The organism is Streptomyces sp. WG7 (assembly GCF_049975785.1).
Classification (GTDB): Bacteria; Actinomycetota; Actinomycetes; order Streptomycetales; family Streptomycetaceae; genus Streptomyces.
Genome location: NZ_JBNGGE010000005.1, coordinates 230,686 through 288,356 on the forward strand (window position 1 = coordinate 230,686; position 57,671 = coordinate 288,356).

Consider the following 57,671-nt stretch of genomic DNA (forward strand, 5'->3'; position numbering starts at 1 on the left):
GCACACCGAACCAGTCGCCCGGCACCGGCTGTTACCCGACGCCGAGGGCACCTTCACCCTCCACGTCGGGCAGCCGCTGCTGCCCCCCGAGGAGCGCTCCCGGCCCGGCCCCGGCCGGACCACCGCGCTGCTCGCCCGCGCCCTGCACCGACTGGCCCGGCGCATCCCCTCGCGCCACACCCTCGAACTCGACGAGGAGGCCACCGCCGAGCAGGGCGTGTCCGACGGCCTGTGGCTGCCCTTCCTGCGGCCCGCCCGCGCCACCGTCTTCGACCTCGTCCTGCTCGTCGACGACGCCCCGACCATGGGGATCTGGCAGGAGACCTGCGCCCGCCTCACCGAAGCCGCCGAGCACAGCGGCGCCTTCCGCGGCGTCCGCGTCGTCCGGGTGCACGTCCCGCGCACCGGCACCGCCACCCTGCGCCGGGCCGCCGACCGCGCCGCCGCCGACCCCGCCGAACTCCTCGACGGCCGGGGCGGCCGGGTCTTCCTCGTCGTCACCGACGGGCTCGCCCACGGCTGGGCGGCCCCGGCCGCCGACGACCTGCTCGGCCGGCTCGGCCACGCCGGCCCCACGGCCCTCGTCCACCTGCTGCCGCCGCACCTGCGCCACCGCACGTCCCTCTACCCGTACCAGGCGGTCCTGGAAGCCGGCGGCTTCGGCGCCCCCAACGACGGCCTCGGACACTGGGCGCCGCCCGGCGGCCCCGACCCGCTGCGCCCGCTGCCCGAGGCCGGTGACGGCTCCGTACCGGTGCCCGTGCTGTCCCTCAAGCCCGGCTCCCTCGGCACCTGGGCCGACCTCGTCACCGGTGAGCGGGGCGTGCGCCGGTCCCTGCCCGTCGTCCTCGCCGGTGCCCTCGCCAAGGGCGCGCCCGCCCCCGGCCTGCGCGCCCCGCGCCTGCCGCGCGCCGCCTCCGCCGCCGTACGGCGCTTCTTCACCCTCGCCACCCCCGCCGCTCGCCGACTGGCCACCCAACTTGCCGCCATCCCCTTCGAGTTCGACCTCGTGGAGCAACTACGCCGGCGCACCATGCCGGAGACCGGCCCCGACCACATCGCCGAGATCCTCATGGGCGGGCTGATCGACTGGAACAGCGGCGGCGAAGGCCGGCCCGAGTTCGCCGAGGGAGTCCGCGAGGCGCTCCTCGCCACCACCACCCGCAGCCAACTCGCCCGCACCGTCAGCATGGTGGGCGAGCTCCCGGCCGCCGGCCGGCGCGGTGTCGCCCTGCGCGCCGCCCTGAGCGACCCGGCCGGAGCCGCCCTGCCCGACCCGGCCGAACACGGCTGGCTGCGCAGCGAACTGGCCGTGATGCGCGCACTCTCGGGTCCCTACTCCGAACGGGCCAGGCGCATCGAACCCCGACTCTCCGGGCGCCTGCCGCCCGGTGCGGCCGAACGGGTGGGCGCCGGTTTGCCCGCGGGTACACCCACTGAGGTGAACCCTGCGGGCGGCGGGGGATCACCCGGCGGCCGAGAAGGCATGGATCCAGCGTCGAACCACCCCACCGAACCTGGAGACCACGTGCCGCCCCTGGTAACCGACGCGACCTCACCCGAAGCCCCGGAGGCTGAACAGCTCATGCAGAGCACCACGACCGCGACGTCCGCCCTCCTGGTGAACGTCCCCCTGCGGAACACCTCGTTCGTCGGCCGGCAGGGGCTGCTGAGGGCCGTGGAGGAGCAGCTGGGCGCCCAGGACACGGCCGCCGTGCTCCCGCACGCGCTGCACGGCCTGGGCGGCGTCGGCAAGTCCCAGCTCGCCCTGGAGTACATCTACACCCACCAGCACGACTACAAGGTGATCTGCTGGATCCCCGCCGAACAGGAGAGCCTCATCCTGGCCGCGCTGGCCGGCCTGGCCGCCCGGCTGGGCATCACTCCGTCCGGGCAGGACCGCGGCGCCCCCACCGCGAACACCGCCGTCCCCGCGGTGCTGGAGGCCCTGCGCACCGGTGCCCCGCACTCCGACTGGCTGCTCGTCTTCGACAACGCCGAGGACATCGACGTGGTGCGCCGGTACTTCCCCGCCAACGGGCCCGGCAAGGTCATCGTCACCTCGCGCAACCGTGCCTGGGAGCGGGTGGCGACCCCGCTGCCGGTGAGTGTCTTCGAGCGGTCGGAGTCCATCGAGCTGCTCCGCAGGCGCTCGTCCGACCTGACGGCCGAGGAGGCGGACCGGCTCGCCGAGGCACTCGGTGACCTGCCGCTGGCGGTGGAACAGGCGGGCGCCTGGCGCGCCGTCACCGGCATGCTGGTCGACGACTACCTCGACCTGCTCGCCCAGCGCAGTCCCGAGATCCTCGAACTGGACCCCAACCCGGACTACCCGGTCTCCGTCGCCGCCGCCTGGGACCTCTCCCTGGAGCGCATCCGGCAGAACAACCCCGGAGCACGGCAACTCCTCGACATCTGCGCCGGTATGGCTCCCGAACCGATCCCGCGCTCCATCCTGCGCGGCAGCCGGGGCGTCAGCATCACCCCCGAGATCGACCCCCTGCTGCGCGACTCGATCAAACTGAACCGCGCCATCCGCGATCTCAGCCAGTTCTCCCTGATCAAGGTCGACACCCGCTCCAACACCCTGCAGATGCACCGCCTGCTGCAGACCGTGCTCCTGGCCAAGCTCGGCGCGCAGGAGCGGGAGCGGATGCGGGGCGCCGCGCACCAGCTGCTGTCGGCGGCCAAACCGGGGCCGTACGGCTCGCCGCTGGAATGGCCCGCCTACCAGTCACTGCTGCCCCACCTGCGCGCCTCGCAGGCGGTGACCAGCACCGACACCTGGGTGCGGGACCTCGTCGCCGACAGCGTGTGGTTCCTGTACTACTGGGGCGACCACGACGGTTCCGCGGAGTTCGCCCGGCAGACCTACAGCGCCTGGCTCGCCGCCTCCGGCGAGGAGGACATCCACGTCATCCGGATGACGAAGTGCCTCTCGTTCCTGCTGCGCCAGACCGGGCACGTGCCGGAGTCGATCCCGCTGGCGGAGAAGGCGCTGGAGACCTCCCGGGCACTCGACGTCGAGCCCGAGGAGCTGATCGACTCGCTGTGCGAGACGGCCGACGCCCGCCGCTACCAGGGCCGGCTCCAGGAGGCGCGGAGCCTGAGCCAGGAGGCCACCGAGCTGGCCCGGTCCCTGTTCGGCCACGACGATCCCTCCACCCTCCGCGCGACCCACTCGTGGGGCGTCGACCTGCGGCTGTGCGGGGAGTTCCGGGAAGCGCTGCCGCTGGACCAGGAGAACGCCCGGCTGCGGGACCTGCACTTCGGACCCACCAGCTTCTACACCCTCAACACCCTCAACAGCTTGTCCATCAACACGCGTGAGTGCGGCGACTACCCGGGTGCCCGCGAGGTCCTGGAGGACGTGTACATCCGCGCGCGCTCCGCACTCGGTGGCGAGCATCCGCTGACCCTGCGCATCGCCCGCAACCTGGCGGTCTGCCGACGCCGTGACGGAGCACTGGACGCGGGTGCCGAGCTCGCCGAGGAGGCACTGCGGCACTTCACCCGCCGCTACGGGGAGGACCACTTCGACTCCCTGGCCACGGCGACCAACGTCTGCGTCGACCTGCGTCTGGCCGGAGACCTCGAGGGCTCCGAGGAACTGGCGGAGAGCACCGTACGGCGTTATGCGCAGCGGCTCGGAGACACCCACGTGTGCACCCTGCTGGCCAGAGTCACCCTGGCCGCGACGCTGCGGACGCGCGGTGCCCTGGACGGCGCGCAGGAGCAGGAGGACGACGCGGCCCGGCTGCTGGCCGACACCGTGGGGGAGCGGCACATCGTCACACTGACCACCGCGCTGGGACAGGCCAACACGGCCTACGCCCGCCTGGACTTCGAGCGGGCCCGGGAGATCGACGAGGCCAACCTGCCCCTGCTCGCGGAGGTCGCCGGCGAGGACCACCCGCTCACGCTGTCCTGCATGGCCAACCTCGCCCTCGACCTGCGCGGTCTGGGCCGGGGCGCGGAGGCCGACGAACTGCAGCGCAAGGCCGTCGAGGGCTTCGGCCGCGTGGTCCGCGCCGACCAGCCCTGGCTGGTGGCGGCCCGCCAGCGGCGGCGCATCGAGTGCGACATCGCGCCGGTACCGATGTGACCGCCCGGCCGCCCGGCCGCCCGCCCCGGCGACCGGCCGGGGCGGCCGACTTCGCTCAGCCGACGTCCGGGGCCGGCTCCGTCGCCGTTTTGCCCTGGGCGTGCGGGGCCACCGGGACGGTCGCCCGGGCGGGGGGCGCGGGGCGGTCCCGTCCGGCCAGTCGGCGGGTGAGCAGCAGGAGCGGCTGCGTGAGCAGGGTCGTGGCGAGGGCCATGAAGACCAGCACCGTGTAGAGGGGGGTGCTCAGCAACCCCGCCTGAAGACCCGCGTCGAGGGCGATCAGCTCCGTGAGCCCCCGGGCACTGAGCAGTACGCCCACGGTCCGCGCGTCGTGCCGGTCCAGTCCGCCGAGCCGGGCCGCGAGCGTGCCGCTGCCGATCTTCGTCGTGACGGCGAGCACGGTCACCACCAGCAGGACGGTCCAGCCCGTGCCGTCCATGCTGTTCAGCGCCACGGACTGACCCGAGACCACGAAGAAGAACGGCAGCAGCAGTGAGCTGACGTCGTGCAGCGGCCGCAGCAGGTCCGGGTCGAGGGTGCCGCCCTCCTCGCGCGGGACCACCACTCCGGCGAGCAGCGCCCCGAAGATCACGTGCAGTCCGAGGGAGTGCGTGACCCACGCGGAACCGAGGGCGAAACCGATGAGCAGCGCCAGCCGCAGCGAGGGCTCCAGCCGCGTCCGCCACAGCAGCCGGCGCAGCACCGGCCGGGCCGCGAGCACCATCACGGTGACGAAGCCGACGGCGAGCGCCACCCGCCACGGCCAGCCGAGCACCGCCTCGGCGCCGCCGCTGTCCATCAGGGCCGCGGCCAGCACCGTCCAGCAGACCGCGTCCAGCACCCCGGCCGCCGAGACCGCCACCACACCCGGCACGGACCGGGACAGTCCGTTCTCCCGCACGATGGCCGTCAGCACGGGCACCGCCGTTATCGACAGGGCGACCCCGGCGAACACCACCATGGCGGGGGAGAGGTCCCGCGGCATGCCCAGGCCGTGCAGCTGCTCCCGGAAGACGAGCGCGCTCCCGCAGCCCACCGCCATCGGCACCACGAAGGAGGCCAGCGCCACGGTCAGCGAGGTGCGGGCCCGGTCGCCGAGGATCTTCAGATCCAGCTCGTAGCCCACCGCGAACAGGAAGACCACCAGCGCGAACTGCGCGAACCCGGTCAGCGCCGGGCCGATCTCCCCGGGGAACAACCACGCGTACGCGTCCGGCGCCAGCGCCCCGAGCAGGGACGGACCGAGCGCGATGCCCGCCGACAACTGGCCGACGATGTACGGCTGTCCCAGCCGCCGGGCCAGCCAGCCGGCCCCGTGGGCGGCCACCAGGACGAGAGCCGCGGCACCCACGAGGTGCGTGATCATCGCGTCAGGGCTCACTGTGTCTCCCCCGTTGGTCCGGTGGCCAACCGGTGGCAGGCCTGTCCGACGGTCCTCCGCCCGGCGGCCCCCGGTTCGGGACGTTCGCCGCGGAAGGGCTCGAACCTTCCTAGAATAGAAACGATCTGACGCTGCATCGGAAGTCGTACACGGACCTGGACCAGGGGCACGGGGGGCACATGACGGCGGTCGTCTTCATCCACGGCACGGGGGTTCGCGAACCGGGCTTCTCTGCGCTCGCGGGGCGCTTCTCCGTTGGAGTGACGGAGCTGCGCGGCGGACTGCGTGTCGTGCCCTACTACTGGGGCGGCGAGCACGGGGCGACGCTCGCCGCCGGCGGAGCGAGCCTGCCCCCGGTCTCCGGCCGAAACCGAGGCCCCTTCGCCCCGGACGCCGACGACGACGGCACGGCCGCCTGGGCCGCCCTCTACGCCGATCCGTACGCCGAACTCGCCCTCGCCGCCGCCGGAGCCGCTCCCGCGGCGGAGCTCCCCCCGGGCTCCCTGCCACCGGACCAGGCCTTACGGGCACGGCTGGCCGCTCTAGCCGCCGAGGGCGACGCACCGGCGGCCGACCTGGGGCCCGGCCTGGCGCGCGCCGCCGCCGACCTGGCCGCGCACCCGCTGCTCGGCGCCGCGGCCGCGGCCCTCGCCCCGGACGACCTCCCCGGCCTCGCCGCCCGCAGCCTCACCGCCCGAGTCGTCGCCGGCGCCCTCGACTCCGACGCGCCCCTCGTACCGGCCGGCGCCACCCGGGACGCCGTCACCGACCGGCTCGCCCGCGCCCTGGGCGCACCGGCCCCCGGCAGGGAACGCGGCGTGCGCTCCCTGGCACTGCGGGTCGCCGGCTCCGCCGCCTCCCGTGCCGTCGTACGCCGCCGCCGGGCCCTCACCGAGGCCGCCCACCCGGCCGCCGGGGACGTGCTGCGCTACCTCAGCCGCGGCGAGGCGGTCCGCGCCGGACTGCGCACCCTGCTCGCCGGGCTGGAGCCGCCCGTCGCGGTCGTCGCCCACAGCCTCGGCGGCATCATCGCCCTGGACACGCTGGTCCTCACCCCGCTGCCCCAGGTGAGGCTGCTGGTCACCGCCGGCTCCCAGGGGCCGTTCCTGTACGAGTCCGGGTCCCTGCCCTCCCTCGAACACCCCGCGCCGCTGCCGGACCACTTCCCCGACTGGCTGAACCTCTACGACCCCCGCGACCTGCTCTCCTACCTGGGCGCCGGCCTGTTCCCGGGCCGCGTGACCGACGTCGCCGTAGACAGCCGCCAGCCGTTCCCGGCCGCGCACAGCGCCTACTGGACCAACCCGGCCGTGTACCGGCACATCGTGGACCGGCTCCCGTGACCGGCCCGCTCCCCGCCCCGGCCGTCGACCCGGCCCGGGTGCACGCGCTCGTCGTCGGCGTCGAGGCCTACGACGCCGGCACCGGCTGGGACCTGCCCGGACCCGCCCGGGACGCCGTCCGCTTCCACCGCCTGCTGCGCGCCGCCGGTGTGCCCGAGGCCAACATCCGCCTGCACCTGGCCCCGTTGCCGCCGTACGTCCCCGAAGTGGCGTACGCGCCCGCCGACCACGCCACGCTGCGCCGGGCCCTGGTCCGCGAACTCCCCGCCGCCCGGGGCGACGTGCTCTGGGTCTGGTGGGGCGGCCACGGTGTCCTCGACCGGTCCGGGCAGCTGCGGCTGTTCTGCGCGGACGCCACCACCGACGACAAGCTGGGCATCGACCTGGACTCGGCGCTCGCCCGGTACGCCGGGGACGCCGTGCCCGGCTTCGCGGACCAGCTGTGGATCGTGGACGCCTGCGAGACCTTCGAGGAGGCACTCGCCTTCCGCGAGCCGCTGCCGCCCGACGCGCTGCCCGTCGGACGGCGCAGCCTGGCCCACCGGCAGACCCTGCTCCGGGCCGCCGGGCGGGGCCGGGTCGCCGCCAACGACCCGGTGCGCGCCACCGGCCTGTTCTCCGACGTCCTGCTCGCCCTGCTGGCCGACCGGACCGCGGTACTGCCCGCACCGCCCGATGCGGAGGAACTGTTTCCGGCCGTACGGACGCGTATCGCCGCCCTCAGGGACGCGGGTCGTACTCTGCAGTATCCCGAGATCCGGCTGCAGAGCCCCGAACGCACCGAGATCCTCGCCGCGGTGGGGCCCGGCGGCGGGGAACGGCGGGTCTCCCCGCTGCTGCGGGCCGTGGACGCCCTCCTCGCCTATCCGCTGATGAGCGACCCGACCGAGCGGCAGACGGTCGTCGGGTACCTGGACCCACGCGTCACCGGGACGCTGCCCCGTCACACCAAGGCACGCACGGACGCGACCGGCATCCTCAACACCCTCGCCCGGCGCCACCCACAGGCGCTGTGGGAACTGTTCGACGCCGTGGTGTCGGTCGATGACGACCCGCTGCGGAAGACCGAACTCTCCGATGCGCTGCGGGAGTTGGCGGATCCGCGGGAGTGACCGGGTGCTCGTGGATGATCGGGTGGCGTGATCGTACGGTTTTCGACATGGGTCGTAATGGCCATGATGGAAAGAGACACGGGGCATCGAGTGCCACCGTGCGAGAAGGGGGAGCATCTTGGACCAGCCGCCCGCTCTGCGCCATGCCGAAGCCGCCACCCGTGAACAGCCGGCCGCCCTCGGGCGCGCCGATGTCTGGGAGTCGGACCTGGCGGACGTCGCGGCGCTGCCCCTGACCGCCGTGGACGCTCTCACGCCGCTCCGCCCCACCGCCCGCCTGCTCGAAGAGGTCCTGCGCGCACGCGGCAGCATCAGAGGCGGCGGCGAGGGCGGCGGCGGCGCCCGGGCCGAATAGCCGCCGCCCGCACCTGAGCGAAGGGCCCCGACGGCAGGGCCCCGAAGACGAGCCCCGACGAGGCCGAGCGCCCGCCGGGGTCCGCGCGTGCCCACCCCCGACCGGAGGTCCCCGCCCATGACCAGTGAGCCGCGCCCCGCCCCGTTCCGCGTGCCGGACCGGATCTTCGCGGAACTGGCCGCCGGAGGTGGTTCCGCGGAGGCCGTGGCCTTCCTGGAGCGCGGGGAGCGGGCGCGGCGGCTGCTCCTGCTGCGGACCCTGCTGGACCGGCTCGCGGAGCTGCCCACGCCCCTGACACCGGTCGCCGAGGCCTGGGACACCTTCAAAGCCGCCGCCGAGCGGGCGCCCGAGGCGGTCGACCGGCTGCTGCTCGCGCCGACGACGGGTGGCTGGATCGCCCACATGCTGCGCCGGGTGCACGGCACCGCGACGGGGCCGCCGCTGTGGGCGGAGGCAGGCCGGCTGAACGTCCTGGCGCTCACCGCGGCCCTGCACGCCGGTACGGAGACGTCGCTCACGGTCCCCCTCGCCGACGGCGCTCTGCACCTGCCGGGCCTCGGCCTGCTCCGGCTCCCGGCCACGTCACCGGGGCCGGCCGTCGCACGGGCCGCGACGAGAGCGGGTGAGCTGACCCTCTCCGGCCCCCCGGCCCACGACGGCTCCCGCACCGCCGTGACGTGCCACCCGGCGACGGCACCGGCGGACCGGCAACGACCGGAGGAGCTTCGGACGGAGGAGCTTCGGACGAAAGGATTCCAGCTTCGGACGGAGGGATTCCGGCGGCATGGATCCCGCCCGGCCGAGCCACGCCCGGCCGAGTCACGCCCGGCCGAGTCAGGCCCGGCCGAGTCACGCCCGGGCGGGGCCCCGTCGGCCCCCGCTGCGGGGCCCGCCCCCGAAACGTCCGCGGCGACCTGGCTCCCCCTGCGTACTCTCGTCCACACCACCCCCGCCGGTTCCGTCGCCATACCCCTCGACGATCTCGACCCCTACCGCGACCTGGACGACCCGGTCCCGCCCGCCCGGCTCGACGCCGAGGAGGCGGCCGAGTGGCAGCGGGTCTTCGACGACGCGGTCGGGATCCTCGCCGCGACCGGCACCGGCACCGGCACCGGCCCGGGACGGCTCGACCCTGCCCTGATACGCGCCGTCATACCGTACGGCCGTACCGCCCTCACCCCGCCCGCTCCGCCGACCGTCGGGGTCTCCGCCTCCAGCGGCGACTCCTTCGGCGCCATGGTGATCTCCCGCCCCGGGTCCGCGCTCGCCCTCGCCGAGACCCTCGTCCACGAGTTCCAGCACAGCAAACTCGCGGCGCTCCTCCACCTCTTCCCCCTCCTCGACGACGACCGGGAGGAGCGCTTCTACGCCCCCTGGCGCGCCGACCCCCGCCACCTCACCGGGCTGCTGCACGGCGCGTACGCCTTCACCGGCGTCGCCGGCTTCTGGCGGGACCGGCTGGCCGAGCCGGCCCACGCCGAGACCGCCGCCTACCACTTCGCGCTGCGCCGGCTGCAGAGCCGGCTGGTCGTGCGCACGCTGCTGACCAGTGCCCGGCTCACCGCACCGGGGCACCGGCTGGTCGCGGGGCTCGCCCGGACGCTGGACGGGTGGCTGCGGGTACCCGTCGACCCGGCCGTACGGGCCCGGGCCCGTACGGCCGCCGCCCTGCACCGCACCCAGTGGCGGCTGCGCAACGTCGCCGCACCGGACGGGCCGGACGGGCCGCACGACGGCACCCTCCGCTTCCACCCGGACCGCGTCTTCTGGCCCGACACCCGCACCCACGCCTTCGCCCTCCGCCCCGCCGACCCCCGCACCCCCGACGAGCACCTCGCCGCCGGCGACCCGGCCACCGCGCTGGACGGTTACGCCAAGGACCTGGCCCGTGATCCGGCCGACCCGCACGCGCTGTCCGGCTGGATCGTCGCCCGCGCGGTCCTGGAGCCGGGCCGCTCCACCCGTCGCCCGCTCGCCCGGCCGGAGCTGCTGCTGCCGCGGCCTGGCGGCTGACCCGTCGGGCGGCCCGCGCGAGCCGGGGACGGGTCTGCTCAACCGGGGGGTGAACAGGCGCCCGAATGGTCAGGATGGAGTCATGGGATTCCAAGTCGACTCCGAAGCCGGGCGGCTCACCCGCGTCATCCTGCACCGGCCGGATCTCGAGCTCAAAAGGCTCACCCCCAGCAACAAGGACGCCCTTCTCTTCGACGACGTGCTGTGGGTGCGCCGGGCACGCGCCGAGCACGACGGGTTCGCCGACGTGCTCCGCGACCGCGGGGTCGCCGTGCACCTCTTCGGCGACCTGCTCACCGAGGCCCTGGACGTCCCGGCGGCCCGCCGGCTCGTCCTGGACCGGGTCTTCGACGAGAAGGAGTACGGAGTACTGGCCACGGACCACCTCCGGGCCGCCTTCGAGACCCTGCCCGCCCGCGAGCTCGCCGAGGTCCTGGTCGGCGGCATGACCAAGCGCGAGTTCCTGGACGCGCACCCGGAGCCGACGTCCGTGCGGTTCCACGTCATGGAACTGGACGACTTCGTGCTCGGGCCGCTGCCCAACCACCTCTTCACCCGGGACACCTCGGCCTGGATCTACGACGGCGTCTCCATCAACGCCATGCGCTGGCCGGCCCGGCAGCGCGAGACGGTCCACTTCGAGGCGATCTACCAGCACCACCCGCTGTTCCGTGACGAGGCGTTCCACCTCTGGTCCGAGGGGCAGGCCGACTACCCCTCCACCATCGAGGGCGGCGACGTCCTCGTCATCGGCAACGGCGCCGTGCTCATCGGCATGAGCGAGCGGACCACACCCCAGGCCGTGGAGATGCTGGCGCACAAGCTGTTCGCGGCGGGTTCCGCCCGCACCATCGTGGCCCTCGACATGCCCAAGCGGCGGGCCTTCATGCACCTCGACACCGTGATGACGATGGTCGACGGCGACACCTTCACCCAGTACGCCGGGCTCGGCATGCTCCGCTCCTACACCATCGAGCCGGGCGTGGGCGAGAAGGAACTGAAGGTCACCGACCATCCGCCGGAGCACATGCACCGTGCGATGGCGGCCGCGCTCGGGCTGAACGAGATCCGTGTCCTCACCGCGACCCAGGACGTCCACGCCGCCGAACGCGAGCAGTGGGACGACGGCTGCAACGTGCTGGCCGTCGAGCCGGGCGTCGTCGTCGCCTACGAACGCAACTCCACCACCAACACCCACCTGCGCAAGCAGGGCATCGAGGTGATCGAGATCCCGGGCAGCGAGCTGGGCCGGGGCAGGGGCGGACCGCGCTGCATGAGCTGCCCGGTCGAACGGCAGGCCGTATAAGAATTCAGGGAGTCGTATACAATTCCATGGAGATCCGTCCCCGTACCTCTGGAGCGCCCCCATGGCGACAGCCCCGACCGCCCTCGCCGGCCGCCACTTCCTCAAGGAGCTCGACTTCACCGCGGAGGAGTTCCGCGGCCTGATCGAGCTGGCCGCCGAGCTGAAGGCCGCGAAGAAGGCCGGGACCGAGACACGGTATCTCCAGGGCAGGAACATCGCGCTGATCTTCGAGAAGACCTCGACGCGCACGCGCTGCGCGTTCGAGGTCGCCGCCGCCGACCAGGGCGCCTCGACCACGTACCTCGACCCTGCGGGCTCGCAGATCGGCCACAAGGAGTCCGTGAAGGACACCGCGCGCGTGCTGGGGCGCATGTTCGACGGGATCGAGTACCGGGGCGACAGCCAGCAGAAGGTCGAGGAGCTGGCCGCCTTCGCCGGCGTGCCCGTCTACAACGGCCTGACCGACGACTGGCACCCCACCCAGATGCTCGCCGACGTGCTGACGATGACCGAGCACAGCGACAAGCCGCTGCACGAGATCACCTTCGCCTACCTCGGTGACGCCCGCTTCAACATGGGCAACTCCTACCTGGTCACCGGCGCCCTGCTCGGCATGGACGTACGCATCGTCGCCCCGAAGTCCTACTGGCCCGCCCAGGAGGTCGTCGACCGGGCGAAGGAGCTCGCCGGGTCCAGCGGGGCGCGCATCACCCTCACCGAGACCCTGGACGAGGGGGTCCGCGGCGCCGACTTCGTCGTCACCGACGTCTGGGTCTCCATGGGCGAGCCCAAGGAGGTCTGGAACGAGCGGATCACGTCCCTCGCCCCGTACGCCGTGACCATGGACGTGCTGCGCGCCACCGGCAACCCGGACGTCAAGTTCCTGCACTGCCTGCCCGCCTTCCACGACCTGGGCACCAAGGTCGGCCAGGAGATCTTCGAGGCCCACGGCCTCGATTCCCTGGAGGTCACGGACGAGGTCTTCGAGTCCGCGCACTCGGTCGTCTTCGACGAGGCCGAGAACCGGCTGCACACCATCAAGGCGGTCCTGGTCGCCACCCTGGCCTGACCACCCTGGCCCGACCGGCCAGGACAGCCGTAGGGACCCGTCCCGTTATTCTGACCGGCGGCCCCGGAGCCACCCCTTCCGGTGTCGCCGGCCGCGACCACCGTCGCGCCCCCCGCACCACCAGAAACGAGCACCACCCGCAATGCCCGCTTCCCGCGTCAAATCCCCCCACCTCCTCGTCGCCGAATCCGGCGCCGACCGCGAAGGCCACGGCCTGAAGCGCACGATGGGGCTGTTCCAGCTCGTCTGCTTCGGCGTCGGCGCGATCGTCGGCACCGGCATCTTCGTCGGACTGTCCGACTCGGTCGCCGAGGCCGGCCCCGCCGTCGTGGTCTCCTTCGTCCTGGCCGCGATCACCTGCGTGTTCACCGCGTTCGCCTTCGCCGAGCTGGGCGGCGCCATCCCGGTCTCCGGCTCCTCGTACTCCTTCGCCTACGCCGGACTCGGCGAGCGGACCGCCTTCCTGGTCGGCTGGTGCCTGCTCCTGGAGTACGGCGTGTCCGTCTCCGCGGTCGCGGTCGGCTGGAGCCAGTACGTCAACGAGCTGCTCGAGAGCGTCCTCGGCCTCCAGCTGCCGCACGCGCTCTCCGCGGGCCCCGGCGACGGCGGCGTGGTCAACCTGCCCGCCGTGATCGTCATCGCCCTGGCCTGCGTGCTGCTGGTGCGCGGCGTGCGGGAGAGCGCCCGGGCCACGGCGGCGATGGCCGTCCTCAAGCTGGCCGTCCTCGTCGCCTTCTGCGCCGTCGGCTTCTACGCCTTCCAGGACGGCAACCTCAGCCCGTTCTCCCCGGCCGGCCTCGGCGGCATCGGCGCCGGCACCACGGCCGCCTTCTTCTCGTACATCGGCTTCGACGCGATCACCACGGCCGGTGAGGAGGCCAAGAACCCCCGCCGGGACATCCCCATCGCGATCCTTGTCTGCATCGGCCTGGTCACCCTGCTCTACTGCGCCGTCGCCGTCGCCGCGATCGGTGCCGTCGGCGGGGACGCGGTCGGCGACCGGCCCGCCGCGCTGTCGTACGTCGTCAACGAGGTCACCGGCTCCACGATCGGCGGCGGTGTCGTCGCCTTCGGCGCGGTCGTCGCCATCGCCTCGGTGGTGCTCGCCGTGATGTACGGCCAGACCCGCATCCTCATGTCGATGTCCCGCGACGGACTGATCCCGAGGGTCTTCGAGAAGGTCTCGCCGCGCACCGCGACCCCCGTCGCCGGCACGCTGATCGTCGGCGCGGTCTTCGCACTGCCGGCGGCCTTCGCCCCGCTGGACGCGGTGGTCAACCTGTGCACCATCGGCACCCTAGCCACCATGGCCGCCGTCAACGTCGCCGTGATCGCGCTGCGCCGCCGCGAACCGGGCCTCGCCCGCACCTTCCGTGTGCCGCTGTACCCGGTGACGCCCCTGCTCGGGGTCGGCTTCTGCCTGTACCTGATCTACGAGACGGGCGCGGCGACCTGGCTCCAGTTCGCGGTGTTCCTCGCGGTGGGTCTGCTGGTGTACGCGGCCTACGGGCGCCGGCACTCCCGCCTCGCCCGGGCCGGTGCGGAGGTCACTCCGAAGGGCGACGCGGAGCGGGTACCGCAGGAAGCCTGAACCAGACCGCCTTGCCGGACCCGGCGGGCCGGTGACCGCAGGACGAGCTCAGGGCGCGGATCAGCAGCAGGCCGCGCCCGTGCTCCTGCCAGGGGTCGGGCGGCTCCACGCCGGGGCGGGTGAGGTCGCCGGGCGGCGCCGGGTCCGGGTCGTGCACCTCGACCTGGCAGCCGGTCGGCAGCAGCTCCACCACCAGCTCTATCGGCGCCCCGCCGGAGGTGTGCTCGACGGCGTTGGCGACCAGCTCCGCCGTGAGCAGTTCCGCGGTGTCGCCGTCGGCGGTGTGCTCCAGCCCGGCCAGCGCCGTACGGACCAGGGAACGGGCCACCGGCACGGCCGCGGCGGAGTGCGGCAGTGCGATGCGCCAGGAGGCGGGGGCTGCGGGGTGATCGTGCACGGCTGGTCCGTTTCGTGGAGCAGGCGGTCCTGTCCGGCTTTCAACCTCATGAATGGTACGGCGCCGCCCGGCGGAGCCGTCGAGGGGCACCGCCCGGGGCCTCCCGCCCGGTGCACCGCCCGGGGCGCTCCACCCGATGCACCCCGGGGCCCTCCGCCCGGTGCACCGCCCGGGGCGCTCCACCGGATGCACCCCGGGGCCCTCCGCCCGACGCCGGACAAGCTGTCGCGCACCCGTGACGACGGTCACAGAACGGTGATAACTTCGAGTGTCATGAGTCCCTTCACCGGCTCCGCCGCCCCCACCCCCGACTGGCGGCACCTGCGCGTCGACCTCACCGACGGCGTCGCCACCGTCACCCTCGCCCGCCCCGACAAGCTCAACGCGCTGACCTTCGAGGCCTACGCCGACCTGCGCGACCTGCTCGCCGAGCTGTCCCGGGAACGGTCCGTGCGGGCCCTGGTGCTGGCCGGGGAGGGGCGCGGCTTCTGCTCGGGCGGCGACGTCGACGAGATCATCGGCGCGACCCTGTCCATGGACACCGCCCAGCTCCTCGACTTCAACCGCATGACGGGCCAGGTGGTGCGGGCCGTGCGGGAGTGCCCGTTCCCGGTGGTCGCCGCGCTGCACGGCGTCGCCGCCGGGGCGGGCGCGGTCCTCGCCCTGGCCGCCGACTTCCGCGTCGCCGACCCGTCCGCCCGCTTCGCCTTCCTCTTCACCCGCGTCGGACTTTCCGGCGGCGACATGGGTGCGGCGTACCTGCTGCCGAGGGTGGTCGGCCTGGGGCACGCGACCCGGCTGCTGATGCTCGGCGACCCGGTGCGGGCGCCGGAGGCCGAGCGGATCGGCCTGATCAGCGAGCTGACCGACGAGGGCCGCGCCGACGAGGCCGCCGCCGCGCTCGCCCGCCGCCTCGCCGACGGTCCGGCCCTCGCGCACGCCCAGACCAAGGCCCTCCTCACCGCCGAACTGGACATGCCCCTCGCGGCCGCGGTGGAACTGGACGCCTCCACCCAGGCCCTCCTGATGAACGGCGAGGACTACGCCGAGTTCCACGCGGCCTTCACGGAGAAACGCCCCCCGAAGTGGCAGGGGAGGTAGGCGGATGCTCCCGGCCCAGGGGACCGCGGCGCCCTCGGGGGCGCGGGGCAGTGCCGATCCGCGGCTCGGCCGCGGGGCGCGACCAGCCACAACGGCGCCGCACTCGCCCGCGACGCCACACCACCCCCTGCGCGCCGCGATCATCGGGGGCGGCCCCGGCGGCCTCTACACCGCCGCCCTCCTCAAACGCCTCGCCCCCGACCGGCAGGTCACCGTCTGGGAACGCAACGCCCCCGACGACACCTTCGGCTTCGGCGTCGTCCTCTCCGACGAGACCCTCGGCGGCATCGAACACGCCGACCCCGTCGTCTACGCGGCCCTGCGGCAGGACTTCGTCCGCTGGGACGACATCGACATCGTCCACCGGACCACCCGCCACACCTCCACGGGACACGGCTTCGCCGCCCTCGGCCGCCACCGCCTCCTGGAGATCCTGCACGACCGCTGCCGCGCCCTCGGCGTGGAGCTGCGCTTTCGCACCGAGGCCCCGCACCCCGACCGGCTGGCCCGGGAGTACGACCTGGTCGTGGCCGCCGACGGCGTGCACAGCACCACCCGCGAGGCCTACCGCGACACGTTCCGGCCCCGCCTGACCGTCCACCGCTGCCGCTACATCTGGCTGGCCGCCGACTTCGCCTTCGACGCCTTCCGCTTCGACATCGCCGAGACCGAGCACGGCGTCGTGCAACTGCACGGCTACCCGTACGCGCCCGACGCCTCCACCGTCATCGTCGAGATGCGCGAGGACGTCTGGCGGGCGGCCGGCTTCGACGGACTGGACGAGTCCGAGTCCACCGCCCGCTGCGCCAGGATCTTCGCCGACGCCCTCGGCGGCCGGCCGCTGAGGTCCGACAAGTCGGCGTGGACCGCCTTCCGCACGGTCGTCAACGAACGCTGGTCGCACGGCAACGTCGTCCTCCTCGGCGACGCCGCCCACACCGCCCACTTCTCCATCGGCTCCGGCACCAAGCTCGCCGTGGAGGACGCCCTCGCGCTCGCCGCCTGCCTGGAGGAACAGACCACCCTGGAAGCGGCGCTGACCGCCTACGAGGCGGAGCGGCGCCCCGTCGTCGCCTCCACCCAGCGGGCGGCCAAGGCCAGCCTGGAGTGGTTCGAGGACCTGCCCCGGTACCTCGACCAGCCGCCCCGCCGGTTCGCCTTCAACCTGCTCACCCGAAGCCGCCGCGTCACCCACGAGAACCTGCGGCTGCGCGACGCCCGCTTCACCGAGTCCGTCGAGCGCGAGTTCGGCTGCCCGCCCGGCACGCCCCCGATGTTCACCCCGTTCCGGATGCGCGGCCTGACCCTGCGCAACCGCGTCGTCGTCTCCCCGATGGACATGTACTCGGCCACCGACGGCATCCCCGGCGACTTCCACCTGGTCCACCTGGGAGCCAGGGCCCTGGGCGGTGCCGGACTCGTGATGACCGAGATGGTCTGCGTCAGCGAGGAGGGCCGCATCACCCCCGGCTGTGCGGGCCTGTACACCGGCGCGCAGGGCGAGGCGTGGCGGCGGATCACGGACTTCGTGCACGAGCGGGCGCCCGGCACCGCGATCGGCGTGCAGCTCGGGCACAGCGGACGCAAGGGCTCGACCCGGCTGATGTGGGAGGGCATGGACGAACCGCTTCCCGAGGGCAACTGGCCCCTGGTCGCCCCCTCCCCGCTGCCGTACAGACCGGGCGGCCAGACGCCGCGCGAGCTGTCCCGGGCCCGGCTGACGGACATCCGGACGCAGTTCGCGGCCGCCGCCGCGCGGGCCGCCCGGGCCGGTTTCGACCTGCTCGAACTGCACTGCGCCCACGGCTACCTGCTCTCCGGCTTCCTCTCCCCGCTCACCAACCACCGCACCGACGCCTACGGCGGCTCACTGGAGAAACGGCTCCGCTTCCCGCTGGAGGTCTTCGCCGCCGTACGCGACGTGTGGCCGTGGGAGCGGCCCATGACCGTCCGGATCTCCGCGACCGACTGGGCCGAGGGCGGCACGAGCGGCGAGGAGGCCGTGGCGATCGCCCGGGCCTTCGCGGCGCACGGCGCCGACGCCGTCGACGTCTCCACGGGGCAGGTCGTGGCCGACGAGCGGCCGGAGTTCGGGCGGTCGTACCAGACGCCGTACGCGGACCGCATCCGCAACGAGGCGGGCGTCCCGGTGATCGCCGTCGGCGCGATCTCCTCCTGGGACGACGTCAACTCGCTCCTCCTGGCCGGCCGCACCGACCTGTGCGCCCTCGCCCGCCCCCACCTCTACGACCCGCACTGGACGCTGCACGCGGCGGCCGAGCAGGGCTACGAGGGGCCGGGTGCCGTGTGGCCGGCGCAGTACCGGGCGGGCAGCCGCCGTCCGGTGACCGGACGGACCGACGCCCCCAAGCCCAGGCTGACGCTGCACGGACGGCGTCAGGACGCGGAGTCCGACGCGGTGTCCGACGTGTAGCCCCAGGCCGCGCACATCGCGCGCAGCCGCTCGGGGATCTCGTCCTCCTTCGGCAGCGCGCGCCCCGGCTGCACGGTGCCGGTGCGGATGTTGTCGCGCCAGTCACCGAGCCCCCTGACCAGTTCACGGCCGCTCTTCCTGCCGTAGTTCAGCATGGCCGGCGCGTAGTCGACGCCGAGGAACGCGCACAGGCGGCGCATCTCCCGCCCGGGGTCGGCGGTGATGTCCTCGTAGCGCACGGTGAAGCCGTCGGTGTCGGCCGCACGGGCCTCCTCGACGGCCGTCATGTAGCGCAGCACGTCCGTGACGGCCTTGTCGTACGGCCGCTTGACGGGATCGCTCTCGTGCCAGGAACGCGCGACGGACTCCGGATGACGCAGCAGGAACACGAAGCGCGCGTCGGGCCAGCAGTCCTTCAGGCGCCGGTACATGTACGCGTTGGCCGGGGTCTTCTCGACGATGAAGTCCTTGCCGGACTTGACCAGTTCACGGTGCAGGACACGGTCCCAGAGCAGGTGCTCCAGGTCGCCGCGGGCGTGCCCGAGGGCGCCCATGGCGTGCTCGGAGTGCCAGTTGTCGCAGATGACGTCCATCCGTCCGAGGTGCAGTTCGTGCAGGGTGTGCAGCCGCGGGTGGGCGCCCAGCATCATGCGCAGCAGGGTGGAGCCGGAGCGGATGGACGAGATGACGAAGACGGGCTGCCGCAGCAGCCGGTCGGTCGCCAGTTCCTCGGCCGACGGACGTCGGTAGGCGGCCGCGGGGCGCGCCGCGGCCTTCGGCACGGCGGAGATCCTCCCCTTCCCCGCCCGGGGGGCCCTCCGTACCTGGAGGCCGGTGGTGACGGTGAGGGCCCGGTTCAAGTTGCGCGCGAGACTCATGCGTCCGCACGGTAGGCGGCAAACCTGAGAAGAGCGTCTGAGGAGGCTGAGGGTTCCCTCATCATGGAGGAGTGTGACGCGAGTCACTGGCCGGGAGTGAGCCGGTGACCGGGGGAGCGGGTGCTCCGGGCGTCGCGTAGAGCGCGCCCGCGTCGCGCAGCCGCTCGTGCAGGGCCCGGAAGACGGCCGCCGAGCGCGTACCGGGCCAGTCCTCGGGCAGCAGCCGGGCGGGCAGTCCGGGGTCGGCGTAGGGCAGGTGGCGCCAGGAGTCCAGCGCGAGGAGGTAGTCGCGGTAGGCCTCCTCGGGCGGGGTGTCCGCCCGGCGCTCCCAGTCGCGCAGCACGCGCGCGTGGCGGTCGAGGAACGTTTCGTGCTCCTTGGCGATCGCGGCCAGGTCCCACCAGCGCCCCACCGCCTCGGCGGTCGGCGTGAAGCCGAGGTGTTCACCGCGGAAGAAGTCCACGTAGGAGTCCAGGCCCAGGCGGCCCAGTGCGTGCCGGGTCTCCTCGTACAGGCGGGCCGGGGCGATCCACACGCCGGGGGCGGCGGTGCCGAACCCGAGTGCGGCCAGGCGGGAGCGCAGCACGTGACGCTTCTGCCGCTCGGACTCCGGCACGGAGAACACGGCGAGCACCCAGCCCTCGTCCGCGTGGGGCGTCGCGGCGTAGATGCGCCGGTCCCCGTCGTCCAGCAGCTCGCGGGCCTCGGCGGACAGTTCGTAACCGGCCGCGCCCCGGTCGGTGCGGGCGGGCAGCAGCAGCCCGCGCCGCTTCAGCCGCGACACCGACGAGCGGACGGAGGGGGCGTCCACCCCGACCGCGGCGAGCAGCCGGATCAGCTCGGCGACGGGTACGGGGCCCGGCGCGAAGCGGCCGTAAGCGCCGTAGAGCGTGACGATCAGGGATCTCGGGGTGTGCTGCGCGTGCTGGTCGGACACGTTGATCATCTTAGGTTGTCGTCATCAGACCTGGTCACCACGGGGATCGCGACCGGGTGGGGGCAGGAGCCGGTAGCGCTGGAGCTTGCCGGTGGCGGTGCGCGGCAGCGCGTCGAGGAAGACGATCTCGCGCGGGCACTTGTACGGCGCCAGCTCGGACCTGAGGAACGCGCGCAGCGCGTCCGAGTCCCGCTCGGCGCCCTCCTTCAGTACGGCGTGGGCCACGACGACCTGCCCCCGGTTCGGGTCGGGCCGGCCCACCACGGCGGCCTCCACCACGTCCGGATGGCGCAGCAGCGCGTCCTCCACCTCCGGCCCGGCGATGTTGTACCCGGCGGAGATGATCATGTCGTCGGCGCGCGCCACGTAGCGGAAGTACCCGTCGGGCTCGCGGACGTAGGTGTCACCGGTGATGTTCCAGCCGCCGCGGACGTACTCCCGCTGCCGCGGATCGGCGAGATACCGGCAGCCCACCGGTCCCCGCACCGCCAGCAGCCCGGGCTCCCCGTCGGGCAGGGGCGCACCGTGCTCGTCCTGCACGCGCGCGTGCCACCCCGGCACCGGCACCCCCGTGGTGCCCGGCCTGGCGGCGCCGTCCGCCGCGGAGACGAAGATGTGCAGCAGCTCGGTGGCGCCGATGCCGTTGATGAGGCGCAGGCCGGTGCGCTCGTGCCAGGCCCGCCAGGTGGCCGCGGGCAGGTTCTCGCCCGCCGAGACGCAGCGCCGCAGACACGTCACGTCGTACGCGTCCAGGTCGTCGAGCATCGCCCGGTACGCCGTCGGCGCGGTGAACAGCACCGACACCCGGTGCTCGGCGACGGCGGGCAGCAGCTGCCTGGGGCCCGCCTGTTCCAGCAGCAGCGCGCTCGCCCCGGCCCGCATCGGGAAGACCACCAGCCCGCCGAGCCCGAAGGTGAAGCCGAGCGGGGGGCTGCCCGTGAAGACGTCGTCCGCGCGCGGCTTGAGGACGTGCCGGGAGAACGTGTCGGCGATCGCCAGCACGTCACGGTGGAAGTGCATGCAGCCCTTGGGGCGCCCGGTGGTGCCCGAGGTGAAGGCGATCAGCGCCACGTCGTCGGCCGCGGTGTCCACGGCCGGGTACGGGGCGCCGGGCGGCGCACCGGCCTCAGTACCGCCGTTCGCGCCGGCCTCGGTACCGCCGTTCGCGCCGGCCTCCGTACGGTTCAGCAGGTCGTCGGGCGCGTCCCCGCCGTACGTGGTGATCCGCAGCCCCGGGATCTCCGCCTCGGCCAGGTCGTCGACGGCCCGGACGTCGCACAGGGCGTGCCGCACCCGGGCGATCTCGCAGACGGCGCGCAGCTCGTGCGGGCGCTGCTGGGCCAGCACGGTCACCGCCACCGCGCCCGCCTTCAGCACCGCCAGCCAGCAGGCGGCCAGCCACGGGGTCGTGGGGCCTCGCAGCAGCACCCGGTTGCCCGGGACGACACCGAGGTCGCCGGTGAGGAGGTGGGCGAGCCGGTCGACGCGGGCCCGCAGCTGCCCGTAGCTCCAGCGGTCCCCGGACGCGGTGCGGAAGACCGGGCGGTCGTCGGGCGGGCCGGTGAGCAGCTCCGCGGCACAGTTCAGCCGGGCGGGGTAGCGCAGTTCCGGCAGGTCGAAGCGGAGCTCGGGCCACTGGTCCGGGGGAGGCAGATGGTCGCGCGCGAAGGTGTCGACGTGGGCCGAGCGGTGCGGACCTGCGCGGTGCGTGACTGCCATGGCGGTTCGCCCCCTGTGTCGTGGTGGGCTCGCGCCATGAGCGTAACGCGTTGGTGACGGCAGTCAACGGGGCGCGATAACCTCGGGTGTGGCCCAGCGGGCAGGGGAGCAGGGGAAGGGACCGGCGATGACCGCATTCTCGCTCGAACCGGGACGACTCGCCTGGCGCGCCGAACTGCGCGCCCTGGCCGCCGAACGGCTGCGCCCGCTGGCCGAGAAGGGCGCCCCGGGCCGCGTCGACCGCGCCCTCCTCGCCGAACTCGGCGCCCTCGGCCTGCTGCCCCGTCTGTTCACCTCCGGCGCCCTCGACCTGTGCCTGATGCGCGAGTCCCTCGCCCACGCCTGCACCGAGGCCGAGACCGCCCTCGCCCTCCAGGGCCTCGGCGCCCACCCGGTGCACGCCCACGGCACCGAGGTCCAGCGCGCCCGCTGGCTGCCCCGCGTGAGCGACGGCAGCGCGGTGGCCGCCTTCGCCCTCAGCGAACCGGACGCCGGCTCGGACGCGGCGGCGCTGACCCTGGCCGCCCGCCCGGACACACGCTCCGACGGCCGCTCCGGCTGGCGGCTCACCGGTGAGAAGTGCTGGATCTCCAACGCTCCCGAGGCCGACTTCTACACCGTCTTCGCCCGCACCACCCCCGGCGCCGGCGCCCGCGGCGTCACCGCCTTCCTCGTCCCCGCCGACCGCCCCGGCCTCACCGGCACCCCCCTCGACATGCTCTCCCCGCACCCCATCGGCGCCCTCGCCTTCGACGCCGTGCCCGTCACGGCGGACGACGTGCTCGGCGAACCGGACCGCGGCTTCCGGGTCGCCATGGACACCTTGAACCTGTTCCGTCCCAGCGTCGGCGCCTTCGCCGTCGGCATGGCGCAGGCGGCCCTCGACGCCACCCTCGCGCACACCACCGCCCGCGACGCCTTCGGCGGCAAGCTGCGCGACCTCCAGACCGTCGCCCACCAGGTCGCCGAGATGGCCCTGCGCACCGAGGCGGCCCGCCTCATGGTGTACGCGGCGGCCACGGCGTACGACGAGGGCGCACCGGACGTCCCGCGCCGCGCCGCGATGGCGAAACTCCTCGCCACCGAGACCGCCCAGTACGTCGTCGACCAGGCCGTCCAGTTGCACGGCGCCCGCGCCCTGCGCCGCGGCCACCTCCTCGAACACCTCTACCGCGAGGTGCGCGCCCCCCGCGTCTACGAGGGCGCGAGCGAGGTGCAACGCGGCATCATCGCCAAGGAGCTGTACCGAACCCTGGACGCGCGGACGCAGGAGGCCGGCGCATGACCGCCGAACGGGTGAACCCGCCCGCACTCTCCCCGCCCACCGGCTTCTCCCACGCCGTCGTCGCCACCGGCACCCGCGTCGTGTTCCTGGCCGGCCAGACCGCCCTCGACACCGACGGCAAGGTCACCGGCGACACCCTCCCCGCCCAGTTCGAGCTGGCGCTCACCAACCTCCTGACCGCCCTGCGCGCCGCCGGCGGCACCCCCGCCGACCTCGCCCGCGTCACCGTCTACGCCACCGACGTCGCCGCCTACCGCAGCCATGCCGCCGACCTCGGCCGCACCTGGCGCGAACTGGCCGGCCGCGACTACCCGGCGATGGCGGTCGTGGAGGTCGTACGGCTGTGGGACGAGCGGGCGTTGGTGGAACTCGACGGGTTCGCCGTACTGCCGTAGCGGCGCCGCGAGCCCTAGGATTCCGGTATGCCGGACATCGAACTGGGCGCGGGAACCATCGAGTACGAGGACACCGGCGGAGACGGCCCGGTCGTCGTCCTCCTCCACGGTCTGGTGCACGACGCGACCGTCTGGCGCAAGGTCGTCGCCGACCTGCGCGCCGACCACCGGGTGATCGCGCCGACCCTGCCCTACGGCGCCCACCGTCGGCCCATGTCCCGGCCACCCACACCGGACCTCGTCAACGAGCTGATCGCGGAGTTCCTCGACCGCCTCGACCTGACGGACGTCACCCTGGTCGAGAACGACTGCGGGCGGGCCCAGACGGTGGCGGCCCGGCATCCGGAGCGCCTCGCGCGGCTGGCGCTCGTCGCGTGCGAGGCGTTCGACAACTACCCGCCGGGGCTGCCCGGGAAGCTGATCGGCGTCGCGTGCCGGATTCCCGGCGGCGTGTCCCTGCTGGTCCGCACTCTGGGGCTGAAACCGCTGCGCCGGCTGCCCGTCGGCATCGGCGCGCTCACCAAGCGGCCCGTGCCGGACGCGGTCGTCGACGGCTGGCTGCGCCCGTTGCGCACCGACCCGGCGATCCGGCGCGACTTCCGGCACTACGGCACCCACGTCCGGCGCGGCGAACTGATCGAAGCCGCCCAGGGATTGCGGCGGTTCGACCGGCCCGCGCTCGTCGTCTGGGCGACCGAGGACCTGATGATGCCCCGTGCCCACGGCCGACGCCTCGCCGAACTCCTCCCGCAGGGGCGGCTGGTCGAGGTCGAGGACACCCGGACGCTGATTCCCGAGGACCAGCCGGAGCTGCTCGCCGCACTGCTGCGGGAGTTCGTCGCCGGGAAGGGCTGAGTGCTGCCGGGCCGGGCTGCGTACTGCCGGAAGGGACGAGTGCCGACGGGCGAAGTGATCAGGCGGCCATCGCAAGGCGCTCGCCGGGTACCCGACGCGGACTCGCCACCGAAGGGGTGACGGTCACGGGCGCCGGTTCGTCCGCCCGGTACCAGTGGAACCTCCCATTCCGAACAACCGGGAGGTCCCCCCATGCCCGTACGATCCCTAGCCCTCGCCACCGCCGTCGGCGCCGCCCTGCTCCTGCCGGCCGCCCCCGCCGCGACGGCGGCTCCCCACGACGCGACGACGGCCACCCGCGACGCCCGTCACGTCACGAAGTCGGTGACGGTCGACCCGACCGGCCGCCTCGCCGCGGACGGCACCGTCACCCTCTCCGGTACCTACCGCTGCACCGCCGCGACCGGCCCCGTCTTCGTCGCCTCCTCCGTGAGCCAGGGCGACCCGTCCGTCCGGTACGGCATCGGCGGCAGTTTCGCGGTGTGCGACGGCCTGGAGCACCGCTGGGTCAACAGGGACACGACCCCCGTGAACGCCCTGAAGCCCGGCGCGGCCCGCGTCGAGGCCACCCTGCTGGAACTGCGGCCCCTGGGCATTCTGCCTCTCCCCAGCCTCCTCGCACGGCAGGGACAGGACGTGACGCTGGTCCAGGGCTGAGGCTCCCCCCCCGCACGGCTCCGCACCGGCACGGCCCCGCACCGACGCGGTGCGAGGCCGTGCCGGTGCGAGGCCGCCGGACGACTCCCGCTTCACGCCGCCCGGCCGCTTGCCCGGTCAGGTCCGTTTCCGGGGCCCGGGGCCCGGCCGTGACGGGCGCTGCGGGTACCGCCGCTGCTGTGGCAGCGACAACGAATCCGGAGCCGTCGTGCCCGCCGGTTCGATGCCCGGCGGGGGCGTGGGGCGTTGCCGGTGCCGCGGCACCGCACGCCGGGGCGGACGGGTGAGCGTGATCTGACGGACGATCTGCTGGAAGCAGACCAGCGAGGCCAGTCCCGGCAGGGCCGCGGCCGCACCGTCGCTGAGGGTTCTGGGCGCCTGGGCGATGCACAGCATCATCGCGATGGACGAGAACAGCAGGACCACGGCCCAGGAGTGGACCGCGCGGCGTTGGTGCAGCGCGGAACGCAGGACGGCCAGGGACGCCACCAGCCAGGGCCCGTAGACCAGCAGCGGCCACCACGACACGACGCTGCCGCGGGTGCGGGTCGCGGCGGCCAGGCGCAGCGGTTCGTAGGCCACCATGCCGCCGAACAGGCTCACGGAGGCCGCGATGACCGCGGCGAGCGCCGCGACGAAGAGGCTCGCGGCGCGCAGCCGGCTCACCTTCGGTTTGCGGACCTTGCGGTGACTGGCGGGGGAGTCTCTCAACGGTGGCAGTTCCGCCGTGATTTCCTGCAGATTGCTCAGCGGTGTACCGGGCGCGGGAGCGATCGCCGACGTGTCCGTCGTCCCGGGCGGGGCGATGGTCTGCTGTCCCATCGCGTCCTGGAGCAGGAAAGCGAGCTCTTCGGCCGGGTCCCAGCCGGGTTCCGGCGGGACCAGGGTTTCCTGGGAGTTCCGCTGGGAGGTTTCGTCCGGCGCCCGGTGCCGGCCGCCGCCGGTCGAACGGAACGGGCCCTCGCCGTAGGGCGTGTGCTGGTGTGTCTGTTCCTCGTACACGGCGCGCGGGTCACTCCGCCCCGGAGTACGTCAGGGACCCCTGGGACCGTCCCCACCGCTCGGCGAGGCCGGTCTCCAGCTCGGTCATGACGTCCAGGAAGCGCTGCAGCACGGGCTCGGTCACCCTGAGTGGAACGGGGAGCCCGCCTCTGGTCAGAGTTCCGTCGCTCGGTGACGGACAGTGGTTCCTGCCAGGCCTGTAGACGTACGGGCCAAGCGTCACCAGTTCCCCGTTTTCCTCGCTCATATCCGAAGTAACGTCCGCCTACTCCGTCGGATGCGTGGCAGTCGAGTGAACGAATTCTGTGATACTTACCCAATCCCGAATTCGTATCGGTTCGACATGAATTCCGTACGAAGTATGAAGAACGTGAATCGGATGTACGGGGCGGATGGCGCGCACGGGGTGGGCGCTGCCGCCGGAGCGTGCTGGGCGTCGAGCGGGCGACGGCCCCGGGGGCCCGCCGTGGTGCGTCGTCGCGCCCTGTCGACCCCGATCGCCGGTGACGGGCGGTGCCGGTGGGGCAGCCGCGGACTTCCGCAGCGGGCGGGGTCCCCCGGGAGGGACAGGTGGCGTTCGTGCCTCCGGCCCCTCCACGTACAGGCCTTTACCGCTCAGTCCTCGCCTTCCTCGTCGCCTTCGAAGAAGTCCCCCACCTCGTCGACGACCTCCGCGGCGACCATGCCGCCCACGACACCGACCGCGAGGCCGGCCGCGCCCGCCGCGACGGCCGTGCCCATGCCGGGACCGGAACGGTGACGGTCCTCGTGGCGGTGGTCGCCGTGTCCGTCGTGTCCGCCGAAACCGCCGTGTCCGTGGTCGGTGTACGAGGCGTCGTGGCCGTACACGGCCTGGTGACCGTATGCGGCCCGGTGCTCGACGAGCCGGCGGACCCAGCCGTCCACGGAGGCGTTCCAGTCACGGTCCTCGTGATGGCCGACGGCGAAGCGCGTGAGCGCGTCGTGCCCGGGGGAGAGGATGCCGCCGCGCTTGTCCGCCTCCAGGACCACTTCCAGCCCGCCGGGGCCGGCCAGGAAGGTCAGCTCGATCTCGTTGACCTGGTGGGCGTACTGGGGGGCCGGGGTGAGCTCGATCTCCTGGTAGAAGGGCAGCTGTTGCCCGGTGCCGCCGATGCGCCCGTACTCGAGATCGGCGGACTTGAAGCCGAAGCCGAGCTGTCCGAAGGCCTCCAGGATCGCCTCCTGGGCCGGGAGGGCCGCGACGGTGAGCTGGTCGAGATCGCCCTTGTCCCGGGCGCCGGCGACGGCCAGTTCGGTGCGCACGCCGAGCACGATGCCCAGTGGCTGCCCGTGCAGCTCGGTGACCGGCGTCTCCCAGGGCAGTGTGACGCCGAAGGGCACACTGCGCGGTTCCTCCGCGGCGAGCCGGAAACCGCCGCCGACGATGAACCGGTCGAAGACGACGACGCCCTCGCTCTCCCCGTCCTCGTGTTCGGCCTCGACCCGTGCCACGAGCTCGAGCGCGACGTGCTCGATGTCGAAGTCGGCCTGGCCGCCCTTGAGGTGTACTTGCCCGGTGAGCATGCCGCCGGGCAGGACGGGAGCCGGGTCGAGCACCGTGTCGACCGTGGGTGCGCCCACGCCGAGCGAGCCGAGAAGTCGTTTGAACACCATCGTGGCGTCCACTCCTTGTACGTGCGTGATGTTCCGTGAGGGTGGTGCCGCCACTCGGCCGACAGGGGCGAACGGCGCCACGGTTGCCCGCTGGTGGGCTACTTGGCCGCTTCGAGAGCGGCCAGCGCCTGCGCCCAGCGGGCGTACTTCAGTTCGGCGAGGTCGGCTACGGTCTTGACTCCGAACGCCTCCTGGAGCAGCTCGCCGTCGCGGTCGGAGACCCCCTTCAGCGCTGCCACCGGGGCGGCGAGTACCTCCGTCAGGCTCTTGTCCGCCCACGCCTTGTCCAGCACCTTGTCCAGATCGATCGAAGCCATGTGTGTCGTCTCCAGGGGTGCGCGGCCCGGGTCTCACCCGAAGCCCGTTTCTACAAGTGTGTAGAAGTATAGGGTCGTTGAGGCGGGCGGGGAGTGTGCTCCGGGCGGCCTCGCCGGGAAAGGCCGAAATACGCTCCCGAACCGGCCGGGGGCCGCTCACGGCACCGGTTCTCCTCCGGCGTCCCGCCGGTGCGGAGCGGGCGGCGTGCCCACGCGGGCCGGCGCGTCCGGCGGTCGAAGGGCTGATTTCGGCCAGAGCCGTCTCTGCGTCCGCGCGCCCGGGTGGGCGTCAGGGGAGATTCGGACCGCCGGACCGCCGGACCGGCCGCGGCGGACGTGCGGCGACGACGTGGCGGTTCGAGGGCGTGAGGGGGCCGCGCGGGGACCGGTTCCGCTTCTGCGCGACCGGGGGCGGACGGACCGAGGTCCGCCCGCGCCCGCGGAACAGGCGAACGGGGTGGGGCTCACCGGGAGGCGCATCCGGGCGCCGGTCGCTGGTCGGCCTGCCCGACTCCCCGGGTAGGCAGGCCGCGTGGGCCCCTCGTTCGGCCCGCCGGCCGGTGCGGGCCGAGGTCGTCTCGGCGTCAGGTCCGGGTGTGTGTGTGGGGGGAACCGTGCAAACCGTGCCCACGCTCGACGGCGCGGGCACCTCGCTGGTGTCCGCCACGGCCGGGGAGTCTGCCGCCGGACCGGGCTCAGTGTTCGAGCCGCTGCCGGAGCGTGGCGGCGAAGTCCTCGGCCATCGCCAGGCGGGCGCGGAGCGTCTCGCAGCGTGCGTCGGCCACCTCCCGGTAGGAATCCAGCCGCTCCCGCAGCCGCTCCCGCTCCTCGCCGGTGGGGGCGTCGTCGGACGCGGCGAGCCGGTCGGTGATGTCCAGCAGGTCGCGCATCTCCTCCAGGGAGAAGTCGAGCGGCTTCATGCGGCGGATCACCATCAGCCGGTCGACGTCCGCCGCCGTGTACAGCCGGAAGCCGCCCTTGCTGCGGGCCGAGGGAATAACCAGGCCGACTTCTTCGTAATGACGGATGGTGCGCAACGACAAACCGGTCCGCTCGGCCACCTCGCCGATCTGCATCTGCCGGTGTTCCGCCATCGCTGAGCCATCTCCCTCTGTCGTCCGCCTGATTCGAAACCGTCAAGTGCGCCAGTCCAGGTGAGAACAGTCACAGGACCCCATGTGCTGTTTACCTGCGCTTCACAAGCCGCAACTCGCACTCTCCCTTTACGTCAGGGTAGAGTTGCGGACGTGCTCGCCTCCGCCGCTCCCTGCACGGTAGGGGCACGATCGCCGCAGTGCGGGCCCCGACGGAGCCTGTGACGGCACCGAAGACTTCCAGGCAATGATGCCCGACCGGCGACCAGAGGGTTGCCGCCCCGTCCGGCAAGCCCCCGCCGAGGCGGCCGGGCTGCCGGGGGGATTCCGCACCTTCGTGGAATCACGTACACCCTGCGCGTGTGTCCAGCGGCAACGGACGCCTGCGCCCGAACAGGAACGGTTGCATGTCCTCACCGCTGTCCGCAGCTCCCAGGTTCCGCATGTCCAAGCCCGACTGGCTTGCCTCCCCGAAGCTCCTGCGCACCGAGGTGCTGGCCGGCCTGGTCGTGGCCCTCGCGCTCATCCCCGAGGCGATCTCCTTCTCGATCATCGCCGGAGTCGACCCCAGCATCGGACTCTTCGCCTCCTTCACCATGGCGGTCGTCATCTCGGTCGTCGGCGGCCGCAAGGCGATGATCTCCGCCGCCACCGGCGCGGTCGCCCTGGTCATCGCCCCCCTGAACCAGGAGTACGGGCTGGGCTACCTGGTCGCCGCCGTCATCCTGGCCGGTGTCTTCCAGGTGATCCTCGGCGCGCTCGGGGTGGCCAAGCTGATGCGGTTCGTGCCCCGCTCGGTCATGGTCGGCTTCGTCAACGCCCTGGCCGTCATGATCTTCATGGCCCAGGTGCCGGAGATGCACGACGTCCCCTGGGCGGTCTACCCGCTCCTCATCGGCGGCCTGGCCCTCATGGTGTTCTTCCCGAAGGTCACCAAGGTGGTCCCGGCGCCGCTGGTCTCCATCGTCGTGCTCACCGTGATCACCGTCGCGGCCGGCATCGCGGTCCCCACGGTGGGTGACAAGGGCGAGCTGCCGTCCTCCCTGCCCGTTCCGGGGCTGCCGGACGTCCCCTTCACCATGGACACCCTGACCACCATCGCGCCCTACGCCCTCGCCATGGCGCTGGTGGGCCTGATGGAGTCCCTGATGACGGCCAAGCTCGTGGACGACATCACCGACACGCGCTCCAACAAGACCCGGGAGTCCGTCGGCCAGGGCATCGCCAACATCGTCACCGGGTTCTTCGGGGGCATGGGCGGCTGCGCCATGATCGGCCAGACGATGATCAACGTGAAGGTGTCCGGGGCCCGTACCCGCCTGTCCACCTTCCTGGCCGGCTCCTTCCTGATGGTGCTGTGCATCGTCTTCGGCCCGGTCGTCTCCGACATCCCCATGGCCGCACTCGTCGCCGTCATGGTCATGGTGTCGGTCGGCACCTTCGACTGGCACTCCATCCAGCCCAAGACCCTCAAGCGCATGCCGCTGGGCGAGACCGTCGTCATGGTGGCCACCGTGATCGTCGTGGTCGCCACCGAGAACCTGGCCATCGGCGTCGTCGTCGGCTCCGTCGCCGCGATGATCATCTTCGCCAAGCGGGTCGCCCACCTGGCCAACGTGTCCGGCGTCGTCGACCCCGACGGCAAGCAGGTCGTCTACTCGGTCACCGGCGAACTCTTCTTCGCCTCCTCCAACGACCTCGTCTACCAGTTCGACTACAAGGACGACCCCGACGACGTCGTCATCGACCTGTCCGGCACCCACATCTGGGACGCCTCGTCGGTCGCGGCCCTGGACGCCATCGAGACGAAGTACGCCCAGCGCGGCAAGAAGGTCACCATCACCGGTCTCAACGAGCCCAGCGCCGACATGCACGGGCGGCTCGCGGGTCAGCTCACGGGCGGTCACTGACCGTCGAGCCCGGCGGCCCGCACCGCCTGGCGGAGCGCAGGACCGGCCTCCCGCCGCCCGGTGAAGTGCAGGTCCGCCCGCCCGCCGCGTGACCAAGCGCGGGGCGGGCGGTGCGTCAGAAGGCCGGCGTCGTGCGTCGCGCCTTCGGTGGCGGACGTTGGGGGACCCGCCCGTGTCCGGTACCGCGGCCATGGTCCGGATGCCTGGTCCGGACGCCTGGTCCGGATGCCTGGTCCGGCGTCTCCGGGATCACCGGCTCCGTCTCCGCTCGGTGCTGCGCGCCCGGTGGCCGTGCCTCCCGGCGTTCCCACTCTCACCACCCTCACCCGAACGCGCCGACATGCCGTCCACCCCCCTGCTACGCCGGTGAGCGGGACACGGTCGTAACCTGCGGCCCATGAACGACGTCACCCCTGGAACCCCCGCCACTCCGCGCGAAGCCCTCGACCTGCTCCTGGCAGGCAACCAGCGCTTCACCGACGGCACGCCCCGGCACCCCAACCAGGACGCCGGTCGCCGCGCCGACACGGCGTCCGCCCAGCACCCGTACGCCGTACTGCTCGGATGCTCCGACTCCCGGCTGGCCGCCGAGATCATCTTCGACCAGGGGCTGGGAGACCTGTTCGTCGTCCGGACGGCCGGGCACGCCGTGGGATCAGAGGTCCTCGGCAGCATCGAGTACGGAGTGAGCGTGCTGGGCTGCCCCCTGGTCGTGGTCCTCGGCCACGACGCCTGCGGCGCCATCGCGGCCGCCCGCGCGGCCGTGGAGAACGGCACCACCGCGCCCGGTTACGTACGGGACGTGATCGAGCGGGTGACCCCCAGCGTGCTGGCCGCCCGGGCCGCCGGCGTGAGCGAGAACGACGGCTTCATCGACACGCACGTCCGCCACACCGTCGACCTCGTCCTGGACCGCTCACGGGAACTCGCGGACCAGGTCGCCTCCGGGCGTACGGCAGTCGTCGGCCTGTCCTACCGCCTGGCCGAGGGCAGCGTACGGCTGGTCACCTCGCGCGGCCTGGACGTGCCGCAGGGCCCGGCCACAGCCTTCGCGACCGCCCCCGCCTCGAACAGCCGATGACGCCCGCGCCACCGCTTCCCGAGGCCGACCTGACCGTCGACGGCACCGGCCTGCTCTGCGTCACCCTCCTGCTCCGCCTGCGCAAGCAGGTCGACGGCGCGCCGCCCGGCACCGTCGTCCACGTCGTCGCCACCGACCCCGCCGCACCGCTCGACCTGCCCGCCTGGTGCCACATGACCGGCCACACCTACCTCGGCCCCGTCCCCGGCGAACGGCCGGTGTACGCCCTGCGGCTCACCGCCGGCGCCCGCCTCACCCGCCCGGACGCACCGTGGCACCCGGCACGGCCGGGGCCGGATCTACTCCAAGGTCGGTGAGAGGTTCTCCCGGCGGCAGAGGCACCGATGCAGCGCGCGGCTTCGCCACGGCCGCCCCGTGGCCGAAAGCCGTTCGCCCTCGGCGAGGCCCGCGGCACCGGCGACCACCGGCAGTCCGAGCGTGGCGGCACCGAGTACGGCCAGGTCGTCGTCGGTGAGGGCGTCGGCGACGATGTGCCGGACACCAGCCTGCCGGTGCGCAACGACCGCGTCGCGCACGGCTTCGACACCGCGGCGCACGGTGGCCCGGTCGATCAGGCACACCGGGTGGCGGGTCTGCGCGGACAGCAGCCGCACCAGGGCGGAGTCCGTCATCGGGTTGAGCGGGTGGTGGCGCAGCGGCGAGTCGGACAGCGGCTGGTCGTCGACGAACAGGTGCCCCTGGTTGATCTGTGCCGCCCCCTTGGCACACAGCCAGCGCTGGGCGGTGACGGAGTCGGCGACGGCCCCGTCCTCGCGGAGCGCATCGGCGACCTCCGCGGCCTTCCCGGAGCTCCGCCGGTCGCGACGCGTCCGGGCAGCGAGCCGCAGCCGGCGAGGACCAGCACGACGTCCACGCCGCCAGCACCGAGTGCCGCGACGTGCTCCCCTCCCGAACCGGAGTCAGTCGGCCCGGAACTTGTCGGCGAGCTGGAACTCGAACTCCTCGGGCAGGTCGTAGTGGAAGACCTCGGCGGCGTCGCGCTCGACGTGGGCCTTCCAGTAGAGGTCGGCGATCACGTCCGGCTCCGAGTTCGGCCGGCCACTGCCGATCTGCGCGCCCAGAGCGACATGCGCGACGTGCACTCCTTGATCGGCGACGGACTCGTTCAGCGCGAGGAGCCAGTTGCGCATGGCGGCGTTCGCGACGTTCGCGTTGGCGACCTGCGGGACGACCATCGGGCCCGATCCGGCACCGCTCGTACCGATGATGGTGCCGGCACCGCGGTCGATCATGCCGGGAAGCACATGGCGAACAGCGGCGACCGCGCCGAAGAAGTTGGTCTCGAGCTCGGGCAGAACCGCCTCGACGGTGAGATCGACCGCGGAGACGAGCGGCCGGTCCGCCAGGTCCGACAGCGTCGGGGCAGGTGAGTACTCCAGGACGTCGATGGATCCGAAGTGCTCCTCTGCGGCCGCCAGCGCCTTTCCGAGACTCGGGCGATCAGTGACGTCGGCCGCGAAGGCGGCAGCCGACACTCCCGCGTTCCGGAACCGGTCGACCATGGCCGCGAGTTGCGATTCACGTCGCGCCACGAGCGCCACGTCGAAGCCACCCTTCTCGGCGAACTTCGCACCGATGGCGTACCCGAGTTGCGGCCCGGCCCCCACGATCGCAATGGTCGACACAGTTCGTCCTCCAAGAGTGGACCTGCATGCCCTGGCGCCGGCCGGACCCGGGTCCGGCTCACCGACCAGCCGATGCCCGACCTTGCCGTCGAGCTTCTTCTGATCGTAGTACCGCGGCTTTCTCCCTCCCCTGGAGACCGGCCACTACCGGCGCGTGGTGCACCGGGCCGGCAGACCGCTCCCGCCGGAGGGACCGGCGCAGCCGGCACGTCCTCCCGGAGCGGCGAGGGACAGCGGGCGAGCGGACAGGAGCGCTCTCAGGGTGTGGCAGGAGTGTGCGTGCACCACGTTCGTCCCGCCAAGAATTGAAAGGATGACGACCCCGACGCTCGGGGAAGTCTCTCGTTCGCCGTCACAACTGCCTCGCCTTGCGCGATGTATTGACAACCGATTTCAGAAGTCTTACTTTTCCGGGCACCTGAGAGCGCTCTCAGTCCGGCTCCCCCCCACTCTCCCCGCAACGGTTCCGCCGCCACCCCGGGGCACTCCACCCCCGGCTGCCGCGGCCTCCGTTGACGAGCCCGTCCCCCTTCGACAACACGAGGTGCCCCCATGCCAACTCCCCGATCACGGCCGGCCGCCGCGGTGGTCCTGGCCGCCGCCCTGGCGGCCGTGGGCCTCGGCCCGGCCGCGTCCCCGGCCGCGGCCGCCACCGTCCCCGTAGGAGCCGGGAGTTACTCCGACACCCGGCCGGCGGGCACGACCGGCCCCACGACCAACACCGGCGCGCCGGTCACCCCGAAGGTCACGCAGGCCGCCAAGGGCAGACCCGTACCCACCAACGACTGGTGGTCCTCCCTCGCCTTCCAGCGCTACGGCGACAACCCGTACTCCACGCCCATGTACGGCCACCCGCTCACGTACCAGGCCGTCTCCGGCGGACTGGAGGTCGGCTACCCGACCAGCCCCGCCGTCGTGGGCGAGGGCCGCCAGTACGAGTACGCGCACAAGCGCGACCTCACCCTCGGCCTGAGCGGGCTCAACTCGCCCGACACCAAGGCCGACGCCTGGTCGGACTGGACGGTCACCCCGTACTGGTCCGACGGCGCCCGCACCCTGCGGACCACCATCGGCCACGGCATGCCCTTCGTCTACGCCCAGGGCTCCGGCGGCAACGCCCAGATCACCACCGCGGCCACGCCGACCGTCTTCTCCGACCAGGGCAACACCCTCGGCATCACGGTCGGCGGACACCACTACGCCCTCTTCGCACCGACCGGCAGCGACTGGAACATCTCCGGCACCACGATCACCGCCGGCCTCGGCGGCAAGGACTACTTCTCCCTCGCCGTACTGCCCTCCACCGACGCGCTCGCGACCTTCCGCACGTACGCCTTCAGCTTCGTTACCGGATCGCAGGTCGACTGGAGCACCTCCGGCGGCACGGTCGGGGCCACCTACAAGCTCACCACCGAGGCCAAGGAAGGCACCGAACGCGGCACCCTCCAGGCCCTCTACCGCCACCAGTGGCTGAACACCACCGACGCCCTCACCCCGTACACCTACGTCTCCCCCCGCGGCACCATGAAGGTCCGGGAGAGCGCCTCCTTCACCACCCGTCAGAAGGCCGCCCCGGTCCTGCCCGCGCTGCCGAGGACCAGCGCGGTCGACACGTCCCGGCTGCGCACCCACCTGTCCGAGGTCGCGAACTCCTCCGACCCGTTCTCCGGGGCCACGGACACCTACTGGACCGGCAAGGCGCTGGGCAAGCTCGCCCAACTGGTGCCGCTCGCCGACCAGATCGGTGAGACCGCGGTCCGCGACAAGCTCGTCGGCCTGCTCAAGGGCCGTCTGCAGGAGTGGTTCACCGCGGGCGGGGCGAGCGAGTTCTCGTACGACAGGGACTGGAAGACCCTCACCGGCTACCCCGCCTCCTACGGCAGCGACGCCGAGCTCAACGACCACCACTTCCACTACGGCTACTACGTGTACGCCGCCGCGATCGTCGCCCAGTACGACGCCTCCTGGGCCGCGGACTCCGCCTGGGGCGGCATGGTCAAGGCCCTGATCCGCGACACCGCCAACCCGAGCCGCACCGACAGCGCCTTCCCGTTCCTGCGCGGCTTCGACGTCTACGCCGGGCACAGCTGGGCCTCCGGCCACCAGGGCTTCGCCGCCGGCAACAACCAGGAGTCCTCCTCGGAGTCCACCAACCTCAGCGCGGCGCTGGTCCTGTGGGGCTCGGCCACCGGCAACACCGAGCTGCGCGACCTCGGCAGCTACCTGCTCGCCACCGAGGGCGAGGCGATCGCCCAGTACTGGTTCGACGCCGACCAGCAGGTCTTCCCCGGCTCCTTCACCCACGACACGGTCGGCATGGTGTGGGGCAGCGGCGGTGCGTACTCCACCTGGTGGACCGCCAACCCGGAGGAGATCCACGGCATCAACGTCCTGCCCGTGACCGCGGGCGGCTCCCCGCACCTGGCCGGGCACAAGGACGCGATCCGGCGCAACATCGCGGAGATGGAGCGCGAGAACGGCGGTCCCGCCGTCGAATGGCGCGACATCCTCTGGGAGTTCCAGTCGCTGGCCGACCCGGCCGGCGCGAAGGCGAAGTGGGACGCCGGTCACGCCGGATACACCCCGGAGCAGGGCGAGTCCAAGGCGCACACCTACCACTGGATCACCACCCTGGACGCGCTCGGCGCCCCCGACCCCTCGGTGACCGGCGACCTGCCCACGTCCGCGGTGTTCAGCAAGAACGGCGCCCGCACCTACGCCGCCCACAACCACGGTTCCACGGCCCGCACGGTCACCTTCTCCGACGGCAAGACGCTCACCGTGCCCGCGCGTTCCACCGCGACCGGGACCGGCACCGACCCCGGCGGCCCGGACCCCGAGCCGCCCACCGGCAACACCTTCCAGCTGCGCTCCGGCGGCGCCCTCACCACGGCCACCGGCGGCACGCCCGTCAGCGACACCATCCCGTCGGCCGAGGGACGCAACCACGACGGCACCCCGAACAAGCCGCTCGTCTACGAGGCCAAGGGCGTCAACGCCACCCTCAAGCCGGGCGCGTCCACCACGTTCCGCCTCCCGGTGGACGCCCGTACCACCGTCGGCCTCGGCCAGCAGGCGCGTATCAGCTACGACCTCACCGGCGACGGCACCTTCGACCGGACCGAGACGTACCGGTACTTCGCCACCGATCCCGTCACGGGCTGGGAGGAGTACAACCAGACCCGTGGCCTGAAGGCCGCGACAGGCACCCTCGGAAACCTGAGCGGGGGAACGGTACGGCTGGAGGTCTGGAGCGCCATCGGCAACGGGAGCGCGCTGCTGCGCACCGGCGGTGACACGTCCGTGGTGGTCATTCCCTACGAGTGACGCACGCGGCGGCCTCCGGCAGGTGACGGCGGCGGGCGCGGGGTTCCGGCCCCGCGCCCGCCGTTTGCCGTCCGCTCCTGCCTCGTGCGCCGAGGGCGGTGACGCGCACGCTCCGGCCGCCGGCACCGGCCCGGCAGCCCTGGCCGGAGCGTCCGTCAGCGCCGGGCGCCGCTCGTCAGGCCGAGGCCCGACGGACCAGCGTCGTCCGGGTGATCACGGAAGCGGGCACCTCCTCGCCGGGCGCGTCGAGCAGACGCATCAGCAGCTTGACCATGATCCGGCCCATGCCCTCGATGTCCTGGCGGACCGTGGTGAGCGCCGGCTCCGCGGCCCGGACCACGGAGGCCATGTCGTCGAAGCCGACCACCGCGACGTCCTCGGGCACCCGCACCCCCCGCTCGCGCAGCGTGCGCAGCGCGCCCAGAGCCATCGAGTCGTTGGAGGCGAAGACCGCGTCGATCCCGGGACGCCGGTCCAGCAGCTCGCCCATCGCGCGGGCGCCGCTCTCCTCGGTGAAATCGCCCTCGCACAGCAGCAGCGGATCGGCGTCGACCAGGACATCGCGGTAACCGTCGATCCGGTCCATCGCCGAGGTCTGGTCGCGGGGGCCCGTGATGTGCGCGACGTGCCTGCGGCCCAGGCCGACGAGATGACGCACCGCGTCCCGGGCACCGCCGCGGTTGTCGCAGTCCACCAGCGGAATGCCGAGGTGTTCGCTCCCCGCCGGTCGGCCCCCGAGCACCGCCGGCACTCCGGTCCGGGCGATCAGGGACGGCAGCCGGTCGTCGTGGAGGGAGAAGGCGAGCGCGCCGTCGACGTGCCCGCCCCCCAGATAGCGTGCGATCCGCTCGTGGTCCTCGGGGCCCTCTGCCCACAGCAGCACCAACTGCGCGTCGTGCGCGGTCAGTTCCCGGCTGATCCCCCGTACGTGCTGCTTGAAGAAGGGATCGGCGAACACCCGGAACTCGGGCTCCGCGATGATCACGGCGACAGCGCCGGTACGCCGGGTGACCAGGGTGCGGGCCGCGTGGTTGGGCACGTAGTCCAGTTCCTCGACCGCCCGGCGCACCCTGTCGGCCAGCGCGGGCCGCACTCCCGCGCCTCCGTTGACGACCCGGGAGGCCGTCGCACGGGAGACGCCGGCGCGCGCGGCGACGGCTTCCAGCGTGGGACGAGGCCTCACGGTCTGCTCCGACACGGTGGGCGCTCCTTTTGTGTGCGTCTGCGATGGATCTGGCGACTGTTCTGCCATGAATCCGTGTGTCCCACGATAGACGCAGGCGATTGCGTGCTGAGAGCGCTTCCATGGCGGCGCGCACGAGGGTGTCCCCGGTGGGCTGCGGCCGGAAGGAGTCGCGGTGCGGTGAAGCGGGCGGAGAGTCGTCCTCGTCGCCGCCGTCCGGGGCGGCGACGAGGACGAGCCGACGGGCTACCTCTGGCGGGTCATCCCTGAAGGATCAGCCCCGCTCAGCCGTCCACGTGGATGTGGCGGAGCGGGTAGAACTGTCCCGACAGGGACTGGTACTTGCCGAAGTGCTGCACCTTCACGTCACCCGGAGTGGGCTCGTAGCTGAACCAGCCCGAGTGGTTGCCGGTGCTGACCCAGCTCGCTTCAGTGTTGAACGTCGGCTCCACGTCGAGGTCGCCCACGCCCTTGAAACAGCGGCTCCACCCCATGAACTTGGTGAACTTCAGCTGATCCTTGTCAGTGGTGCACTGGACCTCGGTGAGCGCCGCCTGCTGACCGGCGTGGGCCGGAGCGGCGACGGTCAGGGATGCGGCAGCCAGTGCGGCGGCCACAGCGGCCTTGGCCGCGAACGGTATGCGCATGTGAAACCCCTTGTAAGTGAGGGAATTGGACCACCTCATACTGCTTCGCGCACCGTCGGCGGTGATGGTCCGTGACCGCTAGATGCCAGCCTTCCGAGGCAGGGAGCAACTGGCTGCCACCGGCTGACCGGGCGCTGCGGCTCTTCCAGCGGTACTCCCTCCCGCCCCGCTGCCCTCTCTCCGGCGTCAGCGTCCTCAAGATGACGGAAGCAGCCCACCTGCGGCCCGTCGCGGACGACGCCGAGCAACAAAACCAGGTCGACGAAGAGCAGTGCGGCCCCCGATCATGCGTCCATGCCCCTGAGAGAGACCCTTGCCCGAGTCGATGCGGATCTGGCTGCCGGCCGGGTCCCCATCGCGCGCCAGCGCTTGCGCGGTCTGGTCTCGTCCTTCCCGTACGACCTGACGCTCCGCCGGCGTCTGGCCGAGGTGTACCGGCTCTACGGCGACGCCGCCGAGGCCGGACGCTGGATGTACCTCGAAGAGGACCGCGATGCCGGCGAGACCGCCGCCTTCGAAGCGCGGTACGAGTCTCCCGGGTGGCGGATGAAAGCCCTTGCCTGGCGCGGCCCCGAGACGATGGCTGCCACCGCCTTCGCGGAGGGGCAGCTGGCCGCGGTGCGGACCGCCTGCGCCGAGGAGCTGGGGCACCCCGTCGACTGGGACGACCCCGCCTCCTACCGGGACGGCCTGGAAAGGTACGAGGGGTCCTCCGAGCCGTGGTCGTTCAGCGGTGTGCTGGCGGGCGTCGGCTGCCTGGTGGGGGCGCTTGCGTTCCTTGCGATCTGGGTGAACGGGGTCGTTGCTCTCTTCGGCTGACTCAGGTCACCGGGTCGCGGTGTGCGTCGCCGACCGCGAGGCCGTCGATCAGGTCTGTACTACCTGGCGACCGAGGCCGAGCTGACCGTCGCCGAGCTCACGAAGGAGGGTGTGAAGGGAGACGGCGACATCCACGTCGGCACCATGCACCGCTTCAAGGGGCTCGAATACCAGAGGCTCGCCATCGTCGGTGCCCGCGACGGCGTCGTCCCCCGCGCGTCCGTCGTCCAGCGCTACCGCGACACGGACCCCCGGCGCCTCGCCCGCGAGGAACTGAAGGCGCGGTCACTGCTGTTAGCCGCGGCCACTCGCGCCCGCGACACCCTGCGGATCAGCTGGTACGACAGGCAGAGTCCTTACCTGCCCAGGTAGGGGTGTGCGAGAGCCCTGCCGTCCTTGATCGGGCGGCAGGGCTCACGGTTGACGCACGACCGTCAGGCCTCTCCGACGAACCCGGCCCACGCTTCACGTGACACACGGATGACGGGTCCGGCCATGGCCTTGGAGTCCCGGATGTGTACGACTCCCGTATCGGCCGCGACCTCGACGCACTGGCCACCCTCGGCTCCGCTGTAGCTGCTCTTGAACCAAGCGAGGCCGGAGGCTACGGCTGAGGACTCAGAGCTTCTCATAGCGATCTCAGCAACCTTTCCACGAAGTCGAACGACTCTCGGGATGGGAGAGCCTGCGATCGGATGATCCCATAGCGGGCGGCGGCGAGAGTCGTCTGCTCCGGCTCGGTTTGAAGGGCGCTGGTTCCTTGAACTTCGGTGTAGACGAACCTCGTTCCGTCCTTGCGTGTGATCACCGTGAACGCGCCGTCTACCCCGGCGTTGTACTCGCGCTCTGTTGGCATGACTTGCAGCTCGACATTCTGCTTTTCACCGATCAGGAGCAGATGTTCCAACTGACCCCGATGCACGGCCTTGCCTCCCCAAGGGTGCCGCAGTGCCGCTTCTTCGAGTACGAAGCTCAGCAGAGGCGCGGGCCACCGGTTGAAGATGTCCTGCCGGGCCAACCGGGCCGCCACCCGTTGCTCGACGGTCTCCTGGTCCAAGACCGGGCGCCGCATGTCGAGTACGGCCCTCGTGTACTCCTCCGTCTGCAGCAGACCGTTGAGAACGTGGGTGTCGTACGCAAGCAGCTCAAGGGCCTCCTTCTCCAGCGTCGCCATCCCCTGGAAGAACACCGGATACTGAGCCCGCTCCACCTGCTCCTTCCACACCGTCAGCAACCCGCCCGCGTCCAGAACCTCGTCGGCACGCTCGATCGTCCTGGGTGAGGGGATCCGCCGCCCCTGCTCGTACGACGCGACCGTGGACGCCGAATACCCGATCCGCCGCCCGAACTCCTCCCGCTCCAGCCCCGCCCGTACCCGCAGCGTCTTCATCGTCTGCCCGAACGCGACGACCACGGCCTGGCCGGACGTGTCCGCCGTCGCCTGGCCCGCGTCGTCCGCCACCACGGCGTCGGCCCCTTCGCGTGCAACCTCGGTCATCGCTACCGCCTCCCTGACCCAACGCCGCCCCGGCGGCCTCGTCACGCCGCGCGTCTCGTACCCGTACCGCCCCAACGCGTACAACGGGCCGCGTCGGTGCGTCACCGCTGGTCACGCTACGCGACCGAAGACACCGTTGTCGGCATGACGAGCCAACTCCCCAGCCCCATCAGCGCCTCCGAACCCGACTGTCTCAGCGGCGACTGGAACCGCACATTCGAGATGCGTTTCACCTCCACCCCACGGGGCGCCCGCCTCGCCCGCCGGCTGGCCGCACACCGGTTGGACGCCTGGGGAATCCCCTACGGCACCGGCCCGCACGAGGAGATCGTGCTGGTCGTCGGTGAGCTGACCGCCAACGCGGTACGGCACGGTCACGTCCCCAGCCGGGACTTCCATCTGCTCCTGCACGCGAGCGAACACGCCCGCACGGTCAGGATCGAGGTCACCGACACCCGTACGGAACGCACACCACCCGAACCGGACGCGCTGCCCGCCCCCGACCCGGAGGACACCAGCGGCCGAGGGCTGCTGCTGGTCGCGGGTCTCGCCACCCGCTGGGGCTGGCACCGACGGCCGGGAGGTCCGGGCAAGACGGTCTGGGCGGAGTGCGTGCGCGCAACTCCCGTGTGAGCTCGGGACCGCGGTGGAAGGGTCGGGCGGGACGACCCCCTGTGGAACCCGGCCCTCGCCGTCGCTCTCGCCGAGCGCGGTGTCCGGGTCGAGGAGGAAACGGTGCTGAACGACCTGCTCACGGACCTGGGCGTGTGGGCTCGCCGAGGCGCGTCCCCGTGCACCACCTCGCCTGATACCGGAACGTCGGCCTGCCTCGCGACTCCGCCAGGTGACCGTGCCGTTCCGTTGCGTGAGACACCTGCCTCCGCAGGGTGACGAGAACCGACCGCCGGGTGAGCGGCTCTGTGAGGGCGCGCACAGGGCTCACGTCACACGGGGCCGGGGTTAGTAGACGCTCGACGGCCGCTTGCCCCCGTGGTCGCCAGCCGTCCGGGCGGTCACGCGGCCGGTCTGCGATGCGGCGTAGTAGGTCACACACTTGTCGCGGCGCCGGAACGTTCCGCAGTGTGTTCGGCGTACCGGGGAGCCGAGCGCCGGACCGGGACGGGGAAAGCCCGTCCGGGATCCAGACACCGGCCCTGATGACGCGAAGACGCGTCCCACGCGGACACCGCGTCGCCGACCCCCCGTCGGCCTCCCCATCACGTTCCCGAATGGAGAGGTACACCCATGCACGCCCTCATGCGCCGCCCCCACATCCGCAAGTCCGCCGTGGCCTCCCTCGCCGCCGCGGGCGCCGCCGCCGTCAGCCTCACCCTCGTCCCGAGCCCGGCGCACGCCGCCGAGCCGGCCAAGGCCTCCACCGCGCAGACCCAGGTTCAGACCGACAAGATCGAGGCCATCGTCAAGGCCGGCGAGAAGAAGCACGGCGACGACCTCGACGGCTGGATCCGCACCGCCCTGGACGTCATGCACGCCAAGAACATCCCGGGCACCTACGAGGGCGTGCACCGCAACATCATGCGCGAGTCGTCCGGCAACTCGAACGCGCAGAACAACTGGGACGTCAACGCCCAGAACGGCATCCCCTCGAAGGGCCTGCTCCAGACCATCCAGCCCACCTTCGACGCCTATCACGTCAAGGGCACGAAGGACTCCATCACCGACCCGGTCGCCAACATCGTCGCCGCCTGCAACTACGCGGCCGACAAGTACGGCTCCATGGACAACGTCGACTCCGCCTACTGACCGGCGGACCCACCGACCGCCTGAGCCCCCGGGACAACCGGTCCCGCGCGGAGGCCGGCGGGGCCCAGGCAGCACGGCGGGGCCGGAGGGACGACACGTCCTCCGGCCCCGCTCGCGTCGCATCCCGTGCGGGGCACCTCAGGCCGGGCGGGGTTGCGGGTGCTGACCGACAACGCCTGGCCCTGCCGCAAGAGCTGGGCCCGGCGCGATGCTCTGGCCGAGCTCGGCCAGAACGGCAGACCGACCCGCGCCTACCGCCCGCAGACCGATGACAAGGCCGAACGCTTCAACCGCACGGGGATGCGCACCACCCCTTCTTGGAACCGTCAGATGTCCCGGGAGAGACCAGCCGGCGCGGTGACCTGAATCGTTCATGCGGCAACTCGGCTGGCGCAGGCGCTTGCTCCTGTCGCGCAGACGCTCACGCTGCTGTACGCGGCGCTGCGACGGAGACATGGTGAAGCATCCGGCCAGCAGTTCGTACAGCGTCACGGCCGTGTCCTCGGTCAGGACGGCCGCTTCCGCGGGCCGGCGGAACATCTCGGCGATGGAGTCGGCGGATTCGGGGACCATGCGCAACAGCAGCGGGGGGATCTCCTCGACCGGGTCCCCGGCGGGGTGTCGCTCATGTCTACCTCAGCAGGTGTGCCGGTCGTGCCCATGGGCATGGGTTCGGAGCCCGTCGTGCGAGATGTCCCGGACCTCGTGGGGGAGACGGGCGACAGAACGGGCAGGACCCCGCCTCTTCGGTGTGATTCCTGCCCGTTCCTTCAGCGGCTGGCCGGCTAGTCGTCCTCGTAGAGGTTCTCCGGCAACAGGTGGCGTGCGACGTGAAGCAGCCGCTCCACCCGGTGCGGCGTGGTCTCCACTTCCTTCAGGAGCCAGTAGGCGAAGAGGGCGCTGTCCAAGGACCGGCCCGAGAGCACCTCCTCGTACAAGGACCAGACTCCGGCCCGAACAGCTTCCAGGCATGCTTCGGCAAGGTCCTCGTCGTCCACGATGACGAACGACCAAAGCAGTTCCAGGAAGTGACGACGAGCAAACGGAGAGATGCTCCCATCCGTTAGACCAGCCATCAGGACCCGGGCCACCGGCACTACGGTCTCCGTCGCCCAGCTCTCCTGGAGGACGTGGAACTCGATGTTTCTGGGTCTGGCTTCCTCCGACGTCCGGGCACGGGCCATCCGCAGCAGTTCTTCCGGGACATGTTCCGCAGATCCGCACCTGCGGCACGGCAGCGTGGACCAGTCGTAGAGGCCCAGCTCCAACTCCATGACGTTCATGACGTCCACCTCATCAGAAGAACTGGTGCCACCAGACACCGCCCTCTTCCGGCACGACGTCCGATACGAACTGGAACGGAGAAACGTAGTCCACTTGGCACTGCCTGCACACAGGCTTCACCTCGGCTACGCGGACACCGTCTTTGACGCTCACGGTGTACGCGACAGTGAAGCGCACCTTCGTCGGGTCGCCGCCGAGCGCGTGCACGACATTGCCCTCGGCGCAGTAGCTGGGCCCGGGCTTGCAGCCGCCGGACTGGGCAAGAGCGATGTCCCCTGTCTCGATGTTGTAGCCGCCTACGTACGTCTTCGCCGCCTTCCTCTTCGAGTAGTTCTTGATGGCGAAATCGACGACCTTGGAGGAAGCCTCCTCCATCTGCCCGGCGTGGGACCAGCCCGATGGTGCCTGGTGGATCTCCAGCGCCGGATTGCTCTTGCCGCCGATGCCCCGCGTGCTGACGCGCGGTACCGGGACGGCCCTCGGCGCCACTTTCGGTTCCGTCTTCTTGGTGGCCCCGGCAAAGAGCCTTCCGAGTGCGCCCTTGACGAACTTGGTGATCGTCCCGCTGTTCGACGCCGCCTTGGCACCCGTGCCGACGCCGGCGGCGCCCGGGATGAAGGGGGTGAGGAACTTGGCGACCCAGTACGCGACCTTGTACCAGGCACCGGACTGGTCCGGCCCCCGGAGGGTCTTGTAGACGCTGATGAGCCCCTTGCCCGCGCGGTCGTTCTTGATCTTCTGGGCGTTGCCGTTCGTCCAGCCGAAGCGGTCGGTGACCGTGTAGACGCCCTCGGCGAGGTCGTAGTAGCCGTCGACGACGCCGTTCTTGGCACCGGCCCCTATCTGCTTGACTTTCTTGACGGTGTTGTCCCACCACTTCCACTGGCCGTTGCTGTCGCTGAAAGTGACCGGCGAGTTCTCGGTGTACGCGTAGCCGTTGAGCTGCTGCGGATCCGTGAGGTCCATCACGGGGTCGACGCTGAGGAAGCGGCCCGTCGTGGGGTCGTACTCACGGGCGCCGAGATGGGTCAGCCCGGTGTCGGACGTGTCGTCGGTTCCGCCGACGAAGCCCTTGCCGCCGGCCCAGGCCGTCGGTGCCGTGCCCCGGACGCCCCCGAAGGGAAGGGTGCGGCGCTGGGTCAGCCTCTGGGTGGCGGCGTCGACGGCAAGCTGTCCGGTGCCCTGGTGGTCGGCGAGCGTGAAGGTGATGCTCCCGTCGTCGGACTTGACGGCCTGGTGGCCTCCGCCGAGCGGGGTGTGGCGGATCGCCTTCGGCTTGTCGGCCCCCTTGGCGAGGGTGAGCTCGGTGTGACCGAGGTACAGCGTGGTCGTCGAGCCGGTGCGGCTGATCAGTCGGTTGCCGTCGGTGCCGTAGAGGTACTCGGTGACCTTGCCGGCCTCCGTGACCTTGGCCAGGTGACCCTCGGCGTCCCACTCCAGCTTCTGGTCACCGCGGGTCGTGGTGTTGCCGGTCGCGTCGTAGCCGTAGGACTCCTTGGCGGTGGTGCCGTCGGGGCGGCGTGTGGTGACCGACGTCAGACCGTGCGGGTGGGCGCTGCCCGGCGTCGGGTAGGCGTAGGTCCGCTCGGTGTCCTTGCCGCTGTCTCCCGAGAGGTCGTGCAGGGTCTCGGTGAGACGGTTACCGGTCTTGTCGTAGGTGTAGGACTGCCAGTACGGTGCCGGGCCGCCGACGGTCGCACCGGACGGAGCGTCGGCGCAGGTCTTGTCGCCCTGTGTCCATGCCCCTGTCAGCCGCTGCAGGTAGTCGTAGGCGAAGCACTGGGTGTCGGTGCCGGAGCGGGAGGTGTCCGAGACGGACAGGATGTTGCCCGTCTCGTCGTAGCGGTAGGAGTTGTACCGGTCGACGCCGTTCACGTCCTGCCGGTCCACCCGTGAGGTGGCGAGCCGCTGGGTGCCCCACTCGTAGGTGTTGGTGACCTGAACCGGCTTGGCCCCGGCGGCGGTGCCGTACATCTTGTACTGCAGCGGCTTGCCGGTCTTGGAGTAGTTGGTCTCCGATGTGAAGCCATCGCCCAGGAGCGAGACGGGCCGAAGGGTCTCCGGCTCGTACGTGTAGGAGTAGCCGCCGCCCGGCAGCGCGCCGGCCGCGGAGTAGCTCACGCCCCTGATCAGACCCGAGGGCAGGTAGGAGGTGCCTGTCTGGTAAGTGCCGGCGAGGCCGCCCTCCCGCTCGGGCACGACCACCTCGGTCCTCGCCGGCCGATAGAGCCGGTCGTACTGGGTGACCTTGGTGGTGTACTCGGCGCCGTCGACGTACCGCGTGGCCTCGGCGAGGAGGCCCTTGGCTCCGCTGACGGTGTCGTACGTCCACTTCATCCGCGGGGTGCCGGTGACGGACTCCTCGCGCAGCTCGATCTGACGGTCGAGGCCGTCGTAGACGTGTGCGAGGACGGTGTCGCGGGAGTCCTTCGTGGTGGTGAGCAGACCGCGGTCGTCGTAGGTGCGGACCGTGGTGCCGCGGTCGGGGTCGTCGGTCCGTGTCTCACGGCCGCGCTGGTCGTATCCGTAGCTCCAGGTGTTGCCGGCCGGGTCGGTGACCTTCTCCAGTTGGCCCCTGGCCGTGTAGTCGTACGTGGTGGTGTCGTAGGCGGCGTCAGCGTTGCGGGCGTGGTGCTGACGCAACTCCGTGACAAGGCCGCGGGGGTCGGCTATCGCGGTGGTGGCGGTTCCGCCCTCCGGCGGGATCACCGTGGTGCGGTCACCGCCGTAGATCGTCCTGGTGATGCCGAGGACGGTGCCGCCGTCCCCGTTGCCGGCGACGTCCCGGGTCTCGGTCTCCCGGCCGAGCCCGTCGTAGGTGTTCCAGCTCTGAGTCTCCACAGCGAAGGCGTCAGCCGGCTCGAACAGGATGCGGTTCGGGGCGGACTCGTCGTTGTAATACGGCGCGAACGTCTTCGCCGCCAGACCGCGCTCGTCGTAGAAGACGTCCGTGAGGATGCGGCCGCCGTCCGGGCCCGGCTCCTGCGTCTGGCGCTCACGCAGGAAACCGTCGTAGATGACGTACGAGGCACGCTGTCCGCCGTTGTTGTCGAGGGTCCGGGTGCGGATCGCGACCGGCTTGCCCTCGTCGGTGAAGTAGGTGAACTCGTAGCTGGGGGTCTGGCTGGTGCGCCGGTCGGGCAGCCAGATCCTGCTCGACCGGCCGAGCGCGTCGTAGGTGAACTCGGCGCGCTTGCCGTTGGGGTCGATCTGCGCCGACGGCCGGCCGCGCAGCGGCTCGAACTCGGTCACCGTGGACTGGGCCGTCGACGCGGAACCGGGCTTCGCGGGCGGGGTCGTCTCGGTGAGTTCGGTGGGGAAACCGCTGGCGGGGCTGTAGGCGGTGGTGGTCGTACGGCCGTCCTTGCGGGCCGTGCGGACGAATTGGCCTGCGCCGGTCACCGTGACGTCCGCGGTCAGATCGGTGGTGGTCAGCCGGCGGCCGTAGGAGTCGAAGGTCGCCTTGGACTCCAGGTAGGTGGCCTTGGTGCCGTCGTGGCTCTTGAGCGTCGCGGACGCAGTGGCGTCGCCCTTGGTCGCGGCGTCGCCGTACTCTCCGCCGTCGTAGGCGGTACGGACGTCGGAGATGACGTCCTTGGCCCGGTCCGGGGTCCGGGAGCAGGCGCCGACAACGGTCTCCTCCCGTGACCGGAGCGTGAGGTGGTCGCCCGGCACGTAGGTGATGCGGGTGCAGCGGTCGTCGGCTGTCGTGGTCGTGTCACCGAGGTCGTGGACCTGGGTAACGCGGCCGGCCACGGTGTCGAGCACCGACTCGGTCGCCGTGGTCGCCCACTTGGCGCCGGTGCCGCCGTCCAGGGACGTCCAGGACGCGGTGTGGGCGGTGCCGGTGAGATCGGCGGTGACGGTGCCCCAGTCGCGGACCTTCTTGGCCGTCTCATGGTGCCACGGCCGGCTGACGGTCTTCGACAGGACCTTTCCGCCGACGCCCGAGTAGGTGACGGTCTTGTAGGCGAAGCCTGCCGCCGACGCGTGGTCGGTAATCGGGTCGCCCTCACCGCTGCCAAGGGAGATGGAAACCTTTTTGGTGCCGCCCGAGGCTGACTCGCGGTCGCCGTCCATGCCGCGCAGGAAGTAGGTGTCCTGCTGTGACTTCAGCGCGGAGGCGCCACCCTGGCCGCCGGACTTCACGCGGACGTGGCCGTAGCCGCGCCACTGTGACCACGTCTTGTGCTTCTGCCTGGTCAGCCCGTCGTCATCGTCGTAGTGCCAGGCGGCGCCGTCCAGGTACTCGTACGTCGTCACGCCGTCAGGAGCGCCGCCCGTGCGATCGGTCATGGTCGTCGAGGTCACGACGTACTTGTTGAACCACTGCCGCTCCGGCGCGTCGTTTGAGTCGCCGCCGACGAACTGCGGGTAACAGCGGGTGGTGTTCTTCTCCGGTGTCGGCAGTGCGTCCCAGGAACAGGCGGGACCCGAGTAGTTGATTTCGGTTTGGCCGCCGTACTCGTCGACAACGGTGGACAGCCGCTCCTTGATGAACGGGGCGTAGCCGTCACCAACCCTGTCGAGGCGGTTGGCCAACTGGGTGTAGGCGAAGGTGGTCTTCGGCAGGGTGATCGCCGGTGTCGCGGAGTGGCCGGTGTGCTGGACGGAGTCCAGCAGCAGCTGGTAGTCGACGTCCGCCTGGCCCCAGCGGTGGGTGAGCGCCCAGGAGTCGACCTTGGTGGGGGTGTCGCCCTTGAGGACCGTGGTGGTGATGCCGGTAAGCCGCTTACGGGTGAAGAACACCGGAGACAGCCGGCCCTGGTCGCAGTCCTTGCCCACCTCGCAGTTGAGGTCCCAGGGGGTGTCGTACCAGTAGAAGGCGTCCTTGCCGATGTCCGAGCAGTCGGTCCTGCTGTCCGGCAGGCAGCGCTCGGAGGTCGTGAAGTCGACCGTGGCGAGCGGTTCGGTGCCGTACACGGAGTCGGACTTCAGGCCGTACTCGATGCGGTCCAGGGAACCGCCGCGCACATAGCGGGTGTTGTCCTTGGCCTTGAGGTTGCGGCCGTAGGAGTTCTTCTCCTGGTCGTAGTAGTAGGCGACCGCGTTGCCGTGAGGGTCGACAACGTAGTCGAGGTTCCAGCGCCATGCCTGCTGGCACCAGGAGCCGGCGAAGGCCGTCTCGTGGCAGGGCTCGCCGGTGTCGTCACCGAAGACCGGGACAGTCCAAGTGGAGTCGGTGGTCTCCTTGCCGTCCGCCCAGCCGGGCAGACGGTTGTAACCGAAGTAGTAGCGGACGCCGTTCGGGTCGGTCAGGCGCCAGTACTCGCCGTCGTTGTCGCCGTTGCCCCGGTCGGTGGCGCGCAGCCGCTTGACGCGGCTGCCGTCGTCCTGCTTGAACTTGAACTCGTCGTCACCGGCGGGGACGAGTTCACCGCCCTTGCCGTTGAAGGTGATGAAGGCGTTGTCGTAGCCCCAGCACAGATCACCCGGTTTGTTGCCGTCGGCGTCCTTGACGCCGTCGTCGTAGCACGGTTTGTAGCGGCGCTCGATGAAGCCGGACCACAGGTCGAAGCCGTCGCCGGCCCAGGAGGACTGGTTGTTGGTGGTGCCGGTCTGGCCGTCGATACGGCCGGAGTTGTACGACAGGCCGAGGTCGGGAGTCAGTCCGCCGGGCACGTCGGGCACCGGTATGTCGTACGACCACGTGAAGTCGCCGGTGTTGAGGTCGGTGTCCCAGGTCGCGGACGAGGACAGCTTCGTGGCGGTGTAGTCGCCCTTGCCCGCGGTCTCCTCGGCGGCGGCGACGGCCGCGAGGACCGTCGGCCCCGAGGAGCGCAGGGACACCTCGGCCGCGGTCAGGGTCTGCCGCTCGGCGTCGTTGACCGTCTCCACCGGCGTCTCGGTGCGGCACTCGGTCTTGCCGGGCTCGTCGAGGACGCACGTAGGCAGCTCGACCAGTGTGAGCCGGGAACCGTAACCGCCGCCGTACGCCTCGGCGAAGGAGGAGTAATCGAGGGAAGTAGCGACGGTACCGGGCCGGTCGGCCGGGTCACCGGCCGCCTCAAGGGTGACGAGCACGCCTTCCACACCGGCACGCTCGGACGCGGAACGGCCCAGGACCTGAACGTCGACTCCGTCCTGAGCCGTATCACCGCGCGCGGACCGCGCGGTCGGCTTTCCCGCGGTGGCGGCTGTCCGCGATGCCGAGCCGGACTCGCGACCTGAACCGGTCACGCTGACGATCGCGGCGCCCTCTTCGGGCCAGGTGGCCTCCGGACGCCTCTGCGGTGTCCTGGGCCCCTTGGAGACGGCCCGGGCCTCGCCGGTGCGGACGTCCTTGCCCTTGACCGACTTCTCTGCCGGGGGAAGACCGGGCAGGTCACGTCCGGCGACCGGGGCCGCCGTCGCCACGGTGGCCTGCAGCGCCGTGCCCACCATGGTGGCGGCCAGGAACAGTGCCACTCTTCGCCGGACTGCCGTATGCAGTCGCGATCTGGATGTTCGACACATGGGTGATATGAGTCCTCGTGGGTGATCCGGGCCCGCTCCGAAGGAGCGGGCCCGGGAGGAAAGGGAAACGGAAGGGCGGCGCGAGGTCAGCCGACGCCCGGCACCTCGGTCGGAAGGTCGAACCAGGTGACGGCGAGCTTTCCGATCTGCTCGTCGCTCAGCGCACCCTGGAAGGTCCACACGTCGTCGATCAGGCCGGGGAAGTACTCGCCCCACGTTCCGTCGGTCTTGGCGCGGCCGACTTGGAGGGACTTGGTCGCCTTGAAGGCGAGGGTGTTCTCGGCCCAGGAGGCGTGGTCCGTGCAGGTCTCGCCGTCGTCCTCGACGGCGCAGGTGATCTCTTGGAGCGTTCCGTTGACGTACAGGCGGGCTTGTCCGGTGAAGCCGTCGTAGGCCACGGCCAGGTGGTTCCAGTCCCGCGCGTCGTAGAACTCGCTGTTGGCCATGCGTACGACCGTCGCGTTCGCGCCGTCCTTGTCCGGCACCGCCAGTTCCCAGTGGCCGAGGCCCTCCGGGTCAGCGGGGTCCGGTACGAAGCGGACGGTGAAGGCGCTCTGCGTGGAACCCTCGGCACTGACCAGCGCGACACCGCTCTGAGGTAGCGCGGCGGCCTGTGCCCAGGCAGTGACGGTGTAGCTGGCACCGGTGTCGACCGGTACGGGCGTCGTGGCCGCATGGCCGTCGATGCCGTCCAGCTGCAGGCCCCCGAAGTCGATGAAAGCCGTGTCCGACTTCGTCGCGCCCCCGTACAGCGTGAGCGCACCGGCCCCGGGCACCGCGTTCGGGGTGGTTACCGGACTGGTCCCGGCGGTCTCCTCGAACATCCACCGGCTCTCGACCAACGGACGCCGCTGGAACAACTGGCGGACCTCGTCGTCGGAGACGGCACGGTCGTAGAGCTGTACGTCGTCGATGTCACCCATGAGCGGAGAGCTCACCTGGCCGTCCGGCTTGAGGCCGCTGCCGATGCTGAGCGGCCCCTCGGACGACCAGCGGTGGGGGAAGGGGGTGGTGGCCTGCAGGACGCCGTTGACGTAGAGCAGGAGCCGGGAGGTGTCGGCGTCGTAGACACCGACCACGTGGTTCCATTCGCCGAGCCGGCCGGCCGCGCAGTTGGTGTCGGCCGGGCAGGCGGAGTGAGTGGCGCGGACCAAGGGCGCGCCGGTGGTGTCGTTCTCGGGCCGGGTGAAGACCCATCCGCCCAGCGCGGAGGAGTGGTACAGCTCGAAGCTGCGCCGTGTGGTGCCGAGTTGGGAGACGGCGATGGTCGCCGTGGGAGCCTTGTCCCGGGGCAGGCGTACCCACGCCGAGACCGCGAAGCTCTGGAACGTGTCCAGTACCGGCCGTCCGGTCGTGGCGTGGTCGTCGACGCCGTCGAACGACACCGCGCGACCGTCGACTCCGTCGGTTCCGGACGTGGCGCCACCCTTGAGCGTGGCGTCGGCGCGCTGGCCCCGCCCGATGACGGAGGTGGCAGCGGCGTCCTCGTCCAGGGGCCAGACCAGTTTGGCGGGTCGGCCGGTGCCGACCGGCTCACGGTTGGCCAGGTCACCCACCTGGGCGTCGGTGAGCTGGTAGTCGAACAGCTGGACCTCGTCCAGGCCGCCCTGGAAGAAGCTGCCCATGGTGCCGTAGTGGGACGCCGCACCCAGGATGGTCCTGCCGCGGGCGTCCCACGGTCCGGTGAAGGCCGCCGTGCCGGCCAGTTCGCCGTCGACGTACAGCCGCAGCTGCTGGTTGGGATTGTCGAACACGCCGGTCAGATGGGTCCAGACGCCGAGCCGGCCGTTCTCGCACGCCGTGTCCCCGCTCGGGCAGGCGGGCTGCACCGCGCGCACCGTCGTGGTCCCCGGCGCGTCGGTGGTGTGCCGCAGGAACACCCAGCCGCCCAGCGCCGAGGAGTGGTAGATCTCGAAACCGCTGGTTTCGTGCCCGGCCTGGGACACGGCGACGGCCGCGGTGTCCGGCTTGTCGGTGGGCAGCTTGGCCCACAGGGACACCGAGAAGCTCTTGCCAGTGTTCAGCACCGGTGAGACGGTGGCCGCGTGGTCGTCGACGCCGTCGAGCTGCAGTCCGCTGCCGCTGACGCCGTCCGCTCCGGGCCGTGCGCCGCCGCTCAGTCCGGCGGGCCAGGCGCCGCCCTGCCCCTGGACGTTGGCGGCCCCCGCAGACTCGTCGAAGTTCCAGCTCAGCCGGTCCGGCTGGCCGGCGCGGACCCGGAACTGGTAAGTGCGGACCTCGCTGCCATTGCCGGCGGTGTCGAATGCCTGGGCGGTGATGAAGTTGACGCCGGGCCTGGTCGGCATGAACTTCATCGTCTTCGCGCCGCCACCGGAGGTGGTCAGCGTGCGCTTGGCGGTCGGGTCGCCGTTGATGCCGAACCAGTACTTGGACACGTCGCCGGAAGCCGAATCGATGGTGAAGGTGCCGTACCGCCCCACGCCGTCCAGCCACGGATCCTGCGGATCCTCCGGGTCGGAGGGCGGGTACTGGCCCGAGGTGATCGACGGCGCCTTGGGGACGCTGGTGTCGTAGAAGAAGTAGCAGCCCGTCGGGTCACCCGCAGGTGACCATGGCGAGTACTGGGCTCCGTCGTAGGCACGCACGTACCAGTGGACCTGCTTGTTCTGCGGAACGCCGGCCGGCAGACTGATCGAGAAGCTGGACCCGGACTTCTTGTACGAGGTCAGGGCCGGCTTCCACCGCGCGATCAGGCCCTTGCCGTCCCCGGTGTCCCACTTCCCCTCGAACTGCACCGCGACGTTGTCGCCGTCCGGGTCGGTGACGTTGTTCGCATAGACCTTGCCCAGGGTGCGCACCCTCGCCGCGTCGGCGGGCTTCTTGCACGTGCCGCCGTACTCCATCGCCAGCTGCGACATCCTCACCTGCGGCGGCGGCCGGTTGTACTTCACCCGCAGATAGGCCTTGTCCGAGAACCGCTTCCAGCCGTGACCGTCCGACTCGCTGGCCGCCCGCAGCCCGAACGTCATTGTCGCGCTCTTGCTGTTGGCGGCCGCCTGCACCGCCGACCTCACATCGAACTCCGCGTCCTTGGCCGCACAGCCCGAGTAGCCGTAGGCGAACGATCTTGACGCCAGTTCCTTGATCCAGAAACCGGCGGCTTTCTGGCTGTTCCACGTCGTCGACGACGAGATGCCCTTGGTCTGCCACAGCTCCACCGACCGTGCCGAGCAGGATGCCGACCAGGTGTTGCGGACCACGAACTGCGCCGACAGAATCGACTTCCCCGCGAACGCCGAAGTCGGGATTCGATAGAACAAGCGTTTGGTGTCGTACGGCTTGCAATACGACCAGTTGCAGTAGCCCAGACCGGCGTCCGACTTGCCGTTGAACTTCCACTGCGGCGAGGACGCCCAGTACTCCGATGCCATCGTCCACGCCGACGCCTTCGGCGTATACCACTGCGGGTCGATGTAGACGGGATAGGTCGTGTCGGCCCCCCTCAGCACGTCGACGTCCGGGGTCAGCACCAGTTCGTCCCGCGCGGCCGTCACCTCCACGCCGACCGGCGCGAGCTTGCCCGACTCTCCCGCGTCCGGCTCACCGTCCCCCTCGGCCTGTGCTGTGTCCGCCGCGGCCCGTGCCCCGGATGCGGCAGCGCGCGACGCCGTGGAGGCGGCTTCCTGCTCGCCGGTGCTGGAGTCCCACATCATCGGCTTCGGCGCCTCGAACACCGCACCGGCAGCGCCCTTGTCGACGGCCGTCAGCCCGCCCTCGTCGGTCTCACGCACCTCCAGGCCCGACGCCGACAGCTTCAACCGCAGCTCGGCCAGTTCTTCACTCGCCGCGGCCTCGGCCGTCTTCACCACCAGCAGCTGGGTGAAGCCGTCCTCCTGCGCGGTCATCCGCAGATCCACATCCGGCAGCACCGACGGATACGTCGCCACCGCCCCCGCCAGCCGGGGCTCCGGCAGTGGAGTCGGCCACCCCAGACTCAACTCACGGCCGGCACGCCGCATCCGCACCAACGGCGCCGCCGTGCCGCCCCCGGAGAACTGCACGTCCACCGTCACGGCCTTGGGCGCGACCGTTTCCTCACCCGTCACCACCAGGTCGGTGTCCACCCGCTTCCAGCCGTCCTGACCACGGGCCCAGACCGGACGCAGATACTCCCGCGCCTCCAGATGCCCCTCCGGCGTGGCGAACACCTCGCGGGACTCCCCGCGCCGGGCGGAGACCTCCACCGGCTCACCGGTGCGCTCGGCCTCGGCCAGCGCATCCGACTCCGACACACCACCCGTGGCCGTGGGAGCTTCCGCACTCCGTGGCGCGGTCGGCACGCCGGCCACGGCCTCACCCCCCAGGGCAGGGATGATCCCCACGACCAACGTCACACTCAGTAGCGCCCCGACGCTCCTGCTCCCGCGCCACAATCGGGTCCACATCCTCACTACATCCCGTCCATAGCATTCTCACAGCCGTCTCACGAAATTAAGAATCACGGCTGGTGATAAAGGTCAACGGTCGTAAATGGGGCATCAATTGTTCAAGATCAGGAAGTGGATGTGACTATCGATACGTTTAACGGAAGCAGTGAATATCAGATGAATTCTCTTCTTCGTCGGCATGTGGCGCCCGTTACCGCGGATCGACGAACGCGCTCCATCAAGGTGCGCGCTCCCCTGCAGTGCGGGCCCCTTCCGCGGTCACTGGTGATCCTGGGCGCGTTCGGCGGAGAGTGACCGGTGGAACCGGGGAACACCGCCGCCCCCTCGTGAAAGGCGGCCGTGACCTACCAGTGATCGGCGTCGACGATTTCGCCCTGCGCCGGCGGCACCGCTATGCAACCGTGGTGATCGACCCCGAGACCCATGAGCGGATCGACGTGCTGCCTGACCGCACGGCCGCCACGCTGGAGTTGTGGCTGCGTGAGCATCCGTGTCGAGGTCGTGTGCCGCGACGGCTCAGCTACCTACGCCGAGGCCATCCGCCGCGCCCGCCCGATGCGGTCCAGGTCGCGGACAGGCCAGCGGGCGTATTACCTGGTGCACGCGCCGCTCGACACGCCGCTGGCGGAGATCGTACGGGCCGCCGGGGCCCGCTGGGCGATCGAGGAATGCTTCCAGGCCGCCAAGAACGAGGCCGGCCTGGATCATTACCAGGTCCGCCACTACCGGGCCTGGTACCGGCACATCACCTTGGCCATGGCAGCCGCCGCCCACCTGACCGCACTCCGCGTCAACACCGGTGAAAAGGGGGAGGCGCAGTCCTGCCCGGTGGCCGGATCGGACACGGTGAAGCGGGCGGACAACGGAGCGATTTCCAGCGCGTGCACCTTCCAGCCGCGGGCTTCCAGGCCGGCACGGAGCGTGCCGGCGATGTCGGCCATGGGCGCCGGGTTCTCGGTGGCGACATCGAGGTCCTGGCTGGGGCGGTTCACGAGATGGTGGGCCCGCACGGCGTACCCACCGGTGAGGACCAGGGGATACGGGGAGCCGAGGGCGATCACATCCGCCAGGAGCCGCGTGTGCAGCTCCGGCATGTCCGTCACGCGGCTGCCCTGGTGCGGGAGGCGAGCTGGGGGAAGGCGTCTTCCCATACGGTGCGCACGCTGCGGCCGACGAGAGTGCGCAGCACTGGCCACAGCTGGAGAAGCAGGTCCCGGTCGAGGTAGCGGGGCAGGTCGTCGCGCAGGCCCTCGTGCAGGACGGTGCGGTACAGGCCCATGCGCTGGCGAGGGTTGCCCAGGTCGTACGAGGTCATTCCCGACCAGGCCATGTGCAAGGGCAGCTCCACGGCTCCCTGGGTCGGGCCGTGCAACTCGTCCAGCGACTCCGGCAGTCGTCGCCGGAACTTCTCCCGGTACAACGTGAGATCCTCAGCGGCCGCGTCCGAGAGGCCGCTCGGCGCGGGTCCGGGGCGCTGTGGGGTGGAGGGCATGCCTCCACTATGACCACCTGGGGAGCGGTAAGGGGCATGATGCGCGAGCTTGCCTCCGCAGTGAGCGGGACGGGCTCGTGGAGGGTGCCTGAGCGTGGCAGCAAGGCAGTGAGTCGAGAACCCGACCCGACCCGACCTGTCCTCGCCCATGAGTCGCTCATGCCGGCGCCCTGCCCATGACCCATCACATGCAGTGCCGGGCAATCCTCTCCTCAGCCCCCGGCACCGGCAGTCTTCCGGCTCGGTCCAAAAGTCCCTGAGAAGTCCCACAGACGAAGCCGAGTCCCCTCCTGGCTCGCATACGTGGAGGTCAGGAGGGGACTCGCGTTACTTTTTCTTAGAGCTTTCAGATGTCCCGGAAGATCTCGATCTGCGCCCCGATCGAGTTCAGCCGCTCCGCCAGGTCCTCGTACCCCCGGTTGATGACGTACACGTTGCGCAGCACGGACGTGCCCTCCGCCGCCATCATCGCCAGCAGGACCACCACGGCGGGGCGCAGGGCCGGCGGGCACATCATCTCGGCGGCGCGCCAGCGGGTGGGGCCCTCGACCAGGACGCGGTGGGGGTCCAGGAGCTGGAGGCGGCCGCCCAGGCGGTTGAGGTCGGTCAGGTAGATGGCGCGGTTGTCGTAGACCCAGTCGTGGATGAGGGTCTGGCCCTGAGCCGAGGCCGCGATGGCCGCGAAGAAGGGGACGTTGTCGATGTTCAGGCCCGGGAAGGGCATCGGGTGGATCTTGTCGATGGGCGCCTCCAGCTTCGACGGCCGGACGGTGAGGTCCACCAGGCGCGTACGGCCGTTGTCGGCGAAGTACTCGGGCGTGCGGTCGTGGTCGAGGCCCATCTCCTCCAGGACCGCCAGCTCGATCTCCAGGAACTCGATGGGGACGCGGCGGACCGTCAGCTCCGACTCGGTGACCACGGCGGCGGCGAGCAGGCTCATCGCCTCGACCGGGTCCTCGGAGGGGGAGTAGTCCACGTCGGCGTCGATGACCGGCAGGCCGTGCACGGTGAGGGTGGTGGTGCCGATGCCCTCGACCCGTACGCCCAGGGCCTCCAGGAAGAAGCAGAGGTCCTGGACCATGTAGTTGGAGGAGGCGTTGCGGATGACGGTGACGCCGTCGTGGCGGGCGGCGGCGAGGAGCGCGTTCTCGGTGACCGTGTCGCCCCGCTCGGT

General features: G+C 71.6%; 42 protein-coding genes and 4 pseudogenes (2 of these 46 only partly in view). 25 read left to right on the plus strand and 21 right to left on the minus strand.

The window, feature by feature from the left end; genetic code table 11:
* On the plus strand, positions 1–4,105 hold the 3' portion of the coding sequence (fxsT, locus tag ACP4J0_RS08370) for an FxSxx-COOH system tetratricopeptide repeat protein (protein WP_426597972.1). Its footprint begins 524 nt before the window's first position; the window shows 4,105 of its 4,629 coding nt (coding positions 525–4,629); its start codon lies beyond the left edge, outside the window; its stop codon occupies positions 4,103–4,105.
* 55 nt (positions 4,106–4,160) lie between these two features.
* On the opposite strand, the gene ACP4J0_RS08375 is transcribed toward fxsT, so the two are convergent.
* Complete coding sequence (locus tag ACP4J0_RS08375; RefSeq protein WP_426597973.1) at positions 4,161–5,486, minus strand: cation:proton antiporter; 1,326 nt, start codon at positions 5,484–5,486, stop codon at positions 4,161–4,163.
* A gap of 179 nt (positions 5,487–5,665) precedes the next feature.
* Between ACP4J0_RS08375 and ACP4J0_RS08380 the strand changes: the two genes are divergently transcribed.
* The 7 genes from ACP4J0_RS08380 to ACP4J0_RS08410 all read left to right on the plus strand — a co-directional run bounded on the left by ACP4J0_RS08380 (position 5,666) and on the right by ACP4J0_RS08410 (position 14,275).
* Positions 5,666–6,829 (plus strand): hypothetical protein, encoded by a 1,164-nt coding sequence (locus tag ACP4J0_RS08380; RefSeq protein ID WP_426597974.1) that lies wholly within the window; start codon positions 5,666–5,668, stop codon positions 6,827–6,829.
* A complete protein-coding gene (locus ACP4J0_RS08385) occupies positions 6,826–7,941 on the plus strand; it encodes an effector-associated domain 2-containing protein (protein WP_426597975.1) in 1,116 nt (371 codons plus the stop codon). The genes ACP4J0_RS08380 and ACP4J0_RS08385 overlap by 4 nt, the downstream gene beginning before the upstream one ends.
* A gap of 118 nt (positions 7,942–8,059) precedes the next feature.
* A complete protein-coding gene (locus tag ACP4J0_RS08390) occupies positions 8,060–8,296 on the plus strand; it encodes a hypothetical protein (protein ID WP_426597976.1) in 237 nt (78 codons plus the stop codon).
* Between the two features lie 117 nt (positions 8,297–8,413).
* Positions 8,414–10,309, plus strand: a complete 1,896-nt coding sequence (locus tag ACP4J0_RS08395; protein WP_426597977.1) for an aKG-HExxH-type peptide beta-hydroxylase — start codon at positions 8,414–8,416, stop codon at positions 10,307–10,309.
* Positions 10,310–10,391: 82 nt separating this feature from the next.
* Positions 10,392–11,615, plus strand: coding sequence for an arginine deiminase (locus ACP4J0_RS08400; RefSeq protein ID WP_426597978.1), 1,224 nt, complete (start codon positions 10,392–10,394; stop codon positions 11,613–11,615).
* Between the two features lie 61 nt (positions 11,616–11,676).
* Complete coding sequence (argF, locus tag ACP4J0_RS08405) at positions 11,677–12,684, plus strand: ornithine carbamoyltransferase (protein WP_426597979.1); 1,008 nt, start codon at positions 11,677–11,679, stop codon at positions 12,682–12,684.
* Between the two features lie 142 nt (positions 12,685–12,826).
* On the plus strand, positions 12,827–14,275 hold the full coding sequence (locus ACP4J0_RS08410) for an amino acid permease (protein ID WP_426597980.1): 1,449 nt from the start codon (positions 12,827–12,829) through the stop codon (positions 14,273–14,275).
* Here the strand turns inward: ACP4J0_RS08410 and ACP4J0_RS08415 are convergent.
* A complete protein-coding gene (locus tag ACP4J0_RS08415; RefSeq protein ID WP_426526212.1) occupies positions 14,232–14,672 on the minus strand; it encodes an ATP-binding protein in 441 nt (146 codons plus the stop codon). The two genes, ACP4J0_RS08410 and ACP4J0_RS08415, sit on opposite strands and share 44 nt — an antisense overlap.
* 273 nt (positions 14,673–14,945) lie before the next feature.
* On the opposite strand from ACP4J0_RS08415, the gene ACP4J0_RS08420 reads away from it, so the two are divergent.
* Entirely contained in the window at positions 14,946–15,773 is an 828-nt protein-coding gene (locus ACP4J0_RS08420; protein WP_426597981.1) for an enoyl-CoA hydratase family protein, read from the plus strand.
* A 4-nt stretch (positions 15,774–15,777) separates the two neighbouring features.
* A complete protein-coding gene (locus ACP4J0_RS08425; protein ID WP_426597982.1) occupies positions 15,778–18,207 on the plus strand; it encodes a bifunctional salicylyl-CoA 5-hydroxylase/oxidoreductase in 2,430 nt (809 codons plus the stop codon).
* Here ACP4J0_RS08425 and ACP4J0_RS08430 read toward each other — a convergent pair.
* The 3 genes from ACP4J0_RS08430 to ACP4J0_RS08440 form a co-directional block, all read right to left on the minus strand.
* The gene (locus ACP4J0_RS08430; RefSeq protein ID WP_426597983.1) at positions 18,171–19,085 is read right to left on the minus strand and encodes a sulfotransferase family protein; all 915 of its coding nucleotides are present in this window, start codon (positions 19,083–19,085) and stop codon (positions 18,171–18,173) included. The genes ACP4J0_RS08425 and ACP4J0_RS08430 overlap by 37 nt on opposite strands.
* Before the next feature lie 61 nt (positions 19,086–19,146).
* Positions 19,147–20,031 carry a PaaX family transcriptional regulator gene (locus ACP4J0_RS08435; protein ID WP_426597984.1) on the minus strand — a complete coding sequence of 295 codons (885 nt, stop codon included), beginning with the start codon at positions 20,029–20,031 and terminating at the stop codon, positions 19,147–19,149.
* A gap of 15 nt (positions 20,032–20,046) precedes the next feature.
* On the minus strand, positions 20,047–21,804 hold the full coding sequence (locus ACP4J0_RS08440) for an AMP-binding protein (protein ID WP_426598019.1): 1,758 nt from the start codon (positions 21,802–21,804) through the stop codon (positions 20,047–20,049).
* Positions 21,805–21,868: 64 nt separating this feature from the next.
* Here ACP4J0_RS08440 and ACP4J0_RS08445 point away from each other — a divergent pair, with 64 nt between their 5' ends.
* From ACP4J0_RS08445 to ACP4J0_RS08460, 4 genes are all read left to right on the plus strand, one after another.
* Positions 21,869–23,026 (plus strand): acyl-CoA dehydrogenase family protein, encoded by a 1,158-nt coding sequence (locus tag ACP4J0_RS08445; protein WP_426597985.1) that lies wholly within the window; start codon positions 21,869–21,871, stop codon positions 23,024–23,026.
* A complete protein-coding gene (locus ACP4J0_RS08450) occupies positions 23,023–23,421 on the plus strand; it encodes a RidA family protein (RefSeq protein WP_426597986.1) in 399 nt (132 codons plus the stop codon). The genes ACP4J0_RS08445 and ACP4J0_RS08450 overlap by 4 nt, the downstream gene beginning before the upstream one ends.
* A gap of 27 nt (positions 23,422–23,448) precedes the next feature.
* Complete coding sequence (locus tag ACP4J0_RS08455; RefSeq protein WP_426597987.1) at positions 23,449–24,276, plus strand: alpha/beta fold hydrolase; 828 nt, start codon at positions 23,449–23,451, stop codon at positions 24,274–24,276.
* Positions 24,277–24,468: 192 nt separating this feature from the next.
* Positions 24,469–24,933, plus strand: coding sequence for a DUF6299 family protein (locus tag ACP4J0_RS08460; RefSeq protein WP_426597988.1), 465 nt, complete (start codon positions 24,469–24,471; stop codon positions 24,931–24,933).
* Between the two features lie 117 nt (positions 24,934–25,050).
* Here ACP4J0_RS08460 and ACP4J0_RS08465 read toward each other — a convergent pair whose 3' ends face one another.
* From ACP4J0_RS08465 to ACP4J0_RS08480, 4 genes are all read right to left on the minus strand, one after another.
* On the minus strand, positions 25,051–25,935 hold the full coding sequence (locus tag ACP4J0_RS08465) for a DUF2637 domain-containing protein (protein WP_426597989.1): 885 nt from the start codon (positions 25,933–25,935) through the stop codon (positions 25,051–25,053).
* Positions 25,936–26,550: 615 nt separating this feature from the next.
* Complete coding sequence (locus ACP4J0_RS08470) at positions 26,551–27,570, minus strand: sporulation protein (RefSeq protein ID WP_426597990.1); 1,020 nt, start codon at positions 27,568–27,570, stop codon at positions 26,551–26,553.
* A gap of 98 nt (positions 27,571–27,668) precedes the next feature.
* Positions 27,669–27,887, minus strand: coding sequence for a hypothetical protein (locus ACP4J0_RS08475; protein WP_426597991.1), 219 nt, complete (start codon positions 27,885–27,887; stop codon positions 27,669–27,671).
* Between the two features lie 695 nt (positions 27,888–28,582).
* Positions 28,583–28,981: a MerR family transcriptional regulator gene (locus tag ACP4J0_RS08480; protein WP_426597992.1), complete on the minus strand. Its 399-nt coding sequence runs from the start codon at positions 28,979–28,981 to the stop codon at positions 28,583–28,585.
* Positions 28,982–29,388: 407 nt separating this feature from the next.
* Here ACP4J0_RS08480 and ACP4J0_RS08485 point away from each other — a divergent pair, with 407 nt between their 5' ends.
* The 3 genes from ACP4J0_RS08485 (at position 29,389) to ACP4J0_RS08495 (ending at position 32,289) form a co-directional block, all read left to right on the plus strand.
* Positions 29,389–30,891 carry a SulP family inorganic anion transporter gene (locus tag ACP4J0_RS08485; protein WP_426597993.1) on the plus strand — a complete coding sequence of 501 codons (1,503 nt, stop codon included), beginning with the start codon at positions 29,389–29,391 and terminating at the stop codon, positions 30,889–30,891.
* 397 nt (positions 30,892–31,288) lie between these two features.
* Entirely contained in the window at positions 31,289–31,972 is a 684-nt protein-coding gene (locus tag ACP4J0_RS08490; protein ID WP_426597994.1) for a carbonic anhydrase, read from the plus strand.
* Positions 31,969–32,289 (plus strand): sulfurtransferase TusA family protein, encoded by a 321-nt coding sequence (locus ACP4J0_RS08495; RefSeq protein WP_426597995.1) that lies wholly within the window; start codon positions 31,969–31,971, stop codon positions 32,287–32,289. The genes ACP4J0_RS08490 and ACP4J0_RS08495 overlap by 4 nt, the downstream gene beginning before the upstream one ends.
* Here the strand turns inward: ACP4J0_RS08495 and ACP4J0_RS08500 are convergent.
* Together ACP4J0_RS08500 and ACP4J0_RS08505 are read right to left on the minus strand one after the other, a co-directional pair.
* A complete protein-coding gene (locus tag ACP4J0_RS08500) occupies positions 32,272–32,820 on the minus strand; it encodes a four-carbon acid sugar kinase family protein (RefSeq protein ID WP_426598020.1) in 549 nt (182 codons plus the stop codon). The genes ACP4J0_RS08495 and ACP4J0_RS08500 overlap by 18 nt on opposite strands.
* A 72-nt stretch (positions 32,821–32,892) precedes the next feature.
* Positions 32,893–33,618: an SDR family NAD(P)-dependent oxidoreductase gene (locus ACP4J0_RS08505; RefSeq protein WP_426597996.1), complete on the minus strand. Its 726-nt coding sequence runs from the start codon at positions 33,616–33,618 to the stop codon at positions 32,893–32,895.
* Between the two features lie 552 nt (positions 33,619–34,170).
* Here ACP4J0_RS08505 and ACP4J0_RS08510 point away from each other — a divergent pair.
* Complete coding sequence (locus ACP4J0_RS08510) at positions 34,171–36,945, plus strand: glycosyl hydrolase (RefSeq protein WP_426597997.1); 2,775 nt, start codon at positions 34,171–34,173, stop codon at positions 36,943–36,945.
* Positions 36,946–37,120: 175 nt separating this feature from the next.
* Here the strand turns inward: ACP4J0_RS08510 and ACP4J0_RS08515 are convergent, their stop codons facing one another.
* Positions 37,121–38,143, minus strand: coding sequence for a LacI family DNA-binding transcriptional regulator (locus ACP4J0_RS08515; protein WP_426597998.1), 1,023 nt, complete (start codon positions 38,141–38,143; stop codon positions 37,121–37,123).
* A gap of 269 nt (positions 38,144–38,412) precedes the next feature.
* A complete protein-coding gene (locus ACP4J0_RS08520; protein ID WP_426597999.1) occupies positions 38,413–38,775 on the minus strand; it encodes a hypothetical protein in 363 nt (120 codons plus the stop codon).
* Between the two features lie 294 nt (positions 38,776–39,069).
* On the opposite strand from ACP4J0_RS08520, the gene ACP4J0_RS08525 reads away from it, so the two are divergent.
* Together ACP4J0_RS08525 and ACP4J0_RS08530 are read left to right on the plus strand one after the other, a co-directional pair.
* Positions 39,070–39,594, plus strand: a complete 525-nt coding sequence (locus tag ACP4J0_RS08525) for a DUF6584 family protein (RefSeq protein ID WP_426598000.1) — start codon at positions 39,070–39,072, stop codon at positions 39,592–39,594.
* A 21-nt stretch (positions 39,595–39,615) separates the two neighbouring features.
* Positions 39,616–39,966 (plus strand): 3'-5' exonuclease, encoded by a 351-nt coding sequence (locus tag ACP4J0_RS08530; RefSeq protein ID WP_426598001.1) that lies wholly within the window; start codon positions 39,616–39,618, stop codon positions 39,964–39,966.
* Positions 39,967–40,028: 62 nt separating this feature from the next.
* On the opposite strand, the gene ACP4J0_RS08535 is transcribed toward ACP4J0_RS08530, so the two are convergent.
* Positions 40,029–40,226 (minus strand): DUF397 domain-containing protein, encoded by a 198-nt coding sequence (locus ACP4J0_RS08535; protein WP_426598002.1) that lies wholly within the window; start codon positions 40,224–40,226, stop codon positions 40,029–40,031.
* Positions 40,223–41,092, minus strand: coding sequence for a helix-turn-helix domain-containing protein (locus ACP4J0_RS08540; protein ID WP_426598003.1), 870 nt, complete (start codon positions 41,090–41,092; stop codon positions 40,223–40,225). The genes ACP4J0_RS08535 and ACP4J0_RS08540 overlap by 4 nt, the downstream gene beginning before the upstream one ends.
* Before the next feature lie 144 nt (positions 41,093–41,236).
* Here ACP4J0_RS08540 and ACP4J0_RS08545 point away from each other — a divergent pair, with 144 nt between their 5' ends.
* The 3 genes and pseudogenes from ACP4J0_RS08545 to ACP4J0_RS08555 all read left to right on the plus strand — a co-directional run.
* Positions 41,237–41,725, plus strand: coding sequence for an ATP-binding protein (locus ACP4J0_RS08545; protein ID WP_426598004.1), 489 nt, complete (start codon positions 41,237–41,239; stop codon positions 41,723–41,725).
* Positions 41,726–42,337: 612 nt separating this feature from the next.
* Positions 42,338–42,856 carry a transglycosylase SLT domain-containing protein gene (locus ACP4J0_RS08550; protein ID WP_426598005.1) on the plus strand — a complete coding sequence of 173 codons (519 nt, stop codon included), beginning with the start codon at positions 42,338–42,340 and terminating at the stop codon, positions 42,854–42,856.
* A gap of 156 nt (positions 42,857–43,012) precedes the next feature.
* Positions 43,013–43,153: pseudogene (locus tag ACP4J0_RS08555) on the plus strand (IS481 family transposase); the annotation flags it as partial.
* A gap of 488 nt (positions 43,154–43,641) precedes the next feature.
* On the opposite strand, the gene ACP4J0_RS08560 reads toward ACP4J0_RS08555, so the two are convergent.
* The 3 genes from ACP4J0_RS08560 to ACP4J0_RS08570 all read right to left on the minus strand — a co-directional run bounded on the left by ACP4J0_RS08560 (position 43,642) and on the right by ACP4J0_RS08570 (position 55,002).
* Positions 43,642–44,139 (minus strand): hypothetical protein, encoded by a 498-nt coding sequence (locus ACP4J0_RS08560; protein WP_426598006.1) that lies wholly within the window; start codon positions 44,137–44,139, stop codon positions 43,642–43,644.
* A gap of 13 nt (positions 44,140–44,152) precedes the next feature.
* Positions 44,153–50,524 carry an RHS repeat-associated core domain-containing protein gene (locus ACP4J0_RS08565; RefSeq protein ID WP_426598021.1) on the minus strand — a complete coding sequence of 2,124 codons (6,372 nt, stop codon included), beginning with the start codon at positions 50,522–50,524 and terminating at the stop codon, positions 44,153–44,155.
* Between the two features lie 158 nt (positions 50,525–50,682).
* Positions 50,683–55,002 carry a LamG-like jellyroll fold domain-containing protein gene (locus ACP4J0_RS08570; protein ID WP_426598007.1) on the minus strand — a complete coding sequence of 1,440 codons (4,320 nt, stop codon included), beginning with the start codon at positions 55,000–55,002 and terminating at the stop codon, positions 50,683–50,685.
* Positions 55,003–55,340: 338 nt separating this feature from the next.
* On the opposite strand from ACP4J0_RS08570, the pseudogene ACP4J0_RS08575 reads away from it, so the two are divergent.
* Together ACP4J0_RS08575 and ACP4J0_RS08580 are read left to right on the plus strand one after the other, a co-directional pair.
* Positions 55,341–55,583 (plus strand): annotated as a pseudogene (locus tag ACP4J0_RS08575) (transposase); the annotation flags it as partial.
* Positions 55,570–55,794, plus strand: a pseudogene (locus tag ACP4J0_RS08580) (IS701 family transposase); the annotation flags it as partial. The pseudogenes ACP4J0_RS08575 and ACP4J0_RS08580, both read left to right, overlap by 14 nt.
* Here the strand turns inward: ACP4J0_RS08580 and ACP4J0_RS08585 are convergent.
* The 3 genes and pseudogenes from ACP4J0_RS08585 to ACP4J0_RS08595 form a co-directional block, all read right to left on the minus strand.
* A pseudogene (locus tag ACP4J0_RS08585) lies at positions 55,794–56,099 on the minus strand (nucleotidyl transferase AbiEii/AbiGii toxin family protein); the annotation flags it as partial. The pseudogenes ACP4J0_RS08580 and ACP4J0_RS08585 overlap by 1 nt on opposite strands.
* A gap of 5 nt (positions 56,100–56,104) precedes the next feature.
* Complete coding sequence (locus tag ACP4J0_RS08590; protein WP_426598008.1) at positions 56,105–56,497, minus strand: hypothetical protein; 393 nt, start codon at positions 56,495–56,497, stop codon at positions 56,105–56,107.
* 346 nt (positions 56,498–56,843) lie between these two features.
* Positions 56,844–57,671 carry the 3' portion of a helix-turn-helix domain-containing protein gene (locus ACP4J0_RS08595; protein ID WP_426598009.1) on the minus strand. The gene runs 702 nt beyond the window's last position, so the window shows 828 of its 1,530 coding nt (coding positions 703–1,530); the start codon falls outside the window, past its right edge; the stop codon is at positions 56,844–56,846.

What these genes read in the sequence shown, in the direction of transcription:
- ACP4J0_RS08485 (WP_426597993.1), top strand. Translation starts at nt 29,389, where the DNA reads ATGTCCTCACCGCTGTCCGCAGCTCCCAGGTTCCGCATGTCCAAGCCC.
- ACP4J0_RS08560 (WP_426598006.1), bottom strand. Translation starts at nt 44,139, where the DNA reads ATGAACGTCATGGAGTTGGAGCTGGGCCTCTACGACTGGTCCACGCTG.
- ACP4J0_RS08520 (WP_426597999.1), bottom strand. Translation starts at nt 38,775, where the DNA reads ATGCGCATACCGTTCGCGGCCAAGGCCGCTGTGGCCGCCGCACTGGCT.
- ACP4J0_RS08430 (WP_426597983.1), bottom strand. Translation starts at nt 19,085, where the DNA reads ATGAGTCTCGCGCGCAACTTGAACCGGGCCCTCACCGTCACCACCGGC.
- ACP4J0_RS08410 (WP_426597980.1), top strand. Translation starts at nt 12,827, where the DNA reads ATGCCCGCTTCCCGCGTCAAATCCCCCCACCTCCTCGTCGCCGAATCC.
- ACP4J0_RS08480 (WP_426597992.1), bottom strand. Translation starts at nt 28,981, where the DNA reads ATGGCGGAACACCGGCAGATGCAGATCGGCGAGGTGGCCGAGCGGACC.
- ACP4J0_RS08450 (WP_426597986.1), top strand. Translation starts at nt 23,023, where the DNA reads ATGACCGCCGAACGGGTGAACCCGCCCGCACTCTCCCCGCCCACCGGC.
- ACP4J0_RS08460 (WP_426597988.1), top strand. Translation starts at nt 24,469, where the DNA reads ATGCCCGTACGATCCCTAGCCCTCGCCACCGCCGTCGGCGCCGCCCTG.
- ACP4J0_RS08425 (WP_426597982.1), top strand. Translation starts at nt 15,778, where the DNA reads ATGCTCCCGGCCCAGGGGACCGCGGCGCCCTCGGGGGCGCGGGGCAGT.
- ACP4J0_RS08590 (WP_426598008.1), bottom strand. Translation starts at nt 56,497, where the DNA reads ATGCCCTCCACCCCACAGCGCCCCGGACCCGCGCCGAGCGGCCTCTCG.
- argF (WP_426597979.1), top strand. Translation starts at nt 11,677, where the DNA reads ATGGCGACAGCCCCGACCGCCCTCGCCGGCCGCCACTTCCTCAAGGAG.
- ACP4J0_RS08535 (WP_426598002.1), bottom strand. Translation starts at nt 40,226, where the DNA reads ATGAGAAGCTCTGAGTCCTCAGCCGTAGCCTCCGGCCTCGCTTGGTTC.
- ACP4J0_RS08540 (WP_426598003.1), bottom strand. Translation starts at nt 41,092, where the DNA reads ATGACCGAGGTTGCACGCGAAGGGGCCGACGCCGTGGTGGCGGACGAC.
- ACP4J0_RS08455 (WP_426597987.1), top strand. Translation starts at nt 23,449, where the DNA reads ATGCCGGACATCGAACTGGGCGCGGGAACCATCGAGTACGAGGACACC.
- ACP4J0_RS08435 (WP_426597984.1), bottom strand. Translation starts at nt 20,031, where the DNA reads ATGATCAACGTGTCCGACCAGCACGCGCAGCACACCCCGAGATCCCTG.
- ACP4J0_RS08380 (WP_426597974.1), top strand. Translation starts at nt 5,666, where the DNA reads ATGACGGCGGTCGTCTTCATCCACGGCACGGGGGTTCGCGAACCGGGC.
- ACP4J0_RS08470 (WP_426597990.1), bottom strand. Translation starts at nt 27,570, where the DNA reads ATGGTGTTCAAACGACTTCTCGGCTCGCTCGGCGTGGGCGCACCCACG.
- ACP4J0_RS08525 (WP_426598000.1), top strand. Translation starts at nt 39,070, where the DNA reads ATGCCCCTGAGAGAGACCCTTGCCCGAGTCGATGCGGATCTGGCTGCC.
- ACP4J0_RS08565 (WP_426598021.1), bottom strand. Translation starts at nt 50,524, where the DNA reads ATGGTGGGCACGGCGCTGCAGGCCACCGTGGCGACGGCGGCCCCGGTC.
- ACP4J0_RS08475 (WP_426597991.1), bottom strand. Translation starts at nt 27,887, where the DNA reads ATGGCTTCGATCGATCTGGACAAGGTGCTGGACAAGGCGTGGGCGGAC.
- ACP4J0_RS08400 (WP_426597978.1), top strand. Translation starts at nt 10,392, where the DNA reads ATGGGATTCCAAGTCGACTCCGAAGCCGGGCGGCTCACCCGCGTCATC.
- ACP4J0_RS08510 (WP_426597997.1), top strand. Translation starts at nt 34,171, where the DNA reads ATGCCAACTCCCCGATCACGGCCGGCCGCCGCGGTGGTCCTGGCCGCC.
- ACP4J0_RS08550 (WP_426598005.1), top strand. Translation starts at nt 42,338, where the DNA reads ATGCACGCCCTCATGCGCCGCCCCCACATCCGCAAGTCCGCCGTGGCC.
- ACP4J0_RS08445 (WP_426597985.1), top strand. Translation starts at nt 21,869, where the DNA reads ATGACCGCATTCTCGCTCGAACCGGGACGACTCGCCTGGCGCGCCGAA.
- ACP4J0_RS08545 (WP_426598004.1), top strand. Translation starts at nt 41,237, where the DNA reads ATGACGAGCCAACTCCCCAGCCCCATCAGCGCCTCCGAACCCGACTGT.
- ACP4J0_RS08420 (WP_426597981.1), top strand. Translation starts at nt 14,946, where the DNA reads ATGAGTCCCTTCACCGGCTCCGCCGCCCCCACCCCCGACTGGCGGCAC.
- ACP4J0_RS08395 (WP_426597977.1), top strand. Translation starts at nt 8,414, where the DNA reads ATGACCAGTGAGCCGCGCCCCGCCCCGTTCCGCGTGCCGGACCGGATC.
- ACP4J0_RS08570 (WP_426598007.1), bottom strand. Translation starts at nt 55,002, where the DNA reads ATGTGGACCCGATTGTGGCGCGGGAGCAGGAGCGTCGGGGCGCTACTG.
- ACP4J0_RS08490 (WP_426597994.1), top strand. Translation starts at nt 31,289, where the DNA reads ATGAACGACGTCACCCCTGGAACCCCCGCCACTCCGCGCGAAGCCCTC.
- ACP4J0_RS08495 (WP_426597995.1), top strand. Translation starts at nt 31,969, where the DNA reads ATGACGCCCGCGCCACCGCTTCCCGAGGCCGACCTGACCGTCGACGGC.